Origin of the sequence: Delftia sp. GW456-R20, assembly GCF_001622915.1 — a bacterium.
Taxonomy (GTDB): domain Bacteria; phylum Pseudomonadota; class Gammaproteobacteria; order Burkholderiales; family Burkholderiaceae_C; genus Comamonas; species Comamonas acidovorans.
The window spans coordinates 3258593-3315055 of record NZ_LWCN01000004.1 but is presented as its reverse complement, the minus strand read 5'-3'; the positions used below and the strand labels follow the sequence as shown (position 1 = coordinate 3315055).

The 56463-nt window shown below is 68.7% G+C and carries 48 protein-coding genes and 1 pseudogene (2 of these 49 only partly in view); 20 read left to right on the top strand and 29 right to left on the bottom strand.

Annotated features, from left to right (window positions below):
• On the top strand, nt 1-573 hold the 3' portion of the coding sequence (locus A4F85_RS20125; RefSeq protein ID WP_047219068.1) for an enoyl-CoA hydratase. It extends 210 nt beyond the left edge of the window; 573 of the gene's 783 nt are visible here — the last part of the coding sequence; the start codon falls outside the window, past its left edge; the stop codon is at nt 571-573.
• A gap of 8 nt (nt 574-581) precedes the next feature.
• Here the strand turns inward: A4F85_RS20125 and A4F85_RS20120 are convergent, their stop codons facing one another.
• Entirely contained in the window at nt 582-1508 is a 927-nt protein-coding gene (locus A4F85_RS20120) for a LysR substrate-binding domain-containing protein (RefSeq protein WP_063327548.1), read from the bottom strand.
• Between the two features lie 103 nt (nt 1509-1611).
• On the opposite strand from A4F85_RS20120, the gene mnmA reads away from it, so the two are divergent.
• Complete coding sequence (gene mnmA / locus A4F85_RS20115; RefSeq protein ID WP_063327547.1) at nt 1612-2730, top strand: tRNA 2-thiouridine(34) synthase MnmA; 1119 nt, start codon at nt 1612-1614, stop codon at nt 2728-2730.
• Between the two features lie 141 nt (nt 2731-2871).
• Nucleotides 2872-4431, top strand: a complete 1560-nt coding sequence (locus tag A4F85_RS20110) for a serine hydrolase (RefSeq protein ID WP_063327546.1) — start codon at nt 2872-2874, stop codon at nt 4429-4431.
• Here the strand turns inward: A4F85_RS20110 and A4F85_RS20105 are convergent.
• Together A4F85_RS20105 and A4F85_RS20100 are read right to left on the bottom strand one after the other, a co-directional pair.
• The gene (locus A4F85_RS20105) at nt 4400-6382 is read right to left on the bottom strand and encodes a sensor histidine kinase (RefSeq protein ID WP_063327545.1); all 1983 of its coding nucleotides are present in this window, start codon (nt 6380-6382) and stop codon (nt 4400-4402) included. The genes A4F85_RS20110 and A4F85_RS20105 overlap by 32 nt on opposite strands.
• Before the next feature lie 5 nt (nt 6383-6387).
• Nucleotides 6388-7071 (bottom strand): LuxR C-terminal-related transcriptional regulator, encoded by a 684-nt coding sequence (locus A4F85_RS20100; protein WP_016449578.1) that lies wholly within the window; start codon nt 7069-7071, stop codon nt 6388-6390.
• A 191-nt stretch (nt 7072-7262) separates the two neighbouring features.
• On the opposite strand from A4F85_RS20100, the gene A4F85_RS20095 reads away from it, so the two are divergent.
• Nucleotides 7263-7898 (top strand): TetR/AcrR family transcriptional regulator, encoded by a 636-nt coding sequence (locus A4F85_RS20095; protein WP_034389704.1) that lies wholly within the window; start codon nt 7263-7265, stop codon nt 7896-7898.
• A 15-nt stretch (nt 7899-7913) separates the two neighbouring features.
• Here the strand turns inward: A4F85_RS20095 and paaN are convergent, their stop codons facing one another.
• Nucleotides 7914-9572: a phenylacetic acid degradation protein PaaN gene (gene paaN, locus A4F85_RS20090; RefSeq protein WP_063327544.1), complete on the bottom strand. Its 1659-nt coding sequence runs from the start codon at nt 9570-9572 to the stop codon at nt 7914-7916.
• A 148-nt stretch (nt 9573-9720) separates the two neighbouring features.
• Here paaN and paaK point away from each other — a divergent pair, with 148 nt between their 5' ends.
• The 6 genes and pseudogenes from paaK to paaE all read left to right on the top strand — a co-directional run bounded on the left by paaK (nt 9721) and on the right by paaE (nt 14871).
• Nucleotides 9721-11040, top strand: a complete 1320-nt coding sequence (gene paaK / locus A4F85_RS20085; RefSeq protein ID WP_063327543.1) for a phenylacetate--CoA ligase PaaK — start codon at nt 9721-9723, stop codon at nt 11038-11040.
• A gap of 45 nt (nt 11041-11085) precedes the next feature.
• Nucleotides 11086-12108: a 1,2-phenylacetyl-CoA epoxidase subunit PaaA gene (paaA, locus tag A4F85_RS20080; RefSeq protein WP_012202742.1), complete on the top strand. Its 1023-nt coding sequence runs from the start codon at nt 11086-11088 to the stop codon at nt 12106-12108.
• Nucleotides 12105-12410, top strand: coding sequence for a 1,2-phenylacetyl-CoA epoxidase subunit PaaB (gene paaB, locus A4F85_RS20075; protein WP_012202743.1), 306 nt, complete (start codon nt 12105-12107; stop codon nt 12408-12410). The genes paaA and paaB overlap by 4 nt, the downstream gene beginning before the upstream one ends.
• 13 nt (nt 12411-12423) lie before the next feature.
• A complete protein-coding gene (paaC, locus tag A4F85_RS20070; protein WP_063327542.1) occupies nt 12424-13206 on the top strand; it encodes a 1,2-phenylacetyl-CoA epoxidase subunit PaaC in 783 nt (260 codons plus the stop codon).
• Nucleotides 13206-13775, top strand: a complete 570-nt coding sequence (gene paaD, locus A4F85_RS20065) for a 1,2-phenylacetyl-CoA epoxidase subunit PaaD (RefSeq protein WP_063327541.1) — start codon at nt 13206-13208, stop codon at nt 13773-13775. Before paaC ends, paaD begins: the two co-directional genes overlap by 1 nt.
• Nucleotides 13772-14871 (top strand): annotated as a pseudogene (gene paaE / locus A4F85_RS20060) (1,2-phenylacetyl-CoA epoxidase subunit PaaE). The gene paaD and the pseudogene paaE overlap by 4 nt, the downstream one beginning before the upstream one ends.
• A 30-nt stretch (nt 14872-14901) precedes the next feature.
• On the opposite strand, the gene A4F85_RS20055 reads toward paaE, so the two are convergent.
• The 4 genes from A4F85_RS20055 to A4F85_RS20040 form a co-directional block, all read right to left on the bottom strand.
• Nucleotides 14902-16356 carry a SulP family inorganic anion transporter gene (locus A4F85_RS20055; RefSeq protein WP_063327540.1) on the bottom strand — a complete coding sequence of 485 codons (1455 nt, stop codon included), beginning with the start codon at nt 16354-16356 and terminating at the stop codon, nt 14902-14904.
• Nucleotides 16357-16684: 328 nt separating this feature from the next.
• On the bottom strand, nt 16685-17182 hold the full coding sequence (locus A4F85_RS20050; protein WP_043790915.1) for a hypothetical protein: 498 nt from the start codon (nt 17180-17182) through the stop codon (nt 16685-16687).
• A gap of 86 nt (nt 17183-17268) precedes the next feature.
• Nucleotides 17269-17838: a single-stranded DNA-binding protein gene (gene ssb / locus A4F85_RS20045; protein ID WP_013804622.1), complete on the bottom strand. Its 570-nt coding sequence runs from the start codon at nt 17836-17838 to the stop codon at nt 17269-17271.
• A gap of 160 nt (nt 17839-17998) precedes the next feature.
• Nucleotides 17999-19174: an MFS transporter gene (locus A4F85_RS20040; RefSeq protein ID WP_043796511.1), complete on the bottom strand. Its 1176-nt coding sequence runs from the start codon at nt 19172-19174 to the stop codon at nt 17999-18001.
• Nucleotides 19175-19447: 273 nt separating this feature from the next.
• On the opposite strand from A4F85_RS20040, the gene uvrA reads away from it, so the two are divergent.
• Nucleotides 19448-22561: an excinuclease ABC subunit UvrA gene (gene uvrA, locus A4F85_RS20035; RefSeq protein ID WP_063327539.1), complete on the top strand. Its 3114-nt coding sequence runs from the start codon at nt 19448-19450 to the stop codon at nt 22559-22561.
• 8 nt (nt 22562-22569) lie between these two features.
• Nucleotides 22570-23724 carry an NAD(P)/FAD-dependent oxidoreductase gene (locus A4F85_RS20030; RefSeq protein ID WP_063327538.1) on the top strand — a complete coding sequence of 385 codons (1155 nt, stop codon included), beginning with the start codon at nt 22570-22572 and terminating at the stop codon, nt 23722-23724.
• Nucleotides 23725-23745: 21 nt separating this feature from the next.
• Here the strand turns inward: A4F85_RS20030 and A4F85_RS20025 are convergent, their stop codons facing one another.
• The 4 genes from A4F85_RS20025 to pyrF all read right to left on the bottom strand — a co-directional run bounded on the left by A4F85_RS20025 (nt 23746) and on the right by pyrF (nt 27623).
• On the bottom strand, nt 23746-24723 hold the full coding sequence (locus tag A4F85_RS20025; protein WP_063327537.1) for a succinylglutamate desuccinylase/aspartoacylase domain-containing protein: 978 nt from the start codon (nt 24721-24723) through the stop codon (nt 23746-23748).
• A gap of 7 nt (nt 24724-24730) precedes the next feature.
• Entirely contained in the window at nt 24731-25714 is a 984-nt protein-coding gene (locus tag A4F85_RS20020) for a Bug family tripartite tricarboxylate transporter substrate binding protein (RefSeq protein WP_043825320.1), read from the bottom strand.
• Between the two features lie 155 nt (nt 25715-25869).
• Complete coding sequence (locus A4F85_RS20015) at nt 25870-26775, bottom strand: LysR family transcriptional regulator (protein WP_012202755.1); 906 nt, start codon at nt 26773-26775, stop codon at nt 25870-25872.
• Nucleotides 26776-26795: 20 nt separating this feature from the next.
• Nucleotides 26796-27623: an orotidine-5'-phosphate decarboxylase gene (gene pyrF, locus A4F85_RS20010; protein WP_012202756.1), complete on the bottom strand. Its 828-nt coding sequence runs from the start codon at nt 27621-27623 to the stop codon at nt 26796-26798.
• An 88-nt stretch (nt 27624-27711) separates the two neighbouring features.
• On the opposite strand from pyrF, the gene A4F85_RS20005 reads away from it, so the two are divergent.
• A complete protein-coding gene (locus A4F85_RS20005; protein ID WP_063327536.1) occupies nt 27712-28593 on the top strand; it encodes a DMT family transporter in 882 nt (293 codons plus the stop codon).
• A gap of 74 nt (nt 28594-28667) precedes the next feature.
• Here the strand turns inward: A4F85_RS20005 and A4F85_RS20000 are convergent, their stop codons facing one another.
• The 8 genes from A4F85_RS20000 to def all read right to left on the bottom strand — a co-directional run bounded on the left by A4F85_RS20000 (nt 28668) and on the right by def (nt 34571).
• Nucleotides 28668-29267 (bottom strand): FlgO family outer membrane protein, encoded by a 600-nt coding sequence (locus A4F85_RS20000; RefSeq protein WP_012202758.1) that lies wholly within the window; start codon nt 29265-29267, stop codon nt 28668-28670.
• On the bottom strand, nt 29264-29803 hold the full coding sequence (locus A4F85_RS19995) for a hypothetical protein (RefSeq protein WP_012202759.1): 540 nt from the start codon (nt 29801-29803) through the stop codon (nt 29264-29266). The genes A4F85_RS20000 and A4F85_RS19995 overlap by 4 nt, the downstream gene beginning before the upstream one ends.
• A gap of 119 nt (nt 29804-29922) precedes the next feature.
• Nucleotides 29923-31116, bottom strand: a complete 1194-nt coding sequence (locus A4F85_RS19990; RefSeq protein ID WP_043783159.1) for a phosphoglycerate kinase — start codon at nt 31114-31116, stop codon at nt 29923-29925.
• Between the two features lie 192 nt (nt 31117-31308).
• Nucleotides 31309-31644: an AzlD domain-containing protein gene (locus A4F85_RS19985; RefSeq protein WP_012202761.1), complete on the bottom strand. Its 336-nt coding sequence runs from the start codon at nt 31642-31644 to the stop codon at nt 31309-31311.
• Nucleotides 31644-32507 carry an AzlC family ABC transporter permease gene (locus A4F85_RS19980; RefSeq protein WP_017407703.1) on the bottom strand — a complete coding sequence of 288 codons (864 nt, stop codon included), beginning with the start codon at nt 32505-32507 and terminating at the stop codon, nt 31644-31646. The genes A4F85_RS19985 and A4F85_RS19980 overlap by 1 nt, the downstream gene beginning before the upstream one ends.
• Nucleotides 32504-33487, bottom strand: a complete 984-nt coding sequence (gene fmt / locus A4F85_RS19975; RefSeq protein ID WP_063327535.1) for a methionyl-tRNA formyltransferase — start codon at nt 33485-33487, stop codon at nt 32504-32506. Before fmt ends, A4F85_RS19980 begins: the two co-directional genes overlap by 4 nt.
• Nucleotides 33488-33522: 35 nt before the next feature.
• Nucleotides 33523-34062, bottom strand: a complete 540-nt coding sequence (locus A4F85_RS19970; RefSeq protein ID WP_063327534.1) for a hypothetical protein — start codon at nt 34060-34062, stop codon at nt 33523-33525.
• On the bottom strand, nt 34059-34571 hold the full coding sequence (gene def / locus A4F85_RS19965) for a peptide deformylase (RefSeq protein ID WP_063327533.1): 513 nt from the start codon (nt 34569-34571) through the stop codon (nt 34059-34061). Before def ends, A4F85_RS19970 begins: the two co-directional genes overlap by 4 nt.
• A 199-nt stretch (nt 34572-34770) precedes the next feature.
• Between def and A4F85_RS19960 the strand changes: the two genes are divergently transcribed.
• A complete protein-coding gene (locus A4F85_RS19960) occupies nt 34771-35976 on the top strand; it encodes a LysM peptidoglycan-binding domain-containing protein (RefSeq protein ID WP_063327532.1) in 1206 nt (401 codons plus the stop codon).
• Nucleotides 35977-36001: 25 nt separating this feature from the next.
• Nucleotides 36002-37219, top strand: a complete 1218-nt coding sequence (gene dprA, locus A4F85_RS19955; protein ID WP_063327531.1) for a DNA-processing protein DprA — start codon at nt 36002-36004, stop codon at nt 37217-37219.
• Nucleotides 37220-37362: 143 nt separating this feature from the next.
• Here dprA and A4F85_RS19950 read toward each other — a convergent pair whose 3' ends face one another.
• The 5 genes from A4F85_RS19950 to A4F85_RS19930 form a co-directional block, all read right to left on the bottom strand.
• Complete coding sequence (locus A4F85_RS19950; protein WP_063327530.1) at nt 37363-39756, bottom strand: DUF1631 family protein; 2394 nt, start codon at nt 39754-39756, stop codon at nt 37363-37365.
• Nucleotides 39757-39795: 39 nt separating this feature from the next.
• Complete coding sequence (gene secF / locus A4F85_RS19945) at nt 39796-40746, bottom strand: protein translocase subunit SecF (RefSeq protein WP_012202769.1); 951 nt, start codon at nt 40744-40746, stop codon at nt 39796-39798.
• Between the two features lie 13 nt (nt 40747-40759).
• Nucleotides 40760-42682: a protein translocase subunit SecD gene (secD, locus tag A4F85_RS19940; protein ID WP_013804608.1), complete on the bottom strand. Its 1923-nt coding sequence runs from the start codon at nt 42680-42682 to the stop codon at nt 40760-40762.
• Nucleotides 42683-42773: 91 nt separating this feature from the next.
• The gene (yajC, locus tag A4F85_RS19935; protein ID WP_012202771.1) at nt 42774-43109 is read right to left on the bottom strand and encodes a preprotein translocase subunit YajC; all 336 of its coding nucleotides are present in this window, start codon (nt 43107-43109) and stop codon (nt 42774-42776) included.
• A gap of 341 nt (nt 43110-43450) precedes the next feature.
• Nucleotides 43451-47032 (bottom strand): indolepyruvate ferredoxin oxidoreductase family protein, encoded by a 3582-nt coding sequence (locus A4F85_RS19930; protein WP_063327529.1) that lies wholly within the window; start codon nt 47030-47032, stop codon nt 43451-43453.
• A gap of 188 nt (nt 47033-47220) precedes the next feature.
• On the opposite strand from A4F85_RS19930, the gene A4F85_RS19925 reads away from it, so the two are divergent.
• Both A4F85_RS19925 and A4F85_RS19920 read left to right on the top strand, forming a co-directional pair.
• Nucleotides 47221-47724: an Lrp/AsnC family transcriptional regulator gene (locus tag A4F85_RS19925; protein WP_012202773.1), complete on the top strand. Its 504-nt coding sequence runs from the start codon at nt 47221-47223 to the stop codon at nt 47722-47724.
• Nucleotides 47725-47885: 161 nt separating this feature from the next.
• Entirely contained in the window at nt 47886-49646 is a 1761-nt protein-coding gene (locus A4F85_RS19920) for an MFS transporter (RefSeq protein ID WP_063327528.1), read from the top strand.
• A 210-nt stretch (nt 49647-49856) separates the two neighbouring features.
• Here A4F85_RS19920 and mltA read toward each other — a convergent pair whose 3' ends face one another.
• Nucleotides 49857-51041, bottom strand: coding sequence for a murein transglycosylase A (gene mltA / locus A4F85_RS19915; RefSeq protein ID WP_063327527.1), 1185 nt, complete (start codon nt 51039-51041; stop codon nt 49857-49859).
• Here mltA and A4F85_RS30925 point away from each other — a divergent pair.
• From A4F85_RS30925 to A4F85_RS19905, 3 genes are all read left to right on the top strand, one after another.
• Nucleotides 51040-51210: a hypothetical protein gene (locus A4F85_RS30925; RefSeq protein WP_016449371.1), complete on the top strand. Its 171-nt coding sequence runs from the start codon at nt 51040-51042 to the stop codon at nt 51208-51210. The genes mltA and A4F85_RS30925 overlap by 2 nt on opposite strands.
• Before the next feature lie 146 nt (nt 51211-51356).
• Nucleotides 51357-52064 carry an OmpA family protein gene (locus A4F85_RS19910; protein WP_063327526.1) on the top strand — a complete coding sequence of 236 codons (708 nt, stop codon included), beginning with the start codon at nt 51357-51359 and terminating at the stop codon, nt 52062-52064.
• A gap of 105 nt (nt 52065-52169) precedes the next feature.
• Nucleotides 52170-53444, top strand: coding sequence for an amino acid deaminase (locus tag A4F85_RS19905; protein ID WP_063327525.1), 1275 nt, complete (start codon nt 52170-52172; stop codon nt 53442-53444).
• A 5-nt stretch (nt 53445-53449) separates the two neighbouring features.
• On the opposite strand, the gene A4F85_RS19900 is transcribed toward A4F85_RS19905, so the two are convergent.
• The 3 genes in view from A4F85_RS19900 to A4F85_RS19890 are tightly spaced (at most 44 nt apart) and all read right to left on the bottom strand, a layout consistent with a single transcriptional unit that may run on beyond the window.
• Complete coding sequence (locus tag A4F85_RS19900; protein ID WP_012202778.1) at nt 53450-54079, bottom strand: response regulator transcription factor; 630 nt, start codon at nt 54077-54079, stop codon at nt 53450-53452.
• Between the two features lie 16 nt (nt 54080-54095).
• Nucleotides 54096-56165 carry a two-component system sensor histidine kinase NtrB gene (locus A4F85_RS19895; protein ID WP_170962152.1) on the bottom strand — a complete coding sequence of 690 codons (2070 nt, stop codon included), beginning with the start codon at nt 56163-56165 and terminating at the stop codon, nt 54096-54098.
• 44 nt (nt 56166-56209) lie between these two features.
• Nucleotides 56210-56463 carry the 3' end of a carbon-nitrogen hydrolase family protein gene (locus A4F85_RS19890; RefSeq protein WP_063327524.1) on the bottom strand. Its footprint extends 562 nt past the window's final position, so the window shows 254 of its 816 coding nt (coding positions 563-816); its start codon lies off the right edge, out of view; it ends in the stop codon at nt 56210-56212.

Genomic DNA, 56463 nt, shown 5'->3' with positions numbered 1-56463 from the left:
TCGCTCAACGCCGCCTCGGCACGCGCCTTCATCAGCGGGCTGCGCGACCTGTGCAACGCGGTGCGGCATTTTCCCGTGCCCGTGATCGCCCGGCTGCAGGGCCATACGCTGGGCGGCGGGCTGGAGCTGGCCATGGCGGCCGACCTGCGCATCGCGGCCGATGATGCCGTGGTGGGCATGCCCGAGGTCAAGGTCGGCATTCCCTCGGTGATCCACGCGGCCATGATGCCCGCGCAGATCGGCGGCACGCGCGCCAGCTGGCTGCTGCTCACGGGCGAGAACATCGGCGCCCTGCAGGCCGAGCGCTGGGGCTTGCTCAACGAATGCGTGCCCGGCGACCAGCTCGATGCGCGCATCGCGCAGATTGCCGAGGGGCTGGGCGGGATCGGCATCGAGGCGCTGCGCCAGCAAAAGCGCCTGCTGCGCCGCTGGGAGGGCATGGGCGTGGACTCGGCCATCACCGACAGCGTGGCCGAGTTCGGCGCGGCCTTCAACACGGGCGAGCCGCAGCACCACATGAATGCCTTCCTGGAGCGCAAGCAGGCCAAGGCCCAGCCCCAGCCCCAGCCCTGAACCCGGGCCTAGGCCTTGTCGGCCAGCCCTTTCAGAAAGCTGCGCAGCCGCTGCGCGGTGGGCGTCAGCGGCCGTTCGCTGGAGCGCACCAGCTGCAGCGGGCGCCGTGCCCAGGTTTCCTCCAGCGGCAGGCAGGCCACCGCATGCGCGGTGCCGAGCCTGCGGTAGATGCTGTGCGGAATGATGGCCAGGCCCACGCCCTGCGAGACCAGCCGCACGATGGAGGTGAAATCGTCCACGTGGATGCGGCAGCGCAGCGGCCGGCCATGGCGCTTGGCCAGCTCGCGCAGAAAGGCGTAGTTGCTGCTGGTCAGCGCCATGCCCACGAAGGCATGGGACAGGGTGTCGAAGAACCGGCAGGAAGGGCCTTCGCCGTCCTCTGGCCTCTCGCCCGGCTGGGGCACCAGCGGATGGCCGGGCGGGGCGATCACCACCAGGCGGTCCAGCGCAAAGGTCTCGCAGGCCACGGCGCCCGCCATGGACTCGCCCGCGTAGACGCCCAGGTCGGCCTCGCCCTCGGCCACGCTGGCGGCAATCGTCTCGCTGGTCTGCTCGACCAGGGTCAGGTTCACCTCGGGAAAGGCGGTCAGGAACTCGCCGATGTGCGGGCCGATGAAGCCGTGCAGCGAGGAGCTGTTGGCCGCCAGCGTTGCCTTGCCCTGCAGGCTGCTGCCCAGCAGGGCGGCCTCGGCCTCCATGCCGTCGATGGCGGCGAACACGCCGCGCGCATGCTCGAGCATGGCGTGGCCTTCCTCGGTCAGCCGCATGCCCTTGTGCTCGCGCGTGAACAGCTGGCAGCCCAGGGCCTGCTCCAGGTTGCGCAGGCGCTGGCTGGCGGCCGAGGGCGTCAGGTGCCGCGCCTGGCTGGCACGCGAGAGATTGCCGGCCTGGGCGATGGCCATGAACAGCTTGAGATCGGTCAGGTCGTAGCGCATGCGGGCGTTTCCTAGGGGGCAAGAGGGCCATTATTCCTGCTGGCGCAGGGCTGCAAAGCCCGTGGCGCGCAGCCTTTGAAGGGCGCGGGGATAATCGCTGCCCATGACTAAACACCGCGTCGTGGTGGGCCTGTCGGGCGGTGTGGACTCCGCTGTCACGGCCCATCTCCTCAAGCAACAGGGCCATGAAGTGGTCGGCATCTTCATGAAGAACTGGGAAGATGACGACGACAGCGAATACTGCTCGTCCAATGTCGATTTCGTCGATGCCGCCGCCGTGGCCGACGTGGTCGGCATCGAGATCGAGCATGTGAACTTCGCCTCCGAGTACAAGGACCGCGTCTTCGCAGAGTTCCTGCGCGAATACCAGGCCGGCCGCACGCCCAACCCCGATGTGCTGTGCAATGCCGAGATCAAGTTCAAGGCCTTCCTGGACCACGCCATGCGCCTGGGCGCCGAGAAGATCGCCACGGGCCACTACGCCCGCGTGCGCCAGAACCCCGACACGCAGCTGTTCGAGCTGCTCAAGGGGCTGGACCCGGCCAAGGACCAGAGCTACTTCCTGCACCGCCTCAACCAGGCCCAGCTGTCCAAGTCCATGTTCCCCGTGGGCGAGCTGAAGAAGACCGAGGTGCGCCGCATTGCCGAGGAGATCGGCCTGCCCAACGCGAAGAAGAAGGACTCCACGGGCATCTGCTTCATCGGCGAGCGGCCGTTCCGCGACTTCCTGAACCGCTACATCAGCAAGGAGCCCGGCAACATCCTCGACGACCGCAACCGCAAGCTGGGCAAGCATGTGGGCCTGTCGTTCTACACGCTGGGCCAGCGCTCGGGCCTGGGCATCGGCGGCGTCAAGGAAAAGGGCGCGCCGCGCGGTGGCGGCGACCACGAGCCCTGGTTCGTGGCGCGCAAGGAGCTGGACACCAACACGCTGCGCGTGGTGCAGGGCCATGACCACCCCTGGCTGCTGTCGCAGTCGCTGCTGGCCGACCAGGTCAGCTGGGTGGCCGGCCACGCGCCCGCCGAGGGCAAGGCCTACGGCTCCAAGACGCGCTACCGCCAGCCCGACTCGCCGGCCCTGATCTCGGGCGCCACGCCCGAAGGCTTCCGGCTGGATTTTCCCGAGCCGCAATGGGCCGTAACGCCCGGCCAGTCGGCCGTGCTCTACGACGGCGACGTGTGCCTGGGCGGCGGCATCATCGCGGCGGTGGATCCGCACTGATGCAGCACTGACGCGGCATTGATGCGGATTGACGCCGGGCAGGATTCGGCCCGGCGCGTTTTGCTATCGTCACGGGGGGCGGCACAACCGCCCCTTTTTCTTTTTCCTTTTGTTCTTCACGACAGCACCACAGGAGACCCCATGGCTTCATCGATTCTTGCGCGCCGGCATTTTCTGGGAGCGGCCCTGGGCGCCGTGGCCACGGCCGGATGCAACGGCGAGGTGTCCTGGGGCGATCCCATCGATCCGCCCGTGACGGACCGCGTCAAGCGTGCGCTCGATCAACTCGACGGCCAGGTGCGCGCGCAGATGCGGCGCACGGGCGTGCCCGGCGTGGCCGTGGCGGTGGTGCATGAAGGCCGCCTGGTCTATGCCCAGGGCATGGGCGTGCGCCGTCTGGGCTCGTCGCTGGCCGTGGATGCGGACACGGTGTTCCAGCTCGCCTCCGTCTCCAAGTCCGTGGGCGCCACCGTGGTGGCGCAGCAGGTGGGCCAGCGCCGCGTGTCCTGGGACACGCGCGTGCAGCAGGGCCTGCCCTGGTGGACGCTGGAGGACGCAGATGCCGCCCAGCGCATCACCGTGGGCGACATGTATGCCCACCGCTCAGGCCTGCCCGGCCAGGCCGGCGATGCGCTGGAGGAGCTGGGCTACAGCCAGCGCCAGATCCTGGAGCGCCTGCGCTACCTGCCGCTGCGGCCCGTGGGCACCCAGTACGCCTACAGCAACTTCGGCCTGACCACGGGCGCCGAGGCCGTGGCTGCCATCGCGGGCCAGTCCTGGGCGGCGCTGTCGCAGCAGGCCGTCTACGGCCCGCTGGGCATGACGCAGACCAGTTCGCTGTTTGCCGATTTCGAGGCGCGCGCCAACCGCGCGGCCGGCCACCTGCGCGTCAACGGCGCGTGGCAGGCGGGGCCCGTGCGCCGGCCCGATGCGCAGTCGGCTGCGGGCGGCGTCAGCTCCACGGTGCGCGACATGGCGCGCTGGATGACCATGCTGCTGGACGAGGGCCGCTTCGAGGGCCGCCAGGTGGTCGATGCGCAGGCCCTGCGCACGGCGCTGTCGCCGCAGATGCTGCAGTCGCCGGCCGGCAACGGCGAGCCCGCCCGCTACTACGGCTTCGGCTTCAACGTGGGCGTGTCCGAGGCGGGGCGCACCACCTACAGCCACTCGGGTGCCTTCGGCACGGGCAGCGCGACCAGCTTCACCGTCATGCCCGAGCTCAAGCTGGGCATCGTGGTGCTGACCAACGGCATGCCCATCGGCGTGCCCGAGATCGTGGTCTCGCAGTTCCTGGACCAGGTCGAATGGGGCCGCCAGCGCCAGGACTGGGAGAGCATCTGGACCAAGCGGCTGGCACCCATCATGCAGCCGCATGGCGAGCTGGTAGGCAAGACCCGGCCCCCTTTCCCGCGCCCGCCCCGGCCGCTGGGCGCCTATGTGGGCAGCTACGCCAACCGCTTCTACGGGCCGGCCCAGGTCAGCCTGCAGACGGGTGGCGGGGGGCTGCAGGTCAGCCTGGGTTCGCAGCGCATGCTGCTCAGCCACTGGGATGGCGAAGTCTTCAGCTTCGTGCCCGAGGGCGATTCGCCGGGCAGCCTGTCCAAGGCCACGTTCGACGGCAACCAGCTCACGCTGGAGTACTTCGACGATGTGTTGACCCCGGCCGGCGTCAGTGCGGGGATAGGGCGCTTTTCGCGCTGAGGGTGGCCTGCTCCGTGCCTTCGTGCAGGTGATCGCCGGGCACGGGCAGCCAGGCGGCCAGCACGGTGGCGCCGGGTTCTGAGTCCATGTCCAGATGGCCGCCCAGGCGCTGCAGGCGCGCCTGCATGCTGCGCAGGCCCACGCCCATGCCGGCCTGCTGCACGGCGGCCACGTCAAAGCCTGCGCCGTCGTCGGTGATGCGCAGCATCAGCCAATGCGGCTCGGGCCACTGCAGCTGCACCTGCACGCACTGGGCGCGGCTGTGCTTGATCACATTGGCCAGTGCTTCCTCCAGCACGCGCGTCAGCGCCAGGCACTGCAGCGCACCGGGCGGCTGCGGCCAGGCGGCAGGCACCTGCCAGTCGGACTGCATGTCCAGCGCGTCGAACAGGCTGGCAAAGCGGTGGCGCAGCGGCGCGATCCAGGCCTGGGGCGTGTCCGGCACGGTGACGGAGACGCTGGTGCCGCTGTCGATCATCTGGCGCAGGTCGTCGCGCAGCAGCTTGAGCACGGACAGGAACTGGCGGTTGTGCATGGGGCCGCCCGCCTGCTCCACCATGGCGATGGAGCGCACCAGGGAGCCGCCCAGGCTGTCGTGCAGGTCGTGCGCCAGCTGCATCCGTTCCTGCAGCCGCGAGTGGCTGAGCGCCAGCGCATGCTCGCGCGCCAGCGTGCCGCCAAGCTCGTCGCAGGCACGCGCCACGCTGTCGGTCAGCTCCTGGTTGAACTGCTCAATGCGGCGCATGCTGAGCACGAACTGCCGGCCCAGCACCATGGACAGGGCCAGCATGGTCAGCGGTGCGGTATAGGGCATCCAGGGCGTGGCGGGGCCAATCACCTTCTTGAGCGCCAGCATGTCGTGCAGGCCCGCACACAGGAAGACCAGCAGGCAGGCCGCGTAGACCAGGTGGCCCGGCTCGCGCGTGCGCCAGGCGTGCAGCGGAAAGTGCAGCGACACGGCCACGCAGATGCCGAAGTACAACAGGCCGATGTGCAGCACGCCGTCCACCAGCGACCAGGGCGCGAAGATGGCGGCGGCCATGCCGGCCAGCGTCAGCGCCCACAGCAGCTTTTCCAGCCGGGGCAGGTGCAGCCTGCCGAAGCGCCAGGTGAACAGGCAAAAGCTCTGGCCGAATAGCAAAAAGACCAGCAGGTTGCCGCGTGCCACGGCCAGGGTGTCGGGGAAGGGCCAGGCCTCGGTGGCCAGGATATTGGCCAGGAACAGCGCCCAGCAGAAGGCATTGAGCGCATACCAGCCAAAGGCCTTGCTGGCGCGCCGCTGCAGCCAGGCAAAGGCGAACAGCACGCCCAGCACCAGCGAGACCACGATGTTCATGGCAAACAGCGTGCGCTGGTTCCACCAGGTCTGTTCGTGCCACTGGCGCAGCGCCTCGGGCTCGCCCAGGCGCACCTCGCCCAGGCCCGGCGTCTGCTCGGCCAGGCCGTGCACGCGTATCCACACGCTGTTGATGCCCGCATGCAGGGCGGATTCGGGCAGCAGCCAAAAGCGCGGCATGTTCCAGCTGCGCGACAGGGGCTCGACCAGGTGCCGGTCGCGCCACAGCAGGTCGCCGTTCACGAAGACCTCGCCGGCCATGACCATGGAGTGCAGGGCCAGCGCCACGGGATCGGCGGCGGCGGGAGCGGTGGCAGCGGCGGCAGCGGGGTGAGGGCAGCCGCGCTGCCAGTCGATGCGATACCAGACGGCGCCGCTGTAGCCGGGCCAGCGGTCCAGCCAGTGGTCGGGCAGGGTCACGTTGTGCCAGTCGCGTACCGCGCTGGCCATGGGCGGCGGTCCCTGGCCTGCGGCCTTGGCGGACTGGATGGACAGGATCTGCGGCAGGCAGGCCTGGGCCAAGGCGCAGGTACTGCACAGGAGAAACGCAAGGCTCAGGGCGAGGCCCAGGGCGAGGCGCCGCACCGGGCCGAACCACCGGCGCCACCCGCCCATGGCCGTCAGCCCAGCAATCCGCGCACGCGTGCCGTGTTGACGGCGCGCGTGCGCGAGGACACGGCCAGCTTGCGGTAGATGTGCTTGATGTGGCATTCCACCGTGTAGCGCGACAGGTGCAGCTGCTCGGCGATCTCGCGGTTGGTCAGGCCGTCGGCCACCAGGCGCAGGATCTGGCTTTCGCGCGCGCTCAGCGTGGACTCGGTGCCGGTGCTCTCCGGCGTGGCGGGTGCCGCGCCCTGCAGCTCGGCGATCACGCGGCGCGCGATGAAGGGGTCGATGGGGGCGCCGCCGCGCAGCACGCTGCGGATGGACAGCGACACTTCCAGGTCGTCGCGTTCCTTGAGCACATAGCCGGTGGCGCCTGCGCGCAGCGCCGCGAGGATGGCGTCCTCCGTGCTCCAGGCCGAGATCACCAGGATGCCCACGGCCGGGTCTGCGCTGCGCATCTCGGCGATCAGGTCGATGCCGCTGCCGTCGGGCAGGCCCAGGTCCACCAGGGCCAGGGCCACGGGCTCGGCCAGGCAGGCGCGGGCCTGGGCCAGGGAGCCGGCGAACAGCAGGGCATCGGGCGTGTAGCCCAGCTGGCCCAGCACGGACTGCAGCCGCTGGCGGATCAGCGGCTCGTCCTCCACCACCAGCACCGGGGCCGGAAGCGTGGACTCTGGGACAAGCAGGTGGGCGGGCATGGAAAAGGCGTGCGCAGCGGCGGGCGTAAAAAGGGGCAGGATGGCCGCCCGACTGTGGGCGAAGCCCGCATCTTTGCATATCCCTGAAAACTGGTAATCGCGGGGGCGCGCGCCGCTGCGCCGTCCATAATTCCGGCCCGGGCCGCACGGGCGGACCCTGGCAACGACACCTACCGAAAGGACGCCGCCGCATGGCACGCGTACGTGACCCTGCTGGCTACGATGGCCAGCGTGAAATGATTCTCTCCCACGCCGCCCAGCTGTTCGCGCAGCGCGGCTATGCGGGCACTTCCATGAACGAGGTGGCTGCGGCCTGCGGCGTCTCCAAGGCCACGCTCTACCACTATGTGATCGACAAGCACGACCTGGCCGTGCGCATTGCCGAAGAGCATGTGCTGCGCCTCGAAGCCCTGGTCAACGACACCCTGCAGGCCCATGCCGATCCCGAGCAGCGCCTGCATGCGCTGATCCGCGGCTTCGGCCAGGAGTACGCCCAGGCCCAGAATGCCCACCGCGTGCTGACCGAGGACGTGCGCTTCCTGCGCGAGGAAGACCAGCAGCGCATCCTGGACGTGGAGCGCCGCGTGGTCGCGGCCTTTGCGCAGACCATTGCCCAGGTGCGCGGCGAGCCCGCCGACAGCGCCCTGGGCAAGCCCCTGGCCATGCTGCTGTTCGGCATGATCAACTGGACCTTCACCTGGCTCAAGCCGGGCGGCACGCTGGACCATGACGCCATTGGCACCATGGTGTCCCAGCTGTTCTTCGGCGGCGTGCGCGCGGTCAGCGTGCCGGACGGCAAGAAGCCGCGCAAGGCCCGCCAGGCCTAGGCTCGGCCCGGTCCCTCACCACCTGCGCTGCACGACCACGAAGCGGTCTGCCACGAAGGCCAGCGTGGTGTAGCTGGCATTGGCCGCGGGATTGCCGCCCGTGGCGTGGAAGTCCGAGAAGCCTGCCGACTGGTTGACCATCACGCCCTGCGTGAGGTTGATGGACAGGGCCACGCGCGAGCGCAGCGCCGAGGCCGCCACGGCATCGACAAAGGCCGCATTCGTGGAGTACAGGCCCAGCGTCATCGCGCCATGCGCGCGCACGCTGCGCTCGGCCAGCTCGCGCGCGGCCTGGGCCGAGGGCACGGCCACCAGGTAGGAGACCGGGCCGAAGCATTCGCGCTCGTAGATGGCGGCGTCCGCCACGTCCAGCGCGCGCAGCGCGGGCGTGCGCACCTCGGCCTGCGGGTACTCGGGATGGGTGAGCTTTTGCGAGGCGCGCACGGCGCGGCCCACGGTGGCGGCCTGTTCCACGCGCTCCACGGTCTGCGCAGAGCCTATGGTGCCCAGCACGGTGAAGGCCACCTTGGGATCGGCCAGCAACTGGTCGATGGCGGCGGCCAGATCGGCGCCGACCTGCTCGAAGCTCTTGTGGCCCTGGTCAGTCTCTATGCCGCCAGCCGGAATCAGCAGGTTCTGCGTGGTGGTGCACATCTGGCCGCTGTACAGCGACAGTGACAGGGCCAGATTGCGCAGCATGCCTGCGTAGGCATCGGTGGACTCGATCACCACCAGGTTCACGCCGGCCATCTCGGCATACAGGCGTGCCTGCGGCGCGTTGGACTGCAGCCACTGGCCGAAGGCATTGCCGCCCGTGAAGTCGATGGAGGCCACGGCCGCGTGCGTGGCCAGGGCCTGGGTCAATTCGGGCTTGTCGCTCACGGCCAGGGTCACGAGGTTGGGGTCCAGGCCCTGTTCTGTCAGCACATCGCGCAGCACGCTCACGGTGAGCGCGGCCGGCAGCACGGCGTTGGGGTGGGGCTTGACGATCACGGGGTTGCCCGTGGCCAGCGCGGCGAACAGGCCCGGGTAGGTGTTCCAGGTCGGGAAGGTGGCGCAGCCGATGACCAGGGCCACGCCACGCCCCACGACCTCGAAGCGCTTGTGCAGCACAGCGGGCGCATGCTTGCCCTGGGGCTTTTCCCAGACGGCCTCGGCAGGCACGTCGGCCATGGCCTTCCAGGCCACGGCAATGGCTTCCAGGGCGCGGTCCTGGGCATGGGGGCCGCCGGCCTGGAAGGCCATCATCGCGCCCTGGCCCGTGGTCAGCATCACGGCATGCGCGATCTCGAAGCTGCGCTGGTGGATGCGCGTCAGCGCCTCCAGCAGCACGCCGGTGCGGCCCTGGGGGCCCAGCGCCTGCCATGCAGGCTCGGCCGCCTGGGCGGCATCCACCAGCGCCTGGGCATCGCACTCGGGGTAGCGGATGTCCAGGGCCACGCCATAGGGCGATTGCTCGGTGGCCACGCGGGCGCGTTCACCGGGCTGCTGCAGCGGATAGTCCTTGCCGAACAGCGCCTGCACGGCGGCGTGGCCCTGGGCCTGCGCGGTCTCGCCATACATCTTGGGCGAGGGCGCCTCGGGGAAGGGCGACCAGTGGCCCCGGCGGGACAGGGCCTGCAGCGCGTCGTCGAGCAGGGGGCGGTGGCGTTCGTAGAGGGCGTGGGCGGGCATGGGATGTCTCCTGGGTTGGAATGTGGCGTCGCTATCAGGGTTAGTACCGGACAACAAGCCTTGTTGCTCAAGAAAGCTGCATCTTATAATCCTACCGTCCGGTCGGTCAATTATTCTGAACCCCTTGCCTCACGACGCCAGAACCCCGATGAACAAAGACCTGCGCCCCGCCCCCGGCGAACTCGACCCCATCGAAACCGCCAGCCGCGACGAGATCGCCTCGCTGCAGCTGCAGCGCCTGCGCTGGTCGCTGCAGCATGCCTACGACCATGTGCCGCACTACCGCCGCGCCTTCGACGAGAAGGGCGTGCATCCGTCCGACCTGCGCACGCTGTCCGACCTGGCCCGCTTTCCCTTCACCACCAAGAAGGACCTGCGCGAGAACTACCCGTTCGGCATGTTCGCCGTGCCGCGCCAGAAGGTGGCGCGCGTGCATGCCTCCTCGGGCACCACGGGCAAGCCCACGGTCGTGGGCTACACGTTGAATGACATCGACAACTGGGCGAACCTGGTGGCGCGCTCCATCCGCGCGGCGGGCGGGCGGCCCGGCGACATGGTGCATGTGGCCTATGGCTACGGCCTGTTCACGGGCGGCCTGGGCGCGCACTACGGCGCCGAGCGCGCGGGCTGCACCGTGGTGCCCATGTCGGGCGGGCAGACCGAAAAGCAGGTGCAGCTGATTCAGGATTTCCGGCCCGACATCATCATGGTCACGCCCAGCTACATGCAGGTGATCGTGGAGGAGATGCAGCGCCAGGGGATGGACCCGCGCGAGAGCTCCTTGAAGATCGGCATCTTCGGCGCCGAGCCCTGGACCGAGGCCATGCGCCGCGAGATCGAGGGCAAGGCGGGGCTGGATGCCGTGGACATCTACGGCCTGTCGGAGGTCATGGGCCCGGGCGTGGCCAGCGAATGCGTGGAGAGCAAGGACGGGCCGGTGATCTGGGAAGACCATTTCTACCCCGAGATCATCGACCCCGACACGGGCGAGGTGCTGCCCGACGGCAGCGAGGGCGAGCTGGTCTTCACGTCGTTGAGCAAGGAAGCGATGCCCATCATTCGTTACCGCACGCGGGACCTGACGAGGCTGCTGGCGCCGACCTCGCGCAGCTTCCGGCGCATGGGCAAGATCGTGGGTCGCAGCGACGACATGATGATCATCCGCGGCGTCAACGTCTTTCCGACCCAGATCGAGGAAATCGTGCTGGCCAATGCCAGCCTCACGGGCCTGTACCAGATGCACATCAGCCGTGAAGGCCTGCTGGACACCGTCGAGGTGCACTGCGAGCTGCAGCCGCAGCGGCGCGGCCTGGGCGATGCCGAGCGCGGCGAGATCGCGCAGTGGGTGCAGCAGCGCATCAAGACCCTGGTGGGCATTTCCACGGCGGTGCGCGTCTTCGATCCCGACACCATCGAGCGCACGCAGACCGGCAAGGCCCGGCGCGTGTACGACAAGCGGCCGCGCTGAGGCACCGCCGGCCGTCGTCAACCATTTCATTCAAGGAGATCGCACATGTATACCCAGGCCATGGACACCATGGGCAAGGAAGCGGGCGATGGCGGCAAGGCCGTGCGCTCGGCCGACGAAATGCGCCTGCAGCAGCGCTTCGACGAGCGCATCGATGCCGGCGAATTCATCGAGGCCAAGGACTGGATGCCCGACAACTACCGCAAGACGCTGCTGCGCCAGATCAGCCAGCACGCGCACAGCGAGATCGTCGGCATGCTGCCCGAGGGCAACTGGATCAGCCGCGCGCCCACCCTCAAGCGCAAGGCCATCCTGCTGGCCAAGGTGCAGGACGAGGGCGGCCATGGCCTGTACCTCTACGCGGCCGCCGAGACGCTGGGCAGCAGCCGCGACCAGATGCTGCACGCGCTGCACACGGGCAAGGCCAAGTACAGCTCCATCTTCAACTACCCCACGCTGACCTGGGCCGACATGGGCACCATCGGCTGGCTGGTGGATGGCGCGGCCATCATGAACCAGGTGCCCATCTGCCGCTGCTCCTATGCGCCCTATGCGCGCGCCATGGTGCGCATCTGCCGCGAGGAGAGCTTTCACCAGCGCCAGGGCTACGAGGCGCTGCTGACCATGATGCAGCAGGGCACCGAGGCGCAGAAGGCCATGGTGCAGGACGCCGTCAACCGCTGGTGGTGGCCGTCCATCATGATGTTCGGCCCGCCCGACGACCAGTCGCCCAACAGCGCGCAGTCCATGCGCTGGGGCATCAAGCGCATCTCCAACGACGCGCTGCGCCAGAAGTTCATCGACGCCACGGTGGACCAGGCCAAGGTGCTGGGCGTGACCCTGCCCGACCCCGACCTGAAATGGAACGAGGCCCGCCAGGCCCATGACCATGGCCCCATCGACTGGGACGAGTTCTGGCGCGTGATCGCCGGAGACGGCCCCTGCAACCGCGAGCGCCTGGGCGCACGCGTCAAGGCCTGGGACGAAGGCGCCTGGGTGCGCGAGGCCGCCCTGGCCCATGCCCGCAAGCAGACACAGAGAAACCAGACCCGCAAGGAGGCCGCATGACCGCCGTCGAACAGAACATCACCAACGAATGGCCGCTGTGGGAAGTCTTCGTCCGCAGCAAGGCCGGCCTGGACCACAAGCACTGCGGCAGCCTGCATGCGGCCGACCCGCAGATGGCGCTGCAGATGGCGCGCGATGTCTACACGCGGCGCCAGGAGGGCGTGAGCGTCTGGGTGGTGCGCTCGGACCAGATCGTGGCCAGCGACCCCGGTGATAAAGACATGTTCTTCGATCCCGCCCAGGACAAGGTCTACCGCCATCCGACCTTCTACCAGCTGCCGCCCTCGGTGGACCACATGTGAGCGGGGAGCTGCCATGAACGCCTCCGCCTCCTCCATCGCCATCGACGCCCAGCCCGAGGTGCAGTACCTGCTGCGCCTGGGCGATACCTGCCTGATCCTGGCCCAGCGCCTGGGCCAGTGGTGCGGCCACGCGCCCATCCTCGAAGAAGACATCGCCATGACCAACATGGCGCTGGACCTGGTCGGCCAGGCTCGATCCCTGCTGACCCGCGCCGGCCAGCTTGAAGGCCGCGCGCACGACGAGGACCAGTTGGCCTTTCTGCGCGACGAGCGCGACTACTTCAACGCCACGCTGGCCGAGCTGCCGCGCGGCGACTTCGCCTTCACCGTGCTGCGCAACGCCATGGCCGCCACCTGGCTGCGCCTGATGTGGGAGCGCCTGGTGCACTCCAGCGATGCCGAGCTGGCCGCCATTGCTGGCAAGGCGCTCAAGGAGGCGCGCTACCACGAGCAGCACGCGGGCGACTGGGTGGTGCGCCTGGGCGACGGCACCGAGGAATCGCGCCAGCGCATAGAGGCGGCGCTGGCCCAGCTGTGGCGCTATGCGGCCGAGCTGTTCACCGACGACGCCACGGACGCCGCCGCGCGCGCCAGCGGCCTGGGCCCGGCCTGGTCCGAGCTGCGCGAACCCTGGCAGGCCGAAATGGCCGCCCTGCTGCAGGAGGCCACGCTGGACATGCCGGCCGAATCCGCCTTCCGCAGCACGGGCCGCAACGGCGTGCACAGCGAGCATATGGGCTTCATCCTGGCCGAGATGCAGCACCTGCAGCGCGCCTATCCGGGCGGGGTGTGGTGATGGCTGCCGCACGGCTGGTGGCCGTCACATCCGCCTCGGCCGAGCGCGAGCGCCTGGCCTGGGCCGCGCTGCAGGACGTGCCTGATCCCGAGGTGCCCGTGATCTCGGTCTGCGAGCTGGGCATCGTGCGCGAGGTCCATGCCCTGCCCGAAGGCCAGGGCATGGAGATCGTGCTCACGCCCACCTACTCGGGCTGCCCCGCCACCGAGGTCATCGAGCGCAGCGTGCTCGATGCCATCGAGGCCGCAGGCCTGGGCCCCGCGCGCGCCGTGCTGCGCCGCGCCCCGGCCTGGACCACGGACTGGATCAGCGACGACGGCCGGCGCAAGCTGCGCGAGTACGGCATCGCGCCCCCCGGGCGCTGCGGCGACTCCGGCCTGCCGGAGGGCACTTCGCCCATTCGCCTGGTGCGCCGCCGCCAGGGCATTGCCGTGCCCGAGCCCGTTGCCTGCCCGCACTGCGGCAGCGTGCACACCGAGCGGCTTTCGGCCTTTGGCGCCACGGCCTGCAAGGCCCTGCACCGTTGCCTGGACTGCCGCGAACCCTTCGAACACTTCAAGCCGATATGACCACGACCACGATGTTCCACCCGCTGCGCGTGCGCAGCATTGCGCCCGACACGGCCGAGGCCGTGGTCGTCTCCTTCGATGTGCCCCCCGCGCTGCGCGAGGTCTTCGGCTTCACCCAGGGCCAGTACCTCACCCTGCGCCACCAGATCGACGGCCAGGACCTGCGCCGCAGCTACTCCATCTGCGCAGGCGTGGATGACGGCGAGCTGCGCGTGGGTGTGCGCAAGGTGCGCGGTGGCCAGTTCTCCAACTGGATCAACGAGCATCTGCGCCCCGGCGACACGCTGCAGGTCATGGCTCCTCAGGGCCGCTTCTTCGTGCCCATCGAGCCCGGGGCCGCGCGCCACCATGTGGGCATCGCCGGCGGCAGCGGCATCACGCCCATCCTGTCCATCATGAAGACCGTGCTGGCGCGCGAGCCCGCCAGCCGCTTCACGCTGATCTACGGCAACCGCCAGCTGCAGTCCACGATGTTCAAGGAGGAGATCGAGGACCTCAAGAACCGCTACATGTCGCGGCTGTCGCTGCAGCATGTGTTCTCGGACGAACACACCGACCTGCCGCTGAACATGGGCGTGATGGACCGCAGCAAGATCGCCGAATTCCTGCAGGGCGTGGTGCCGGCCGCGCACATCGACCATGTCTACATCTGTGGCCCCCTTCCAGATGAACGACGAGGCCGAGGCCGCCCTGCTGGCCGCCGGCGTGGCCGAGGAACGCATCCACATCGAGCGCTTCGGCGTGGCCCTGCCGGCCGCAGGCCAGGGCACGGTGGGCGCCGTGGTGCACGAAGCCCAGCCTGGCGACGCCGCCACCGCCCGCATCACCCTGGTGCGCGACGGCCTCTCGCGCGAGATCCCCCTTCACGCGCGGCCAGGCGAGCATCCTGGATGCGGCCTCCTCGGCCGGGCTGGAAGTGCCCTATTCCTGCACCTCGGGCGTCTGCGGCACCTGCCGCGCCAAGGTGGTCGAGGGCGAGGTGCGCATGGAGCGCAACTTCGCCCTCGACAAGAATGAGGTCGCCTGCGGCTTCGTGCTGACCTGCCAGGCGCATCCGCTGACCGAGCGTGTGGTGCTGTCGTTCGATGAGCGTTGAGGGCCGTCCCGCCCGGGGACGGCCGCGGGCCTACTCGATGCCGATATCCAGCCGCGACACCAGTGCCCGGCCGTGTTCGTTCAGGCCCGTCACCTCGACCGTGCTGCCGTGCTTGCGCAGGCGCTGGCAGACCTTGTCCAGCGCATTGACGGCCGTGATGTCCCAGAAATGGGCGTTGGTCAGTTCGATGCGCACCGGCCGGCCTTCGATGTCCCGCACGTCGAAGGCATCGACCAGCAGGTCGGCCGATGCAAAGAAGACCTGGCCCGAGACCCGGTAGGTCAGGCCTGCGCCGTCCTCCGTCTTCTCGACGGACAGCAGCCTTGAGACCTTGAAGGTGAAGAACACCCCGCTGAGCAGCACGCCGACGCCCACGCCGGCGGCCAGGTTGTCCGTGGCCACGGTGACCACCACGGTGGCCAGCATCACGGCACTGGACAGCTTGGGATGCGTGAGCAGGGCGCGGGCCGATCCCCAGTCCAGCGTGGAGGCCGACACCATCACCATGATGGCCACCAGCGCCGCCACCGGCACCTGCGACACCCAGGGCTTGAGCAGCACCATCAGGATGAGCAGGAAGGCGCCCGCGAACAGCGTGGACAGCCGGCCCCGGCCGCCGTAGCGCACATTGCCCACGGTCTGGCCGATCATGGCGCAGCCGGCAATGCCGCCGAACAGGCTGGCCGCGATGTTGGCCACGCCGATGCCGCTGCACTCGCGGTTCTTGGAGCTGGGCGTGTCCGTGAGTTCATCGACCACGCTGGCCGTCATCATGGACTCCAGCAATCCCACCATGGCGATCGCCAGCGCGGGCAGGGCGATCAGGCGCAGCGTCTCCAGCGACCAAGGCACCTGCGGCAGCCCGAAGCTGGGCAGGCCGTCCGGCAGCAGGCCCAGGTCGGCGACCGTCTTCAGGGGCAGGTCCAGCCAATTCGCCGCCACCGTCAGCACCACGATGCAGACCAGGGGCGAGGGCACGGCCGTGGTCAGCCGGGGCAGGCCGTAGATGATCAGCAGGCCGGCGCCCACCATGGCCCAGGTGGCGGCATTGGCGCCGATCAGGTGCGGCATCTGGGCCGAGAAGATCAGGATGGCCAGCGCATTGACGAAGCCCGTGCGCACCGAGCCCGACACATAGCGCATCAGCACGCCCAGGCGCAGCACGCCGAACAGGATCTGCACGGCCCCCGCAAGAATGCCGGCCGCAAAAAGGTACTGCACGCCATGTGCATGCACCAGCGGAGCGGCCACCAGGGCGACCGAGCCCGCAGCCGCCGACACCATGGCCGGGCGCGCGCCGGTGAAGGCGATGACGATGCTGATGATGAAGGAGGCGAACAGGCCGACGGCGGGATCGACGCCAGCCACGAAGGAGAAGGCGATGACCTCGGGGATCAGCGCAAAGGTGGCCACGGCGCCGGCCATGAGCTCGCGCGGAATGCTGGGCGCCCACTCGGCGCGAAAGGGATGGGGGTGTTTCGACATGGAAATGGCCGGCCCCGTCGCGCTGGGTGTGGCAGGGCAGGGCAGGGCAGGATTTTGTAGACGGGAATGAACATGCCGGGCGTCGGGCGATGCCCGAAACCTGGCGGCTTGTACGGTTCGACCGTGCTACGGCGGCGCCAGGCGGGTGCAGCCCGAGCGCCGGCTCTGCGAGCCGCGCGCGATGCGGGCCAGCGTGAAGCTGTGAAGGCGTGCGGCATCGCGGCTGCGCGCTTGGCAAGCCTCGGGTTGACGGTGCCGGTGGACTGAAATCACGGGCGCGATTGTACGAGGGGGTGCTGCCTGCCGTGGGATGGACCCCTGGCCGCAATCAGTCGTAGTGCGCCATGGTGGCGCGGTAGCGCACAGGGCCTTGCTCGGCCGATGAGGCCTGCACCACTTCCACGTAGACGACTTGGCCCGAAGCCGCCGTGTACCTGGCATGGCGAACGCGCCGCCCCATGCCGTAGGAGGGGCCGGGCGTTTCGTCGTCCGCACTCCGGGAATAGCCTTTGCCGAGCAGGTAGGCATCGAAGGCGTGCGTGGCGGGGCCAATGCTTGCGAACTCCACGTCATAGGACACCAGGCCGTGTGGCGGCTTGTTGCCGTCGCCTACGGTGCCGAAGTACTCCGCCTTGCCCAGCGCGCCCACCAGCGGCGCATGGCGCACCAGGGACGAGATGCCGATGTAGTAGGTGAAGCTGCCGGGCTCGGGCGTGTAGTCCTCCTGCGAGATCAGGCACAGGGCTGCAGCCAGCCAGCCGAACACGGCCAGCGGCAGGCACAGGACAAGACTCCACAACAGGGTTCTGGCACGCGGCAGGGGCATGGGATTTGTCGTCGGGCGCCTGGAAAAACAAAACCCGCTTTCCGGGGAAAGCGGGTCTGGATGCTCAAGAACCTTGATAGTCCGAATCAGAACGGAATGTCGTCATCCATGTCGTCAAAGCCCGAGGCTGCGCGCTGGGGCGGGGGTGCCATGGGTGCGGGAGCGGGGCGCTGGGGAGGGGCCTGGCGCGGTGCGGGCGCTGCCATGGGGGCAGGGGCCGGGCGGCGCTGTTGCTGCTGCTGGGGAGGGGCGTCGTAGCCGCTGTCGCCGTAGCCTTCATCGCCGTAGCCGCCGCCTTGCTGGCCACCGCCGCCGCCCTGGCGGCTGCCCAGCATCTGCATGCTGTCGGCACGGATTTCGGTGGCGTAGCGTTCCTGGCCGCTGGCCTGGTCGGTCCACTTGCGCGTGCGCAGGCTGCCTTCGACATAGACCTGGCTGCCCTTGCGCAGGTACTGGCCCACGATTTCGGCCAAACGGCCGTTGAAGACCACGCGGTGCCACTCGGTGGCTTCCTTGTTCTCGCCCGTGTTCTTGTCGCGCCAGCGGTCGGTGGTGGCGATGGTCACGTTGGCCACCTGATCGCCACTCGGGAAGGTGCGCATTTCGGGGTCGCGTCCGAGGTTGCCGACGATGATGACTTTGTTGACGGATGCCATGAGTGAAATACCTTTACATAGGGAAGTGGCCCGGGCATAGAGGGATGGATCCCGGGCCAGACGCGCCATTGTGCCGCAAGCCGTCCGCCGATGGCAGGGGGCGGATATCCCGTGGCAACCGCCGGTGGCGGCGGCTTGTAACCGTCTGAAAATCCGCCGTTCAGCCGTGGCGGCCCACGGGGCGCAGCGGCCAGGTGACGACCAGCCACAGCACGGCCAGGACGCTCGTCAGGGTGAACAGGCCCGGCATGCCGGCCCATTTGGCGACGGCGCCGCCCAGCGCGCCGCCTGCGAACAGGCCCAGCGATTGCAGCGTGTTGTAGGCGCCCAGCGCCGCGCCGCGCAGCGGGGCCGGGGCCATGCGAGAGACCAGGCTGGGCTGGGTGGCCTCCAGCGCGTTGAAGCCGCAGAAGAACACGAACATCAGCACGGCCATGGCCCACAGCGGCGGCTGCGCGCCGCCGGCCGCCAGCAGGCCCAGGCCGATCTGCACGAGGGTGATCAGGGCGATGGCGCCCAGCAGGGCCGCGCGCAGGCGCCCGCGCCGCTCCATGGCGAACAGGCCGCCCATGGCGGCGAAGGACAGCACCACGGCCGGCAGGTAGACATGCCAGTGCGCCTGCTTGTCCAGGCCCGCCTGCACCAGCATGGCGGGCACGGCCACCCACATGGACATCTGTACGGTGTGCAGCACGAACACGCCCAGGTTCAGCCGCACCAGGTCGCCATGGCGCCACAGCTCGGCCATGCGGCCGCGCGGCTGGTCGGCGTGGCGCGCGGGCTCGGGCGGGACGACCCAGAGCACGACGGCAATGCCCGCCAGCGCCAGGGCGCAGGTCAGGCCGAAGATGCCGGGCAGCCCGCCCCAGGCAGCCAGCAGGGGGCTGAGCACCAGGGCCAGCGCAAACATGAGTCCGATGCTGCCGCCCACCATGGCCATGGCCTTGGTTCGCACGCTGTCGCGCGTGAGGTCGGCCAGCAGCGCGGTCACGGCGGCGGAGACGGCGCCTGCGCCCTGCAGGCCCCGGCCCCACATCAGGCCCAGCAGCGAGTCGGCCGTGGCCGCCAGCAGGCTGCCCGCCGCAAAGACCAGCAGCCCGGCGACGATGACGCGCTTGCGCCCGAATCGGTCCGAAGCCAGGCCCAGGGGCAGCTGGAACACGGCCTGGGTGAGCCCGTACAGGCCCATAGCCAGGCCGATCATGGCCGGATCATCCCCGCCCGGGTACTTGCGCGCCTCCAGCGCGAACACCGGCAGCACCAGGAACAGGCCCAGCATGCGCAGCGCAAAGATCAGCGCCAGGCTGGCGCTGGATCGGCGTTCCTGCGGGGTCATGCGGCCCGATGCGGCCGAGGAGGGGGCTGGCGCCTGGGCGCCGTGGACGGGTGTGGGGGAATCGAGCACGGGGTGCACTGTTGTGGGGGCAAGCAATCCGCCATTCTCGCCCATAGGCCAGCGCTGCGGGGAGGCTGGGTTATGCAAGCCAGTGCAAGACAGTTTTGTGAATGGGCGCCGCAGAAGGCCCTGCCGCCCCGTAGACCGAGCCGCCATGCGGTGGCACGGGTTCTGACCTATCATGGCGGGTTCGCCTTCGCAGGGGTTTTCCCGATGCCTGGTTCCCACACGATTTCCGAAGACGGCGGCCTGGACCGGGCCGCCGACTCCCGCTCCCAGCCCGACGGCCGCTACCTTGGCCTGGCGCTGGCGCAGTCACGCATCGCCATCCGCGGTGCGCGCACGCACAACCTCAAGAACATCGACCTGGACATTCCGCGCAACCGGCTGGTGGTGATCACCGGGCTGTCGGGCTCGGGCAAGTCCAGCCTGGCCTTCGATACGCTGTATGCCGAGGGCCAGCGCCGCTATGTGGAGAGCCTGTCGGCCTATGCGCGCCAGTTCCTGGGGCGGCTGGACAAGCCCGATGTGGACCTGATCGAGGGCCTGTCGCCCGCCATCAGCATCGAGCAGAAGGCCACCAGCCACAACCCGCGCTCCACCGTGGGCACGGTGACCGAGATCAACGACTACCTGCGCCTGCTGTTCGCACGCGCCGGCACGCCCTACTGCCCCGACCACAACCTGCCGCTGCAGTCCCAGACCATCAGCCAGATGGTGGATGCGGCCCTGGCCCTGCCCGAGGACACGCGCCTCATGGTGCTGGGGCCGCTGGCGCGCAACAAGAAGGGCGAGTTCGCCGAGCTGTTCGCGCAGATGCAGGCCCAGGGCTATGTGCGCTTTCGCATCGACGGCAAGATCCACGAGTCCCATTCCCTGCCCGCGCTGGAGAAGAACGAGCGCCACGACATCGACGTGGTGATCGACCGCCTCAAGGTGCGCGCCGACGCCCAGCAGCGCCTGGCCGAGAGCTTCGAGGCCGCCCTGCGCGCGGGTGGCGCCGACGCCGGCGGCCGCGTGATCGCACTGGAGATGGACAGCGGCAAGGAACACCTCTTCAGCGCCAAGTTCGCCTGCCCGCTGTGCAGCTATTCGCTGCCCGAGCTGGAGCCGCGCCTGTTCTCGTTCAACTCGCCCATGGGCGCCTGCCCGGGCTGCGACGGCCTGGGCTGCACGGAGTCCTTCGACCCCGAGCGCGTGGTCGCCTTCCCCACGCTGAGCTTGGCCAGCGGCGCCGTCAAGGGCTGGGACCGGCGCAATGGCTACTACTTCTCCATGCTGGAGAGCGTGGCGCGCCACTATGGCACCGATGTGGAGCTGCCCTTCGAGGAGCTGCCCGAGAAGGTGCGCCATGTGGTGCTCTGGGGCTCGGGCGAAGAGGAAATGCCCTTCAGCTACGTCTTCGACAGCGGCGCGCGCAAGGGCGAGTCCATGGTCAAGAGCCATCCCTTCGAGGGCATCATCCCCAACATCACGCGGCGCTGGCGCGAGACCGAGTCCAGCGTGGTGCGCGACGATCTGGCGCGGCTGCGCAGCGTCGCCGTCTGCCCCGACTGCGGCGGCACGCGGCTGCGCCGCGAGGCGCGCTTCGTGCGCATCGGCGAGGGCGAGCAGGCCCGCGCCATCTACGAGGTGGGCCACGCCACGCTGGCCGAGGCCCATGCCTGGTGCGCGTCCCTGCAGCTGTCGGGCGCCAAGGCCGAGATCGCGGGCAAGGTGGTGCGCGAGATCGCCTCGCGCCTGCTGTTCCTCAACGACGTGGGCCTGAGCTACCTGAGCCTGGAGCGCGGCGCGGACACCCTGTCCGGTGGCGAGGCCCAGCGCATCCGCCTGGCCAGCCAGATCGGCAGCGGCCTGACGGGCGTGATGTATGTGCTGGACGAGCCCAGCATCGGATTGCACCAGCGCGACAACGACAAGCTCATCGGCACGCTGCAGCACCTGCGCGACATCGGCAACAGCGTCATCGTGGTCGAGCACGACGAGGACATGATGCGCGCGGCCGACCAGATCATCGACCTGGGGCCCGGCGCGGGCGTGCATGGCGGCCGCGTCATGGCCCAAGGCAGCTACGAAGAGGTGCGCGCCAACCCCGATTCACCCACGGGCCGCTACCTGGCGGGCACCCAGCGCATCGAAGTGCCTGCGCGGCGCACGCCCTGGCAACCCGTGCTGGAGGCAACGGCCGAGGGCGAGGCCCGGCCAGCGGCCAAGGGCTTCCCGGCCCGCGCCCAGCAGCCCCCGGCCAATCCCGACAACGCAACCGCGCCCGGCGCGCCGCAACTGCAGGCCCTGCGCGTGGTGGGTGCGCGCGGCCACAACCTCAAGGGCGTGACGGCGGACTTTCCCGTGGGCCTGCTGACCTGCGTGACCGGCGTCTCGGGCTCGGGCAAGAGCACCCTGGTCAACGACACGCTCTATACCGAGGCGGCGCGCCAGATCCACCGCGCCGGCGGCGAGGCCGCGCCGCACGACGACATCATCGGCATGGGCCATTTCGACAAGGTCATCAATGTGGACCAGTCGCCCATAGGCCGCACGCCGCGCAGCAACCCGGCCACCTACACGGGCCTGTTCACGCCCATCCGCGACCTGATGGCCGAGACCAACACCGCCAAGGAGCGCGGCTACGGCCCCGGGCGCTTCTCGTTCAACGTGGCCGGCGGCCGCTGCGAGGCCTGCCAGGGCGATGGCGTGGTCAAGGTGGAGATGCACTTCCTGCCCGATGTCTATGTGCCCTGCGACATCTGCAACGGCCAGCGCTACAACCGCGAGACGCTGGAGGTGCAGTGGAAGGGCCGCAACATCTCCCAGATCCTGGAGATGACGGTGGAGGACGCCCATGCCTTCTTCAAGGACGTGCCCACCATCGCCCGCAAGCTGCAGACCCTGCTGGACGTGGGCCTGTCCTATATCCGGCTGGGCCAGAGCGCGACCACGCTGTCGGGCGGCGAGGCGCAGCGCGTCAAGCTGGCCCAGGAACTGTCCAAGCGCGACACGGGGCGCACGCTCTACATCCTGGACGAGCCCACGACGGGCCTGCACTTCGCCGACATCGCCCTGCTGCTCAAAGTGCTGCAGCAGCTGCGCGATGCGGGCAACACCATCGTGGTCATCGAGCACAACCTGGACGTGATCAAGACGGCCGACTGGATCATCGACATGGGCCCCGAAGGCGGCTCGGGCGGCGGCCAGGTGGTGGCCACGGGCACGCCCGAGGACGTGGCGGCCAACCCGGCCAGCCATACGGGGCGCTATCTGCGGCCCTACCTGGAGGCAGCGTCGGCTCCCGCGCAGGCCAAGCCAGGCCGCAAGAACGCAAAGTGAGGCCGGCCATGGACAGCAGCATCCGTGATTTCGTGGTGGTGGGCGCGGGCATGGCCGGTGCCTCGGTCGCCTGGCAGCTGGCGCGCGATGGCGGCGCCTCGGTGCTGGTGCTGGAGCGCGAATCCCAGCCCGGCTACCACAGCACGGGCCGCTCGGCCGCGCTGTATGAGGAGCACTATGGCCCGCTGCAGGTCCAGGCGCTGACGCGCGCCAGCCGCGCCTTCTACGAGCAGCCGCCGCAAGGCTTTGTGCAGGCTCCCATCCTGGCGCCGCGCGGCGTGCTCTATGTGGGCACGGCCGCGCAGAAGGACCTGCTCGATGCTGCCCATGCCGAGGCGCTCCTGCACTCGCCCCAGGCGCGGCGCCTGGGCCCCGATGAACTCAAGGCCCTGGTGCCCTGCCTGAACACCACGCTGCTGGTCGATGGCTTTGCGGACGATGGCGCGCGCGACATCGACGTGCATGGCCTGCACCAGGGCTTCCTGCGCGGCCTGCGCCAGTGCGGTGGCGAGCTGCGCTGCAGCGCCGAGGTCCGTGCGCTGGCGCATGACGCAGGTGTCTGGACCGTGGACCTGGCCGACGGCAGCCAGGTGCGTACGCGCTGCGTGGTCAACGCGGCCGGTGCCTGGGCCGATGCGCTGGGCGCGCTGGCGAGCGCCGCACCCATCGGCCTGGTGCCCAAGCGGCGCAGTGCCTTCACCTTTGCCGTGCCCGAAGGCATGGATGCCGCGCACTGGCCCGCCGTGATCAGCGCCGACGAGGGCTTCTACTTCAAGCCCGATGCAGGCCAGCTGCTGGGCTCGCCCGCCAACGCCGACCCCGTGGCGCCGCAGGACGTGGCGCCCGAGGAACTGGACGTGGCCACGGGCATCTGGCGCATCGAGGAAGTGACCACGCTGCAGATCCGTCGGCCCTCCCACACCTGGGCCGGGCTGCGCAGCTTTGTGGCCGACGGCGAGATGGCCGTGGGCTGGGATGCCTCGCCTGCGCCGCTGCCGGGCTTTTTCTGGGTGGCCGCCCAGGGCGGCTACGGCATACAGAGCGCCTTCGGCTACAGCCTGCTGGCGCGCAACCTGCTGCGCGGGGAGCCGCTGGATGCGCGCCTGGCCGCGCAGGGCGTGCAGCCTGAACGGCTGTCGCCCGCGCGCTGCCAGCGCGGCTGAGGTTCGGCTGAAGCGTGCCGCTCAGAGCGGCGAGCGCCTGGCGAAGCGCACCACGGTCACGCCCGCACGCGCCTGGCGCACCGAGGGCATGACCAGCACGCAGTCGCCATAGGGCGTGATCACCGGCTCGCCATCGTTGTCGCCGATCACCGTGCCGGCCTTCTCGAAGCGCTCCAGCCCCGTGAACGGCGCCGAGAAGCGAAAGCCGCTGCTCTTGGCCACCACGGGCGCCGTGACTTCCAGCGCCCACTGGGCCGGTGCGTCGGCCTGCTTCCAGCCGGGCAGGGCGGCGTGCAACGCGCTGTTGTCGAAGATGGCGGCCACTTCGAGGAAACGCAGGCACTGGTCGTGCGCCACGTCGCGGCTGGCCAGATCGCCGTGGAAGCCGCATTCGATCAGCAGCGAGCGCGAGTCGCCGGCCTCGGCGTCGGGCAGGCCGAAGCGACCGTAGTCGCGCAGCCGCGTGCCGTCCTTGTGACCGGCATCCACGACGATGTTCGCCGGCGCGCCCATCTGGCGTGCCAGATCGCGGTTGCGCGGCTGCATGCCGGTCAACAGCAGCGGGGCCGAGGGCTCGTGCATGGAATGCAGGTCCAGCAGCCAGTCGGCCTGCTGCACGAAGGGGCGCAGAGCGGCGGCGCGGCGGCGTTCGCGGGTGTTGCCCTCGTCGATGCGTGCGTCTATCCACTGGCGGTTCATGTCCTCGTCCACGAAGCGCGAGGCATCGTGGCTGGCCGCGTCGAAGCGGTCGAAGGCATCGAGGTTGGCCAGCACCAGGGTCAGGCGGCCGCTGTCCAGCGCCAGGCCGTTGTTCAGGGCCTTAAGCAGCCCGGACACGGCCCAGGCGCCGCAGATCTCGTTGCCGTGCACCAGCGCGGAAATCATCACGTGGCGGCCCGGGCGTCCCGAGTCGAATTGCCACACGCCCTCGGTACCGGTATTGCCCGCGCGCCAGGCGCTCAGGTCGGGCAGGGGAAGGTCAAATTGCAAAGCGTCCATGGCTGGCTCAGTTCTCGATGTGGGCAAACTGGACGATCTTGGTGTACTTGGCGATCTCGGCGTTGATGTACTTGCCGGCATCGGTCTTGGGATCGGCCACCACCGAGCCTGCCTCTTCCATCTTCTTGCGGAACTCGGGCGAGGCCATGGTCTCGTCCAGCGCCTTCTTGACCTTGGCGGCCACGGGTGCGGGCAGGCCCTTGGGCGCCATCAGCGCGAACCAGACGTTGATGTCCACGTTCTTGTACTGGGGCAGCTCGGACAGGGCCGGGATGTCGGGCGTGATGGCCGAGCGCTTGGCCTCCGTCGTGCCCAGGGCGATGACCTTGCCCGCGCGGATCTGGGGCAGGCCCGAGGACAGCACGAACATGCCGAATTCGATGTTGTTGCCCACCAGGTCCGTGGTCAGGGGCGCCACGCCGCGGTAGGGGATGTGGGTCATGTGCAGCTTGCCCTGCTCCTTGATCATTTCACCGGCCAGGTGCAGTGCCGTGCCCACGCCCGAGCTGCCGTAGCTGAACTTGCCCGGGTTCTTGGCCACCAGGGCGCTGAACTCGGCGGCTGTCTTGACGCCGGCCTTCTGCGAGGCCACCAGCACCATGGGCTGGGAGCCGATCATGCCGATGGGCGTGAAGTCGCCGATGGAGTACTTGATGCTCTTGTTGATCAGCCGCGCGATGGCCAGCTCGTTGTTGGCACCCACGAACAGCGTGTAGCCGTCGGGCGTGGCCTTGACGGCCTTTTGCGCCCCGATGGCGCCGCCGGCGCCGCCCAGGTTCTCCACCACCACGGGCTGGCCCAGGCGCGAGGCCAGGCCATCGGCCACGAAGCGGCCCACCAGGTCGGTGCTGCCGCCGGCGGGGTAGCCCACGATCATGGTGATGGCACGGTTGGGGTAGCTGGCGGCGTCGTCGGCCAAGGCGCTGCCGGTGGCGGCGATCAGCAGGCCGCAGGCCAGGGCGGTGCGGCGCAGGAGGGAGTTGCTGGGCATGGGGTTATTCCTGAAATGTATGAGATTGATTGTGCGAAGGACTACCCAGGCATTTGGTGCTGATTCGGCACGAGGCGGAGCCATTGCAGCACCAAAACCTGCTTGTTCCACAGCGCGGTGCGGGTTTGCACCAGGAGGGCGCATGCATGCACCCGTCAGGCGCCCGTGATGTCGCTCCAGAACTGCTCGGCAGCAGGACCCAGGTGGCGCTTGGGACGGTACAGGCGCACGTCGAAGTGCACTTCCAGGCCCGGGTCGCCGGCCACGGCCAGGCGGCCGGCCTGGCAGTCGCCGCGCACCATGGACCACGGCATCCAGGCCAGGCCCAGGCCGCGCAGCACGTATTCGTAGTGGGCGTCGGCCGAGTCGCAGTCCACGCAGCGGCGCAGGCGCGGCGCCAGCGGATGCCGGGCCAGGTGGTCTTCCACCAGGCGGCCCAGGGCCATGCTGTGGGAGAAGGCCAGGTAGGGCACGGGAGCGACGGGCTGGTGGCTGGCCGACAGCTCGTACAGCGGGCGGCCCTGGGCATCGGCGCGGGCCACGGGCACCAGCCTGTCCTGCATCACCGTCAGGTAGCTGAACTGGCGGCCGTCCAGGCGCACGCCAATGGCGGCGTGGTGATAGACCAGCGTGAAGCTGACTTCGCCGCGCTGCAGCATGGCCACGGTCTCGTCCAGCGTGCGCGTGACCACGCGCAGCTCGGCCGTCTGCAGCACGCTGCCGTGGCGCGTCAGCCAGTCGGCCACGATGGTGCGCGCCAGTGTGCGCCCCGTGGCCAGGGTGATCACGCGGGCCTGGCGCCCGGCCACGGCCTGCAGTTCATCGTGCGACTGGGCCAGCGTGCGCACCAGTTGCTCGGCCGTGTCGCGGAAGGCTTCGCCGGCCGGCGTCAGCCGCACGGGGCCGCCGCCGGGCTCGACCAGGGGCGTGCCGGCCCAGGCCTCCAGCGCGCGGATGCGCCGCCCGAAGGCCGGATGGGTGACATGGCGCAGCTCGGCCGCGCGCGTGAAGCTGCGCTCCTGGGCCAGCAGCAGGAAGTCTTCCAGCCATTTGCCTTGCATGGCCGGGCTTCCCTGCCGTCTCAGGCGGCGGCTGCGTCTTGCAGCGTCTGGCGCGTGGCCTGGGCGGCGGTGCGCGCGGCGGCAGCGAAGTCGTCGCCCTGCGATGCATAGAGCACCGCACGCGAGGAATTGATGATGATGGGGCCGCCGCCGATGCGCGCCGCCTTGACCGTGGCCACGGCATCGCCCCCCTGGGCGCCCACGCCGGGAATCAGCAGCGGCAGCGAGGGCGCGAATTCACGCACGCGCTCGATTTCCTGCGGGCGCGTGGCGCCCACCACCAGGCCGAGCTGGCCGTTGGTGTTCCAGGGGCCTTGCGCCAGGCGCGCCACGTGCTCGAACAGGTGGGGCTGGCCCGGCAGGTCGGCCAGGCGCTGGGCCTGCAGGTCGTCGCCGCCGGGGTTGGAGGTGCGGCACAGCAGGAAGGCGCCCTTGCCCTCGTACTGCAGGTAGGGCGTGATGGAGTCGAAGCCCATGAAGGGCGACAGGGTCACGGCGTCGGCGCCGTAGCGCTCGAAGGCTTCCTTGGCGTATTGCTCGGCCGTGGAGCCGATGTCGCCGCGCTTGGCGTCCAGGATGATGGGCACATGGGGCGCGACGGCGCGCATGTGGGCCATGAGCTTTTCCAGCTGGTCTTCGGCGCGGTGTGCCGCGAAGTAGGCGATCTGGGGCTTGAAGGAGTTCACCAGGTCGGCCGTGGCGTCGACGATGGCGGCGCAGAAGTCGTAGATTTTGCTTGCATCGCCGCGCATGGCCGCAGGAAAGCGGCTGGGTTCGGGGTCCAGGCCCACGCACAGCATGGATTGGTTCTGGGCGGTGGCATTGCGCAGCATGTCGAGAAAGGTCATGGGGCGCGATTTTAGCGATCGGCCCTTCCCGGGGCCTGTCGCCGGGCATCCAGCGGGCCTGGCGGCCCGGGGGCACAATCGGCGGCCTATGCCTGCCTTCACCGCCCGACAAATTCTTTTGCTGATCGCGCTGACCCTGATCTGGGGCGTCAACTGGCCGGTGATGAAGCTGGGCGTGCAGCATTTCCCGCCGCTGAGTTTCCGCATGGCCTCGATGTGGGTGGGGCTGCCCATCCTGGCGGCCTTCGTGGTCTGGCGCCGCCTGCCGCTGGCCGTGCCGCGCGCCTATTGGCCCCGGCTGGCGCAGCTGACGCTGTTCAACATGGTGCTGTGGAACAGCCTGATCATCATTGCCATCCCCATGCTCTCCAGCGGGCGGGCGGCCATCCTGGGCTACACCATGCCCATCTTCTCGGCCGTGCTGGGCAGCCTGTTCTTCCATGACCGGCTGGCGCCGCGTGCCTGGGCGGGTGTGGCGGCGGCCTTGACGGGCGTGCTCCTGCTGCTGTGGCACGAGGTCGGTGCCCTGGGCAGCCGCCCCATCGGCGTGGGCCTGATGCTGGCCGCCGCGCTGAGCTGGGCCTTCGGCACGCAGAAGCTGCGCCGCGCCGAGGTGCCCGTGCCCCTGCTGACGATGACGCTGTGGATGGTGGCGCTGACCGCGCTGACGCTCACGGTGCTGGCCTTCGTCTTCGAGCGCCACCTGTGGCACTGGCCCGACGCCCAGGCCACGGGTGCCATCGTCTTCAACGGTGTGCTGGTGCTGGGCTTTGGCCAGACGGTCTGGTTCTTCCTGGCGCGCAGCCTGCCGCCCGTGGCGTCCACGCTGAGCGTGATGATGATCCCCGTGCTGGGCGTGTTCAGCGGCGCCTGGTGGCTGGACGAGGTGCTGCACTGGCAGGACTGGACGGCCGTGGCGCTGATGGTGGTGGCCATCGCCTCGGTGCTGTGGCCGGCGCGCGGCCGCTGAGGGCAAGCAGGCGAAGGTCGGGAGAAGAAGACGCAGCCTGACTGCGCACACGGGCGCAGTCAGGCCGCAGGGCCTCAGCGTTGCGCCGTGGCCGGGGCGCCCAGCAGGCGCTGGATGTCGATGTTGTTGGGCAGCGCGTAGTCGTGGCTGCGCACGATGCGGCTGTCGTCGGTGCGAACCAGCTTCAGGCTCACATAGGTGTACTTGGCAGCCGCCGAGTACGTGCCCACCAGGACCAGGGCCGCATTGTGGTTGCGGGCGATGTCCTTGATCTCGCGCGACAGCAGCAGCTCGCCCGTGCCTTCCTTGACGTACACATCGCCGCGCAGCTTCAGCTCCTTGACGTTGTAGCCCTTGGCGGACAGCTGGGAGGCGTACAGCTCGCTGAGCGTGCGGCCCAGCGGGGCCGAGCGCGTCAGGTCGTTGACGTTGACCACGGTGGCTACGAGCACGGGCGCCTCACCCAGTTCCTCGGTGTTCAGGCCCTTGACCAGCTCGTCCACGGCAGCGCGGCTGCTGGCGATGAAGGGGTTGGCTGCGGCCGACTGGTAGGTGGGTTCGCCGCGGCGCGCGGCCGACGATTCGGGCGTGGTCGCGGGAGCGGGCACGGCGCAGGCGGACAGCAGGGCCGCGGCAGCCAGCGCGGCCGGCAGGAGGGGCGTGCGCAGCGTCATTGGCCCACCACCTTCAGGTTCTTGGCGGGGAATTCGGGGCGCTCGTCCTCGGCCGTGAACAGCACGGCGTCGCTCTTTTCGAGGTAGTAGACGTCGGTCTTGCGCGCCAGGTACTGGTTGTTGCGCACCACCGTCGTCGTCAGCACGAGTTCGGGGTTGGGCAGGCGCTTGCCGTGGCGCACGACCTGGGCGCCGTAGCTCACCTGCAGCTGGGCCTGGGCCGGCTGCTGCATGACGGTCACGCCGCTTTGCACGAGCTTGGTGATGATCAGCTCACGAAAGCCTTTGTCGAACTGGCTGGGCTCGGCCGGCAGGGCCACATGGACCGGCGTGGTGCGCTCGATGCCGGTCTTTTGCAGTGTTTCCAGCGTCTTGGCGACGACATCGTTGGCCACGGAGTCCCAGTGGCCGGCAGCGCCGATCTTGGGCTGGGCCGTGGCTTCGAAGTAGCTGGTCATCGGTGCATTGACGCAGCCCGCCAGGGCCAGGCAGAGGCCCGCCAGGGCCAGGCCGCCAGCGGATTTGAACGATCGCATGGATTTCTCCTCGGTGCGGGGCGCGCTGCGGCGGATTGCTGCAGCTGCGCAAAGTGTCGATTGTGGCTTCGCCGCGAGGCACTGACAAGAAAGTGCCCCGTATCCGGATGTTGCCGTGCTCAGCCGTTGGCGCGCTTTTGCAGGATCTCGAAGGCGGGCAGGGTCTTGCCTTCCAGCACCTCCAGGAAGGCGCCGCCGCCCGTGGAGATGTAGCCGACCTTGTCCTCGATGCCGTACTTGGCGATGGCGGCCAGGGTGTCGCCGCCACCGGCGATGCTGAAGGCGTCGGACTCGGCAATCGCCTGGGCCACGACCTTGGTGCCGTTGGCGAACTGGTCGAACTCGAACACGCCCATGGGGCCGTTCCAGACGATGGTGCCAGCCTTGCGCAGTTGCTCGGCCAGGCGGGCGGCGGTCTCGGGGCCGATGTCCAGGATCATGTCGTCGTCAGCCACTTCGGTGGCCTTCTTGACGGTGGCGGGCGCGTCAGCCGCAAAGGTCTTGGAGACCACCACGTCGGTGGGAATCGGCACCTCGGCGCCGCGTGCGGCCATGGCGTCGATCACGGCGCGGGCCTCGCCGACCAGGTCGGCCTCGGCCAGGCTCTTGCCGATGTTCAGGCCCGCGGCCAGCATGAAGGTGTTGGCAATGCCGCCGCCCACGATGAGCTGGTCCACGTTCTTGGCCAGCGACTGCAGGATGGTCAGCTTGGTCGACACCTTGGAGCCGGCCACGATGGCGGCCAGCGGGCGGCGCGGGTTGGCCAGGGCCTTTGTGATGGCGTCGATCTCGGCCGACAGCAGGGGGCCCGCGCAGGCAATGGGCGCGAACTGGGCGATGCCGTAGGTGGTTCCCTCGGCACGGTGGGCGGTGCCGAAGGCGTCGTGCACGAAGATGTCGCACAGCGCGGCCAGCTTGCGGGCCAGTTCTTCCTTGTTCTTCTTCTCGCCCACGTTCACGCGGCAGTTCTCCAGCAGAACGACCTGGCCGGGCGCCACCTGCACGCCGTCCACCCAGTCGGCGACCAGGGGCACTTCGCGGCCCAGCAGCTCGCCCAGGCGGCGGGCCACGGGCGCCAGCGAATCGGCGGGCTTGAACTCGCCTTCGGTGGGGCGGCCCAGGTGGCTGGTCACCATCACGGCGGCGCCGGCCTTCAGTGCCATCTCGATGGCGGGCACGGAGGCGCGCACGCGCGTGTCCTCGGTGATCTCGCCGGCATCGTTCAGGGGCACGTTGAGGTCGGCGCGGATGAAGACGCGCTGGCCCTGGGCCTTGCCCTGGGCGCACAGATCGGAGAAACGGAGAATGTTCATGACGGCGGCGTTGCGATCGGTGGCGATCGCCATGGAATTGAAACGAAAAAGAGGTAAAGCGCGGCCATTGTAGGCGGCGTGCCCGCCCCGGCAGTGGGCGGGCACGCCGGCGATCCGGGGCATCGGGAGCGCCTGTAATCCGGTTTCAGCCGGGGAGCCGGGCGCTCTCGGCCGCTCTCGCCCGCGCTGCGCCTACCAGCCCAGGCCGATATGCAGTGGCAGATAGACCGCCATGCCAAGCGCAATCGTTCCCATGATGCTGCGCTTGTAAAAAAAATACATGACCGCGCAAGCCAGGGCCGGCAGGCGCGCATCGACCACGGTGGAGATCAGCCGGCCGTTGGTCATCACGATCTCGGGCGCAATCACGGCCGCCAGGGCCGCCAGCGGCGCGTACTTGAGGCCGCGCTTGAGCCATTGCGGCAGGGGCACTTCGCGCTCGGGAATCAGGAAGAAGGCGCGTGTGAACAGCGTGATGGCCGCCAGGCCCACGCAGGCCAGCCAGGGCCACAGCCAGGACAGATCCATCAGAGCGTTTCCTTTTCCTTGGTTTGCACGGGCCGGGCGTCTTCGTCCAGCGGCAGCCGGGCATGGCGCTCGCCATGGGCTGTATCGGGCGGGAGAATCACCGGGCCTGACTCCCCTTTTTCAGGCGCCTGCAGTGCGCGCAGGCGCTGCTGCAGCGTTTCCGCCAGCAGGCCTGCGGCCACGGCTGCAGCGATGGCCACGAGGATATTGAGCTTGAGCGGCAGCGCAAAGGCCGCCACGGCCGCGCTGGCCGCAACCACGCCTGCCACCCAGGTGGCACGGTCGTTGAGCATGGACAGCAGCACGCCCATCAGGGCCAGCACGCCCGCAAAGCCCAGTCCCCAGGACAGGGGCACCTGGTCGGCCAGCAGGATGCCCAGCGTGGACGGGATCTGCCAGGCCAGCCAGTTGGTCGAGGCGGCACCCCAGAAATAGGGCAGCTGCTCGGGCTGGGGCCGGGCATCGGGGTAGCGTTTCATGAAGCCCACGAAGATCACGTCGCCGCTGAAATAGGCGATGGCCAGGCGGTGGCGCAGGCGCAGGTGGGCAAAGTAGCTGCGCCACATGCTGCTGAGGATGACGAAGCGCAGGTTCACGCAGATGGCCGTGAACCAGACCACCCACATGGGCGCGCCCACGGCCATCAGCGGCAGCACGGCCAGCTGGGCACTGCCGGCATAGACCAGCAGGCCCATGAACAGCGCCAGGGGCAAGGACATGCCGCTCTTGATCATGGCCACGCCCGTGACCAGGCCCCAGGCGCCTATGCCCAGCGCCGTGCCCGACATGTCGCGCACGCCGGTCATGAAGGCGGGATCGCGCGCAATGCCGCGTGCGCGCTCCACCAGGGGCTGCAGGTTCATGGCGTGCCGCCGCTGGCAGCACCGTCCAGAACGGCTCCTTCAGGCAGATCGAAGCCGCGCAGGAAATCGCCCGCCGCCAGCCGCTTGCCGCCCGCGCGCTGCAGCAGCGTCATGCACAGCACGCCATGGCCGCAGGCCACGCGCACGCCGTCGGCGCCTGCGGACAGCACGGTGCCGGGGGCTGCCGTCGCCACGGCGATGGCGGGGTCGGCGTGAGCCTCCCAGACCTTGATGGCTTCATCGCCGTACTGCGTGGCGCCGCCCGGGAAGGGGTTGAAGGCGCGCAGGCGCCGGGCAATGGCCTCGGCATCCTGGCGCCAGTCGATCTGGCTTTCGGCCTTTTCGATCTTGTGCGCGTAGTTCACGCCCTCGGCGGGCTGGGGCGTGCGCGGCAGGCCGCCGCAGGCGCTCATCTCCAGCGCCTCGACGATGAGGCGCCCGCCCAGGTCGGCCAGCTTGTCGTGCAGGCTGGCCGTGGTGTCGTCGGCGGTGATGGGCAGGCGCTCGATCAGGCACATATCGCCCGTGTCCAGGCCCGCATCCATCTGCATGATGGTGACGCCGGTCTCGGCATCGCCGGCCTCGATGGCGCGGTGGATGGGGGCGGCGCCGCGCCAGCGCGGCAGCAGGCTGGCGTGGATGTTCAGGCAGCCGTGCGGGGGCGTATCGAGCACCCACTGCGGCAGGATCAGCCCGTAGGCGGCCACGACCATGACATCGGCCTGAGCCGCTTCGATGGCGGCGCGGGCGGCGGCGGCCTCTTCGGGGTATTTGCCGTCCAGGCGCAGGCTGCGCGGCTGGGCCACGGCAATGCCATGCTCCAGAGCGCACTGCTTGACGGGCGAGGCCTGCAGCTTCATGCCGCGCCCGGCGGGACGGTCGGGCTGGGTCAGCACCAGGGGGACGGTAAAGCCCGCGGCGAGCAGGCGTTCAAGGGCAACGCGCGCGAACTCGGGCGTGCCGGCAAAAATGACTCTCATGCAATCCAGTAGGGACAGTGGGACGGTGTGCAGGCTCAGCGACGGTCGTCGTCGTTGAACACTTCGTCGGTGAACATCACGCGGCGCACCACGCCGGCGGGGTCGATATGCACATGGGCCTGGCGGCGAATGCCATTTTCCAGAATACGGTAGGTCCAGATGTCGCCGTTGAAACTGTAGACCCTCTCGATCAGCGCAGGCGGGCCGAAGAGCTGACGCACGCTTTCGCGGGTGTCCTCGCCATTGCGCAGGGCGTGGAAGCGTTCGATGGTGAGCGCCTGCTCCACGCGCACCAGGCGCTGGCTGGCGTCGAAATCCATGTGGTAGACCTGCTGGCCCGCAGGCTGCCGGCTGTAGACCAGGCGCGTGCCGCCACCGTCCAGCGGCAGGCTCAGGGTCGGGCGGCCCATGGAGCGCTCGATCTCGGAGCGCGGCGTGCCGGGCTTTTGCCACTCGGGCACGGCGCAGCCGGCAAGCAGCAGGGACAAGGCCAGGGCAAGCAGCGCCCAGGCAACGAGGCCCGCGCCGTCCATCTTCCAGCGCGGCATGAAGCGAAGCGCTGGCAGGTGGGTCATGCGCGTTCTGCCTGTTTCTGCTGCTTGAGCAGCTTGGTCTTGATGCGGTTGCGCTTGAGCGGCGACAGGTACTCGACGAAGACCTTGCCCATCAGGTGGTCCATCTCGTGCTGGATGCAGATGGCCTTGAAGCCTTCGGCCTCGATGATGCGTTCGTTGCCGTTCTCGTCCAGCGCCTTGACCTTGATGGCGGTGGAGCGCTCGACGCCGTCGTAGATGCCGGGCACCGACAGGCAGCCTTCTTCGCCCAGCTGCGTTTCCTCGCTGGCCCAGAGCAGCTCCGGGTTGATCAGCGCAAAGGGCTCGTCACGGCCTTCGGAGACATCGACCACGACCACGCGCTCGTGCACGTTCACCTGGGTGGCTGCCAGGCCCACGCCCTGGGCGTCATACATGGTGGCGTACATATCATGGACCAGCTGGCGAATGCGGTCATCGACCTTGGCAACCGGCTTGGCGACGGTGTGCAGGCGGGGGTCGGGATAGCAAAGAATGGGCAGAATGGACATGGCGTGGTCGGTGAATGTCGTTATTTTCGCCACTTTTCTGCCTGGGCGCAGCGGGACGACGCAATAAGCGTTGCCCTCTCATGGCCTTGCACGCAGAATCTTTGCTGATTTGTAAGACCTGTATGGCCGTTCATGACAAGATCGGCCGTGCCGCAGTGCCTAGGAGGGACGCTGCGTCAGCCACAAGAAGAGGAATTCCATGACTGCATTCGCCACAGCTCGTACCTGGACTGTCGCAACGGCCCTGATCGCTGCGTTCGCAGCGGCCCACGCGCAGCAGCTTCCGGTGACGGCATCGCAGCGCTCGGCCGCCCAGCAGGTGGCCCAGCAGGGCGTTCCCGTGGGCGAGCTGGCGCCCGATGCGCCCGACAGCTACACCGTCAAGCGCGGCGACACGCTGTGGGGCATCTCCGGCATGTACCTGCGCCGTCCCTGGCGCTGGCCCGAGCTGTGGGGCATGAACATGCAGGCCATCGCCAATCCCCACCTCATCTATCCGGGCCAGGTGCTGTACCTGGACAAGCGTGATGGCTATGCCCGCCTGAGCACGGCGCGGCCCATGGGCGACGGCGGCGAGCCCGGTGTGGTGCGCGTGTCTCCGAGCACGCGCAGCGAGTCGCTGGCGCAGGCGGCCCTGCCCACGCTGCAGCCCCATCTGATCGAGCCCTTCCTGGCCGAGCCGCTGGTGGTCGATGCCGAAACGCTGCTGCGCGCACCCCGCCTCATCGCCACCACGGACGAGCGCGTGCTCATGGCCAGCGGTGACCGCGCCTATGCACGCGGCACGGCCGAGGCGCCGCTGCGCAAGGGCGACGGCCTGCCGCGCCAGTACCGTGTCTTCCGCGATGCGGTGGCGCTCAAGGACCCCATCTCCGGTGAGGTGCTGGGCTACGAGGCCAAGTACCTGGGCCTGGCCGATCTCATCGAGGGCGAGACCTCGCTGGAGATCGTGGACAGCAAGGGCGAAAAGCACGAGCAGGCCTCTCCCGCCACGGTGGACCTGTCGCGCGCCAAGACAGAGATGCGTGCTGGCGACCGCCTGCTGCCCGCACCGGAACGAACCTACATGAACTATGCGCCGCATGCGCCGCAGGCTGCCGTGAAGGCCCATGTGGTGTCGCTGTACGGCGACCAGGCCGTGCGCTGGGCGGCCAACAACCAGGTCATTGCCATCAACAAGGGCACGCAGGACGGCATGGACGTGGGCACGGTGCTGGAGCTGAGCCGCCGTGGCGCGCGTATCGTGGACAAGACGGGCGACAAGAAGGAGCAGGTGCAGCTGCCCGATGAACGCAATGGCCATGCCATGGTGTTCCGCACCTTCGATCGCGTCTCCTACGCGCTGATCCTGGAGGCGCGGCGCGGCGTCGAGGTGGGCGACAGCCTGACCTCGCCGGCTCCCTGAGCCCCAGCGGCCTGCCGGCAACGCCATGGCGGCCGCCTTGCAGTCCACCGACCGGCTCGCTCCCGAGGAGCTGTCCGCCTGGCTTCGGCTGCTGCTGACGCCCGGCGTGGGCCGCACCACGGCGCGGCGCCTGCTGGCGGCCTGCGGTGGTGCGCAGAATATCTGGAGCGGCCCTCCAGCCGCCTGGCACGGCCTGGTGACGGCGGCGCAGGCCCATTCGCTGCAGACCGTGCCCCAGCGCCTGGAGCAGCTTGTGGCGGCCACGGCGCAATGGCTGGACCAGCCCGCTTCCGGGCAGTTGCATGCCGTGCTTGCGCTGGGCCATCCCCAGTATCCGCAGGCGCTGCTGCAGACCGAAGATCCGCCGCTGCTGCTGCATGTGCAGGGCAGCGAGCGCTGCATGACAGGTTCTGGTCCCTGGTTCCCCTATCCACAGTCCCTGGCCATGGTCGGCAGCCGCGGGCCGACGGTCCAGGGCGCGGCCAATGCGCGTGCCATGGCGCAGGCGCTGGCCGAGGCCGGCCTGTGCATCGTCTCCGGACTGGCGCAGGGCGTGGATGGCGCTGCCCATGAGGGCGCACTGCGCGCGGTGCTGCGCACCGGCGCCCAGGCGGCGCCCGTCACCATTGCCGTCGTGGGCACGGGCCTGGACCAGGTCTATCCACGGCGCCACATCGGCTTGGCCCGCGAAGTGGCCAGCCATGGGCTGATCGTCAGCGAGTATCCGCTGGGCACCGGCCCCATGGCCGCGCACTTTCCGCAGCGCAACCGCATCATTGCGGGCCTGTCGCAGGGCACGCTGGTGGTCGAGGCGGCCCTGCAATCGGGCTCGCTGATCACGGCCAGGCTGGCCAGCGAACAGGGCCGCGAGGTCTTTGCCATCCCCGGCTCCATCCACGCGCCCCAGTCGCGCGGCTGCCATGCGCTGCTGCGCCAGGGCGCCAAGCTCGTGGAAACGGCGCAGGACGTGCTCGATGAGCTGCAGGGCACGGCCGTGCGCCTGCCGATTGCCAAGCCCGTACCGGCAGCAGCGGCGGCAGCGGCAGCTGTCCAGTCCGCACAGGACCATGAGAACGACGCCACCCTGCGCGCCCTGGCCCACGACCCGCTGTCGCTGGACGAGCTCATGGACCGCACAGGCATGGATGCCGCAGCCCTGCAGGCCCACCTGCTGGAGCTGGAACTGGAAGGCCGCGTGGAGCGCCTGCCCGGCGGCCTGTTCCAGCGCCTGGCCCAGGCCTGAGCTCAAAAACTGGCGCGTCCCCAAGCGGGAGATGCCGAGCAAGAGCCGCCTCGCGGTGGGGGCGCCTAGCCGATGGCATCGTCCCCCTCCCCCGCGAAGCGGGTAGAGAGGCGCCGTGCCCCGGGGGGAAGGCGCGTAGCGCCTCAGGGGGAGCTTAGCCTTTCAGGGTTCGCCTGAATCTTCTCCAGCGCATCGCGCGTCGCACGCACCGTGAGCGCCTCTTCGTCATGCACGGACAGCAGGCCGGACTGCAGGTAGGAGGCCATGCGCCGCAGCTGCAGCAGGTGGCAGGTGCCATCGAGCGCGGCGAACAGGTGCAGCTGCTTGCGGCGGCTGCGCCAGGTGTATTGCACCTGGATGCGCGCGCCGTTGTGGTCCAGCGTGAACCAGCGGCCCGGCTCCAGCGAGGTGGCCCACTCCAGCATCACCGGGTCCACGGGGGTGTTGGTGCTCGGGATGACGTTGAGCCCGGCCGTGTCCACGCCCAGGATCATCTCGATGTTCTCGGGCGACAGCGGCATGTCCTCGTCGAGCATGCCGTCTTCGCTGATGTACTGCTCCAGATGGGACAGCCGCTGGGCCATGGCCTCGATGCGGGCCGGTGCGATGGTCGCCGTCTTGGAGACGAAGGCTTCGGCCAGCGTGTCGGTGACCAGCTTGATGCGTGCGGACTGCCCCTCGCCCGTGACGCCGATCAGGGCCAGCCCTTCGCGCAGCGTCTGCAGCAGCGTCGGCAGCGTCTGGATCACGCGCGAGCGTTCCTGGCGCGTGGGCTTGGCGCTGGCGGCCCAGACCAGTTCGCTGGCGGCCTGCTTGAAGCGCATGGTGCGCGCGTCCTTGGCGCCGTGGCGCACGGCGGCCAGGGCCAGCACCTCGGTCCAGGTCTTGAACAGGAACTCGCGGATCTCCTCGCGCACCGGCATGTCGGTGAGCAGGTGGCGCAGCTCGATCGTGTACTGGATGGCCAAGGTTTCCTTTTGCTCCACCTGCTGGGCCACGCTGACGATCTTGGCCTTGTCCTGCGACTGGGTCAGGTAGCGCGCCAGGAAGTCCTCGAACTCGCGCAGCACCAGCACGAAGACCTTCTGGCCGGTCTCCGGGTACTGCTCGATGACCTGGACGATGCGCCGGATCTCCGACTCCAGCGCGCTGCCGCTGATGCTGGAGGCGTCGAACCCCATCACGCACGAACCCAGGCGGTCGATCAGCAGCCGGGCCGGGTGGCGCAGATTGCTGAAGAATTCCTGCTCGGCCAGGGCCACGCGCAGCACGGGCACCTGCAGCCGGGCAAACCAGACGCGCACCGAGGGCGGGATGCGGTCCTCGGTCAGGATGGCCTGGAACATCAGGGCCACGATCTCGATGGTGGCCTTTTCACCCGAGGTGGTGGCCTTGCGCTTGAGCTCGGCCGAGCGCTCGCGCACCTGGCCCACCAACTGGCCGATGGCGGCCGGGCTGGCATCGATTTGCAGCGTGGTCAGTCCCCGGGCCAGCATGTGCTGGTACTGCGTCTGGGCCACGACGCGCTGCTCCAGCAGGGCCTGGGTCAGCGCGGCCGATGCGGGGGCCTGCTGCAGGCCACCGCCCACGCCGCCCACGCCGGGCACCAGGCCCGGCACGCCCACGCCCGGCTGCATGAGCAGGCGGCGCAGTTGGCCCACGACTTCATGGGCGCGGTGGCGTGCGCGCGAAAGTGTTGTCAGGCCCACGGGCATCTGTCCCTGGGGCAGTGCTCCGTTGGGCGGATAGGAGGCGGCAGCGCCCGGCACGCCACCCATCTGCGTGGGCGCATAGGCCGAGGAAGGCTGCGAGGTCGAGGCAGGCGCCGTGGCCGGGCCCAGGCCCATGGCGCGCGTGGAGTGGCCGCCCTCGGTGCGCCGCACCCGCATGGCCACGTCCTGCGAACGGGTGACGCCCTGGCCGTCCAGCAGCTGGTGGGCCGCCTGGTATCCGGCCACCAGCAGCGGTGCCAGGGCTGTCTGCAGCAGATCGTTCACGCGCTGCAGATCGCCGCGCTGCAGGCCGCTGGCGAGCCATTGCTCGACCAGATGGCGGCACACGGACTCGCTGCGCAGAATGTCGTCGGATGGCAGTTCCTGGTTTTCGATGGCCTGCATGCGCAGGCGCAGCGTATCGAAGACGGGTGCCGTGGTTTCACCCATGGCCAGCGCCATGCGGGAGGCCAGGATCTTGTTCTCCACCACATCGTCGCTGAGCAGTTCGAACTGCAGCGCCCCGCGCTTTGGCACGGAGGCCGGTGTGGCCCTGCCCGGCTGCAGTGCGCCCTGCAGGGCCTGCATGCAGGCATTCAGCCAGGCCGCCTGGTGCTGGCGGTAGCTGGACCAGGCCTCGCGACGCTCCTGCATTTCACGTGCGGTGCCCACGGCCTGGGCCTGTTGTTCCATCTGGGCCAGCAGCTGCTGGGCCACGCCGGGCAGGCCCTTGCACAGTCCACGCACCCAATGCAAACGCGCCTGCTGGCCCAGTGAAGACTGGGTGCCAGCAGGCGCGTTGGAAGGGGTGGGCAGGGAGGGCATGCCCGCGAGTGTAAGCCGGTCTGGAGCTAGAACATTCGCTTACACAGTGGCGCCGGCGTTGGGATCGTTGGGGTCCGTGGAAGCCTTGGGCGCCTTGATCAGATCCTCGCGCTTGACGCCCAGCCACATGGCGATGGCGGCGGCCACGAAGACCGAGGAATAGATCCCGAACAGGATGCCGATGGTCAGCGCCAGCGCGAAGTAGTGCAGGCTGGGACCGCCGAAGAAGAACATGGACAGCACCATGGCCTCGGTGGAGGCGTGGGTGATGATGGTGCGGCTCATCGTGCTGGTGATGGCGTGATCGATCACCTCGGTGGTGCTGAGCTTGCGGAACTTGCGGAAGGCTTCGCGGATACGGTCGAAGATCACGACCGACTCGTTGACCGAGTAGCCCAGCACAGCCAGCACGCCGGCCAGCACGGACAGCGAGAACTCCCACTGGAAGAACGCGAAGAAGCCCAGGATGATGACCACGTCGTGCAGGTTGGCGATCACGGCGGCCACGCCGAACTTCCATTCGAAGCGCATGGCCAGGTAGATCACGATGCCCAGCACCACGAAGCCCAGTGCCATCAGGCCGTTGTGCATGAGCTCGTCACCCACCTGCGGGCCCACGAACTCGGTGCGGCGCAGCGTGACTTCGGCGTCTTCCTTCTTGAGCGCCGTGAGCACCTGCTCGCTTTGCTGCGCGGAGGACACGTCCTTTTGCACGGGCAGGCGGATCATCACGTCGCGCGACGTGCCGAAGTTCTGTACCGTGACGTCGCTGTAGCCCAGCTTGGAGACGGTATCGCGCACCTTGGCGATGTCGGCGGTCTGGGTATAGGCCACCTCCATCACGGTGCCGCCCGTGAACTCCACGGACAGGTGCAGGCCGCGCGTGAGCAGGAAGAACACGGCCAGCGCGAAGGTGATGAAGGAGATCGCGTTGAGGACCAACGCGTACTTCATGAAGGGGATGTCTTTGCGGATGCGGAAGAACTCCATGGTCTTCCCCCTTTCAGTTGTTGGCGCCGGAATCGGCGACGCTGGAACCCTTGGCAGCCACGGAGCGCAGCTGGCTGGTGTCTTCCGGCTTCCAGACCTGGCCGATGGAGATGCTCTTGAGCTTCTTGCGGCGGCCGTACCAGAGGTTGACCAGGCCGCGCGAGAAGAACACGGCCGAGAACATGCTGGTCAGGATGCCGATGCAGTGCACCACGGCGAAGCCGCGCACCGGGCCGGAGCCGAAGGCCAGCAGCGCCAGGCCCGCGATCAGCGTGGTCACGTTCGAGTCCAGGATGGTGTGCCATGCGTTCTCGTAGCCCGCATGGATGGCGGCCTGCGGCGAGACGCCGCCGCGCAGTTCTTCGCGGATGCGCTCGTTGATCAGCACGTTGGAGTCGATGGCCACGCCCAGCGCCAGCGCCATGGCGGCGATGCCGGGCAGGGTCAGCGTGGCCTGCAGCATGGACAGGATGGCCAGCAGCAGCAGCACGTTGACCGACAGGGCCACCGTGGAGATCACGCCGAACAGCATGTAGTACACGCACATGAAGGCCGCGATGGCCACCAGGCCCCAGACCACGGAGTGGATGCCGCGGTTGATGTTGTCGGCGCCCAGGCTGGGGCCGATGGTGTATTCCTCGATGATCTCCATGGGCGCGGCCAGCGAGCCGGCACGCAGCAGCAGGGCCGTGTCGTTGGCTTCTGCCGTGGTCATGCGGCCCGAGATCTGCACGCGTCCGCCACCGATCTCGGTACGGATCACGGGAGCCGTCACGACCTCGCCCTTGCCCTTTTCGAACAGGATGATGGCCATGCGCTTGCCCACGTTCTCACGCGTGATGTCCTTGAAGATGCGCGCGCCCTTGGCATCGAGCACCAGGTTGACCGTGGGTTCCTGGGTCTGGCTGTCGAAGCCGGGCTGTGCGTCGGTGAGGTTCTCGCCGGTCAGCACGACCTGCTTTTGCACGATCACGGCCTGGGCGTTGCGGTCCAGGTAGCGCTCGGAGCCGAAGGGCACGGGGCCCGAGCCCAGCTCGGCGCCGCGCGCCTCGGAGGATTCGTCGACCAGGCGCACTTCCAGCGTGGCCGTGCGGCCCAGGATGTCCTTGGCCTTGGCCGTGTCCTGCACGCCGGGCAGCTGGACGATGATGCGGTCCAGACCCTGCTGCTGGATCACGGGCTCGGCCACGCCCAGCTCGTTGATCCGGTTGTGCAGGGTGACGATGTTCTGCTTGAGCGCCTGCTCCTGCACCTTGCGCAGGGCTTCGGGCTTGATGGAGGCCAGCAGCTTGAAGCCGGCGCCATCAGGCTCGGAGGTGGCTGCCAGATCGGGGAACTGGTCGGTGACCAGGTTGCGGGCGGCCGTGAGCATGGCCTCGTCGCGCACGCGGATCTCGACGGTGTTGCCGTTGCGCGAGACGCCGCCGTGGCGGATGTTCTTGTCGCGCAGCGAGGTGCGCAGGTCGCCGGCAAAGGAGTCGGCCTTCTTGGTCAGGGCCGCAGCCATGTCCACCTGCAGCATGAAGTGCACGCCACCGCGCAGGTCCAGGCCCAGGTACATGGGCTTGGCGCCGACGGCCGTGAGCCATTGCGGCGAGCGCGACACCAGGTTCAGCGCCACGATGTAGGCCGGATCGTTGGCATCGGGGATCAGGGCCTTCTGGATCACGTCCTTGGCCTTGAGCTGCTCGTCGGGCGTGTTGAAGCGCGCCCGCACCGAGGTGCCCTCGATGGTCAGCACATCGGGCTTGACATCGGCGGCCTTCAAGGCCTCTTCGACCCTGTGCAGCACCGCGTTGTCCACCTTGACGGTGGCCTTGGCCGAGGAGACCTGCACCGCAGGCGCCTCACCGAAAAAATTGGGCAGGGTGTAGAGCACCCCCACCAGCAGCGCGATCACGATGATCGCGTACTTCCAGACCGGATATCGGTTCATGATCGCGCTCTTCGCTCTTTGTAGACAGCAACGCACAAAAGGGTGTGCTGCCGCCTGCGCGGTCCGCACACCCGCAAGACAGGGACAGCGCTTACTTCAGCGTGTCCTTGGGCAGCACCTGTACGACGGCGCTGCGCTGGATCTGGACTTCCACACCCGAGGCGATCTCGATGTGCAGGAATTGCTCGGACATCCGTGTCACGCGGCCGATGATGCCGCCGGACGTTGCCACTTCGTCGCCCTTGGCCAGCGCCTCGATCATGGAGCGGTGCTCCTTCTGGCGCTTCATCTGGGGGCGGATCATCACGAAGTACAGCACCACGAACATCAGTGCCAGCGGTGCCATGCCATACAGCTGCGACATGAAGTCGCCACCGGAGGCTGCTGCTGCGGGTGCGGTCTGGGCAAAAGCGGAAGAAATAAACACGGGCAAGACTCCAGGATTGGAAGGTCGAAAAAGGGTCGCTGCGCACGCCGTATGCACGGGCCCGCGCAGGAGAACGGAGCATTGTATGCGTCAGCCCTGACCCACATGGGCTGCCAGGATCTGGCGGCTGCGGGTTTTTCGGCGACGATGGCTGCAACTGGCTGCAACTGGCTGCCATCTGCCGTTTTTAAAGGGGTGGAGCGCGGTTTTTCGTGATTTTTGCGCCCGGCCTGACGGTCCATGGAACGGACCCTGACGGAGCCGCGCCGCCCACACCTTGCGGTGCGGGCGGCGGCAGCGATCTTACAGGAGGCCCCTGGAACGGGGCGGTCCGTGTGGTTTCAGGCGACGCCGACGGCGGGCTTGCCCGTGCTGCCGGCACCCCGTGACGGTGCGCTCCAGCGTGCCATCAGCGCCTTCCACTTGATGCGGGCCGCTGCCAGGTTGCGCTCCTTGACATGGCCGTAGCCGCGGATGTCCTCGGGAATGCTGGCGATCTCCACGGCCAGCGCCAGGCGCTCGGGCGTGAGTTCGGCCAGCAGGCCTTCGATGCACTGGCGGTATTCCTGGATCAGGGCGCGCTCGGTGCGGCGCTCCTGCGTGCGGCCGAAGGGGTCCAGCGCCGTGCCGCGCAGGCCCTTCATCTTCGCCAGCACTTCCATGGCCTTGCGCATCCAGGGACCGTAGGACTTCTTGACCAGATGGCCGTGCTCATCCTTGCCGGCCGACGACGGCGGCGCCAGGTGGTGGACCACGCGGTAGTCGCCCTCGAACATGCCGGCGATGCGCTGGCTGAAGGCCGCATCGGTGTGCAGGCGCGCGACCTCGTACTCATCCTTGTAGGCCATGAGTTTGAACAGATAGCGGGCCACGGCCTCCGACAGGCGCGTGCCGGAGCCCGCCACGCCGCGCTCGGCGGCATGGATCTTGTCCACGAAGGCCTGGTACTCGGCCGCATAGGCGGCGTTCTGGTAGCCCGTGAGGAAGTCCACGCGCTTGGCCACCATCTCGGTCAGCGAGGGCTTCTTGACGAACTGGATCACCTGGGCCGTCTGGAACAGGGCGCGCACGGCGGCCAGGTCATGGGCGCAGCGGCGGCCCCACTCGAAGGCGGCCTTGTTGTTGTCGGCCTGCACGCCGTTGAGTTCGATGGCGCGCATCAGCGCGGCGTGCGACAGCGGCACGCGGCCCTTTTGCCAGGCGTAGCCCAGGATCAGCGGGTTGGTGTAGATGCTGTCGCCCAGCAGCTGCACGGCCACCTGCTCGGCGTCGAAGCTGCCCAGCAGCTCGGGGCCCACGGCCTGGGCCAGGGCGCTGGCGCAGCGGTCGTCCGGCGCCTGCCAGTCAGGGTTGGTGACGAAGGCTGCCGTGGGCGAGCCGTGGCTGTTGAGCGCCACGAAGGTGCGGCCCGGCTGCATCACGGACATGGTGGTCGGCGTGGCCGTGACGATGGGGTCGCAGCCGATCACCAGGTCGGCCTTGGCCATGTCCACCTTGGTGGTGTAGATGGCCTCGGGACGGTTGGCGATCTGGATGTGGCTCCAGGTGGAGCCGCCCTTTTGCGCCAGGCCGGCCGCATCCTGGGTGATCACGCCCTTGCCCTCCAGGTGGGCGGCCATGCCCAGCAGCGAGCCGATGGTGATCACGCCCGTGCCGCCGACGCCGGCCACGACGATGCCCCAGGCCTGCTCGGCCACGGGGAGCACGGGCTCCGGGATGGCGGGCAGCATGGACAGGTCGCCCTTCTTCTCCTTCTTGGGCTTCTTGAGCTGGCCGCCTTCGATGGTGACGAAGCTGGGGCAAAAGCCCTTCACGCAGGAGTAGTCCTTGTTGCAGGTGTTCTGGTTGATGCGGCGCTTGCGGCCGAACTCGGTCTCCACCGGCTCGACTGACAGGCAGTTGGACTGCACCGAGCAGTCGCCGCAGCCTTCGCAGACCAATTCGTTGATGACCACGGTCTTGTCGGGCGTGGCCAGCGTGCCGCGTTTGCGGCGGCGGCGCTTTTCGGTGGCGCAGGTCTGGTCGTAGATGATGGCCGTGCAGCCCTTGAGGGTGCGGAACTCGCGCTGGATGCGGTCCAGCTCGTCGCGGTGGTGCACGGTCACGCCCTCGGCCAGCGGCACGCCGTCGTACTTGGCGGGCTCGTCGGTGACGATGACCAGTTTGGCCACGCCCTCGGACTTGAGGCTGTTCATGATCTGCAGCACCGAGTGGCCCTCGGGCCGCTCGCCCACGCGCTGGCCGCCCGTCATGGCCACGGCGTCGTTGTACAGCAGCTTGTAGGTGATGTTCACGCCGGCCGCGATGCTCTGGCGTATCGCCAGCAGGCCGCTGTGGAAGTAGGTGCCGTCGCCCAGGTTGGCGAAGACATGCGCGTCCTTGGTGAAGGGCGCCTGGCCCACCCAGGTCACGCCCTCGCCACCCATCTGCGTGAAGGTGCTGGTGGAGCGGTCCATCCACACCGTCATGTAGTGGCAGCCGATGCCGGCCACGGCGCGGCTGCCCTCGGGCACGCGGGTGCTGGTGTTGTGCGGGCAGCCGCTGCAAAACCATGGCACGCGGTCGCCCGTGGGCTGGCTCTGGGCGGCCTTGAGCGCGGCCTCGCGGGCGTCCAGCACGGCAATGCGCTCGTGCATGCGCTGGGCGATGTGTTCGGGCACGCCGATCTTGGTCAGGCGCTGGACGATGGCGCGCGCGATGAGGGCCGGCGTCAGGTCCGCATTGGGGCGCAGCAGCCAGTCCTGGCTGGGATTGGGCACCGACCATTCGCCGCCGTGTTCGTCGCTGAACTTGCCGACCACGTTGGGCCGCACGTCGGAGCGCCAGTTGTACAGCTCTTCCTTGATCTGGTATTCGATGACCTGGCGCTTTTCCTCCACCACCAGGATTTCCTGCAGGCCGCGCGCGAAGTCGCGCGTGATGGTGGCCTCCAGCGGCCAGACCACGTTGACTTTGTGCACGCGTATGCCCAGCTGGCGGCAGGTGTCGTCGTCCAGGCCCAGGTCGGCCAGGGCCTGGCGCATGTCGTTGTAGGCCTTTCCGCTGGCGATCAGACCGAAGCGGTCGTTGGGGCCGTCGATCACGTTGTGGTTGAGCCGGTTGGCGCGCACATAGGCCAGGGCCGCATACCACTTGTAATTCATCAGCCGCTGCTCCTGCTCCAGCGGCGCATCGGGCCAGCGGATGTGCAGGCCGCCGGGCGGCATCTGGAAGTCCTCGGGCAGGATGATGTTCACGCGGTCCGGCTCCACCGACACGCTGGCCGAGGACTCCACCACCTCCTGGATGGTCTTCATGCCCGACCACAGGCCGGAGAAGCGGCTCATGGCAAAGGCGTGCAGCCCCATGTCCAGGATGTCCTGCACATTGCTGGGAAAGAACACCGGCGTGCCGCAGGCCTTGAAGATGTGGTCGCTCTGGTGGGCGGCCGTGCTGCTCTTGCTGATGTGGTCGTCGCCGGCCAGCGCGATCACGCCCCCGTGCCGGGCCGTGCCCGCCATGTTGGCGTGCTTGAACACGTCGGAGCAGCGGTCCACGCCCGGACCCTTGCCGTACCACAGGCCGAAGACGCCGTCGAACTTCTTGGTCTCGGGATAGAGATCCAGCTGCTGCGTGCCCCAGACGGCCGTGGCGCCCAGTTCTTCATTGACGCCGGGCTGGAAGACGATGTTGTTGGATTCGAGGTGCTTTTTCGCGGCCCATAGCGCCTGGTCATAGCCGCCCAGAGGGGAGCCCCGGTAGCCGCTGATGAAGCCTGCGGTGTTCAGGCCCGCTGCAGCGTCGCGCTGGCGCTGAAGCATGGGCAGGCGCACAAGGGCCTGTACTCCGCTCATGAACGCACGGCCGTGCTGCAGAGCGTATTTGTCGTCGAGAGTGACCGTCTCCAGGGCGCGGCGCACGTCTTCGGGCAGTGGGGCATTCATGGCTTGTCTCCATCGATGGTCGGCGCCCTGTCATGTCCTGCCCGGAACGGGAAAGAGGCATGCACGGCACTCGTTGTCTGAACCAAATCGCCTTTTTTCAGTGTATTCGTGCTCGTCTGATAGGTCTTTGCTTTCTTTGCGCTGTTTCAAGTATTCTTGGCAAGAATCATTCTTGAAGACGGTGTTTTGTGCAAACTTTGGACAAATTCGACATTGCCATCCTCGGCCACCTGCAGGCCGATGCGCGCCTGACCAATGCCGAGCTGGCCCAGCGCGTGGGCCTGTCGGCCGCGCCCTGCTGGCGCCGTGTGCGGGCGCTGGAGGAGGCGGGCTTCATCCGCGGCTACCACGCCGACATCGACCGCCACAAGATCGGCCTGGGCGTGCTGGCCTTCGTGCGGCTCGATGCCGTGCGCACGGCCGGCACGCTGACGCTGGAGATGGAGGACGCCATCCGCAAGCTGCCCGAGGTCGTGACCTGCCACTACATCAGCGGCACCGGCACCTTCGAGCTGCAGGTGGTGGCGCGCGACCTGGACAGCTTTGCGCAGTTCGCGCGCAACACGCTGCTGAACCTGCCCAATGTGAAGGACATGCAGACCAGTTTCTCGCTGGGCGAGATCAAGTCCAGCCATGCGCTGCCCCTGTCCCAGCTGGGGCCCATGGCGGGCAAGGGCCTGCCGGACCAGTAGCCGCAGGCCGGCGTACTGGCCTGTGAAGGTCGCGCCGAAGCGACAGTGTGCTCCTGCAAAAGGAGCAAAAAACGCCTGCCGTGCAAGGCGGTGATCGTGGTTCTTAGTGCAACAACCATTTCTGGCGCCACCCCCGCGTTTGGGCCGAGAATCAGGGGCACATGGCCGCAGAACAAACAACACCAGTCCCCGCCCAGCCGCCTGCCTCTGAATCCGAGCCTTCCACCCCGCCCCCGGCCGAGCCTTCGGGCATGGGGGCGCCGGGCACCCTGATCGAAGACCCGTCAGGCATGACGGCCGCCGACAAGGCGGCTGCCGAGGCCGAAGGCCAGAAGGCGGCCCAGGCCCAGCAGGGCGTCTGGGCGCCGCTGTCCGGCCCCACTTTCCGCATGCTCTGGCTGATCTGGATGGCGGCCAATACCTGCATGTGGATGAACGATGTGGCGGCGGCCTGGCTCATGACCTCGCTGACCACCTCGCCCGTGCTGGTGGCCCTGGTGCAATCGGCCTCCACGCTGCCCGTCTTCCTGCTGGGCCTGCCCAGCGGCGCGCTGGCCGACATCTTGGACCGGCGCCGCTACTTCATCGTCACCCAGTTCTGGGTGGCGGCCGTGGCCCTGGTGCTGTGTCTGTTCGTGCTGTCCGGCCAGATGACGGCGCACTGGCTGCTGGTGCTGACCTTTGCCAACGGCATCGGCCTGGCCATGCGCTGGCCCGTGTTCTCGGCGCTGATCCCCGAACTCGTGCCCAAGCACCACCTGCCCTCGGCCATGGCGCTCAATGCCGTGGCCATGAACGCCTCGCGCATCATCGGCCCCCTGGTGGCAGGCGCCATCATCGCCAGCCTGGGCAGCGCATGGGTGTTCGTGCTGAACGCCGTGCTGTCCATCCTCTCGGGCATCGTGCTGATCCGCTGGAAGCGCCGCCATGTGGCCAACCCGCTGGGCCGCGAGCGCCTGCCCTCGGCCATGCGCGTGGGCCTGCAGTTCGTGCGCGAGTCGCCCCGCATGCATGCGGTGCTGGCGCGCACGGTGTGCTTCTTCCTGCAGTGCACGGCCGTGATGGCCCTGCTGCCCCTGGTGGCCCAGCGCCTGCACGGCCCCACCGAGGGCGGGGGCGGCGCCGAGACCTTCACGCTGCTGCTGGCCTCCATGGGTGCGGGCGCCATCGTGGGCGCCATGTTCCTGCCGCGCCTGCGCCAGGCCATGTCCAAGGAAAGTCTGATCCGGTCGGGCTCTGCCGTGCATGCGCTGGCCACGCTGGCCGTGGCCCTGTCGCCCAATGTCTACATGGCCGTGCCGGCCATGATGCTGGCCGGCATGGCGCTGATCTCCACCGCCAACGTGCTGGGCGTCTCGGCCCAGATGGCCTTGCCCAACTGGGTGCGGGCGCGCGGCATGTCCATCTACCAGATGTCCATCATGGGCGGTACGGCGACAGGCGCCGCGCTCTGGGGACAGGTGGCCAGCATGGTGGGGGTGCGGGGCAGTCTCATGGTGGCCGCTGCCAGCGGCGTGGTCTGCATGCTGCTGGTCCAGCGCCTGGTGCGCGACCGCCAGATCGAGGAGGATTTGAGTCCCTCCAAGGCCTTCCAGCGCCCCGAGGTCAACATCCCCGAAGCCGGCCGCGTGGTCGTCACCATCGAGTACCAGATCGACCCCACCCAGGCCGAGGCCTTCCGCGCCCTCATGCAGGAAAGCCGCCGCAGCCGCATGCGGCAGGGCGCGCTGGGCTGGAGCCTGCTGCACAGCATGAGCCACCCCGAGCGCTACGTGGAGCAGATCATCGACGAATCCTGGACCGAGCACCTGCGCCGCTTCGACCGCGTCACCGCCGCCGACGTGGCCCTGCGCGACCGCAAGCTGGCCTATCACAAGGGCAAGGAACCGCCGCGCGTCACGAGGTACTTCGATACCCCCTGAGGCGCTGCGCGCCTTCCCCCTGAGGGGGACGGCGCCCTCGCCGCGAGGCGGCTCTTGCTCGGCGCCCCTGGCGTTGGGCCGCGCCAGAGCGAGGGACAGTGGATAGAGGTGTGTCTGCGCTGGTCTTGTGCCATGCGGGGCGAGCCTTGGCGCAAAGGATAAAACCGGCGCACCCCAAAGCGGGGGGAAGCGGCGTAGCCGCTCAGGGGGTCACCTCAAGTGCGGCGCCTGGCTGGCAAGGCTGCGCGGCCAGAAGGCCCACAGGCGCAGGTTCTGCTTGATGCGGCCGGCCAGGTCGCCGGCTTCGGGGCCCCAGCCCATGAAGTAGTCGGCGCGCACGGCGCCGACGATGGCGCTGCCCGTGTCCTGCGCAAAGACCAGGCGGTTCAGGGCCACGGTGGGCCCGGATGTGGACAGCCAGACCGGCGTGCCGTAGGGAATGCTCTGCTTGTCCACGGCGATGGAGCGGCCCGGGGTCAGGGCCACGCCCTGGGCGCCCTTGGGGCCGAATTGCAGGTCCAGGCCTTCCAGCGGCTCCTCGCGGAAGAAGACATAGCGCGGGTTGCTCCACAGCATTTCATTGACGCGGCCGGGGTTGGCGGCCACCCAGGCGCTGATGCCGGGCCAGGTGGCGTCGCGCACCAGTCCCTGGTCCAGCAGCCAGCGGCCCACGCTCTTGTAGGGCTGGTCGTTGGTGCCCGCAAAGGCGACGCGGATCGTGCGTTGCGCGCCCGTGGGCTCGATGATGTTCAGGCGCCCCGAGCCCTGGATGTGCAGCACCATCGCATCGACGGGGTCGCGCAGCCAGGCGATGGCGCGGCCTGCCAGGGCCGCCTGGGCCTCGGGCATCGTCTCGATCTGCTGGCGCGAGAACCAGGGCTTGCGGCTGCCGAAGCCGGCGCCGGCCGGCGTCTTGTACAGCGGCACGTTGAAGCCGTCGCCCGGCAGGCGCCGTGCCTCGAACAGTGGCTCGTAGTAGGCGGTCAGCATGCCGTCCGGGCCACCGCCCAGCGCTTCGATGCGGTAGGGCTGCAGATTGGCCATGAGCCAGGCGCGCTGCTCGTCGCCCGTGGCAATGCTCAGCTGGCGCACGTCCCGGCACAGGCCCGCGAAGACCGAGCTGGGCCGTTCGCAGTTCTTGAGCCAGGCATTCCAGGCTTCGTGCAGCGCGTCTTCCTGCAGGCCGGGCAATTCGCTCCAGTCGGCTGCGATCCAGCGGCTCTTGGTGGGGGTGCTGGTGACCAGCGGGGGCCTGGGTGTCACGGTGACCGGGCCTCCCGGCTGCAGGTCGGGCACGGGCGAAGGGTCATAGACCGGCTTGGTGGTGGTCGTGCAGGCGACCAGCGTCCCTACAATCAGCGCCATCGCGGCATGGCGCAGGAGGTGGAAATTCATGGGGTTGATTTTGCTCGAAGCACTGCTGGCCTTGGTGATTCTGGTCGCTATTGTGTGGTGGACCATGTTCTCCGGGCGCCGCAAGGGCGAGTTGCCCGTGGACACGCCACGGGATTCGCATCCGTCTCCAGACAAACCCTCTCCCGGGCAGGATCGCAGCGGCCCGTGACGGACGCGGAAGCAGCCTCGCGGAGCGGGCGCCGTCCTACGGGTATGCCCTGCCCGCACTGATAGGCTGTGCTCAGCCTGCTTTCCACAATGGGGACCCTGGCGCTACCGCACGGTGCGTTCCCAAGATTCAAAAAGGAGTTTCCCATGCGCAAGCACATCGTTCTGGCCGCCGCAACGGCTGCCGCACTGTTCATCTCCGGCTGCGCGAACATGAGCGACACCCAGCGCCGCACGGCCACGGGCGCTGGCGTGGGCGCTGCAGCCGGCGCCGTGCTGGGCGCGGTCACCGGCGGCAGGGCCGGCACGGGCGCCGTCATCGGTGCCGGCGTGGGTGCACTGGGCACCTACATCTGGTCGCAGAACATGGAAAAGCAAAAGCGCGAGATGGAGCAGGCCACCCAGGGCACGGGCGTGAACGTGAGCCAGACGGCCGACAACCAGCTCAAGCTCGACATTCCCAGCGACATCTCGTTCGATACCAACCGTTCCGACATCAAGGGCAACTTCGCCCCCATCCTGGACCGCTTCGCCGAAGGCCTGCGCAACAACCCCAATGCCGAGGTGCGCATCATCGGCCACACCGACAGCACCGGCTCGGACGCCATCAACAACCCGCTGTCGCTGGACCGCGCCAACAGCACGCGCAACTACCTGACCATGCGCGGCGTCTCGGGCGCTCGCATCGCCACCGAAGGCCGTGGCTCGCACCAGCCCGTGGCTTCCAACGACTCGGCCAGCGGCCGTGCCATGAACCGCCGCGTGGAAATCTTCGTGGGCGAGATCCCGCAGCAACAGCAGCCCCAGTATCAACAGCAGCCGCAATACCAGCCCCAGTACCAGCAGCCCCGCTGATCCCGGCTCTGGCCCCGATGCAACGCCCCGCAACGCGGGGCGTTTTTGCGTGGGCGGCCACCTGCCTTGCCCTATGCTGGCACCCATCCATCAATGGGGAGTCGTATGAGTGAAGCAAGCACAGCAGGCATGGCCGACGTGGTCAGCCCGCTCGACAAGGGCCTGGGTGCGCTGCCGGCGCCCTGCGCGCCGCAGGACGCCGCAGCACAGGGCTGGAACCTGCTGCGCGAGGATCTGGGCCTGCCGGCCGCCGTGCTCTCGCAGTCGCGCCTGGCGCACAACCTGGCCTGGATGCAGCGCTTTGTGGACGCCTACGGCGCCAAGCTCGCGCCCCACGGCAAGACGACCATGGCGCCCCGCCTGTTCCGCCAGCAGATCGATGCGGGCGCCTGGGGCATCACCTTGGCAACCGCCCAGCAGACACGCGTGGCCCATGCCCACGGCGTGCGCCGTGTGCTCATGGCCAACCAGCTGATCGGACGGCGCAATATGGCCACCGTGGCCGAGCTGCTGGCTGATCCCGGTTTCGAGTTCTTCTGCCTGGTGGACTGCGCTGAGCAGGTCGAGCAACTGGCGGCCTTCTTTGGCGCGGCGGGCCAGTCCGTGCAGGTCCTGATCGAGCTGGGCCCGCCCGGCGGGCGCACGGGTGTGCGCTCCAATGCGCAGATGCAGCCGCTGCTGGACGCGCTGGCAAGGGCTGGCGCGGCCGTGCGGCTGGCCGGCATCGAGGTCTACGAAGGCGTGCTCAAGGAAGAGGATGCCATCCGCACCCTGCTGCGGCGAGCCGTTCACTGGCTTGAGCGGCTCGCAAGCGATGGACGATTGCAGCGCAGCCCGGCCGTGCTCACGGGGGCCGGCTCGGCCTGGTACGACGTGGTGGCCCAGGAATTCGGCAAGGCCGATATAGGGGGAGCGCTGGATCTGGTGCTGCGCCCCGGCTGCTATCTCACGCATGACGCGGGCATCTACCAGGCAGCGCAGCAGCGCATCGACCAGACCAACCCCGTGGCGCAGCAGATGCGTGCCAGCCTGCTGCCTGCGCTGCAGGTCTGGGCCTATGTGCAGTCACTGCCCGAGCCTGGCCGCGCCATCGTGGCGCTGGGCAAGCGCGATACCGCCTTCGAGGCCGTGCCGCCCCGGCCCGCGCTGCGCTACCGCCCCGGTGATGCCGCGCCGGTGGCTGCACCGCCCCATTGGGAGGTCACGGCCATGATGGACCAGCATGCTTTCCTGAAGGTGGCCGAGGACGATGGCCTGCGCGTCGGCGACATGCTGGCCTTCGATATCTCCCACCCCTGCCTGACCTTCGACAAATGGCGGCAGATGGCCGTCGTCAATGACCGCTATGACGTGGTGGACGTGATCGCCACGTATTTCTGAAGGAGTCAGCCGTGCGTGCGCAGCAGGTTGGCCAGTTCCACGGCCGACTTGACCTGCATCTTGTCGAAGACGCGCGCGCGGTGGACTTCGACGGTGCGCACGCTGATGTCCAGCTGGTCGGCGATGAGCTTGTTGGGAATGCCTTCCACCACGAGCCGCATCACGTCGCGCTCGCGCTCCGTCAGTTCGTTGAAGCGTGCACGCACGGCCTCGCGAGCGCGGGTCTCGGCCTGGTGCTGGGCTGACAGTTCCAGCGCCTGCTCGATGCGGTCCACGAGCGCGTTGTCCGAAAAGGGCTTCTCGCAGAAATCGAAGGCGCCGCGCTTGACCGTGTCCACGGCCGTGGGTACGTCGGCATGGCCGGTCAGGAAGATCACGGGCATGCCCGCGATCTGGTTGCGCTCCAGCATGAGGTTGAACAGCGCCAGCCCGCTCATGCCGCCCATGCGCATGTCCAGCAGCAGGCAGCAGGGATTGCGTGGTGGCGGGCGCGACTGCAGCATGGCGTCGAAGGCCTCTGCGCTGTCATAGCATTCGCTGAGCAGGCGGCGCGAGCGCAGCAGCCAGGCCAGCGCTTCGCGTACATCGGTGTCGTCATCGACGATGTAGACGGTGGCGTCGGGTACAGGTTCCATGGGCCTATTGTTCCATCTATGGTTCCACCTGTGCCGGGTTGTGGGTCGGCAGCGTGAAGGCGAAGACGGTTCCGCGCGGGCTGTGCGGGCTGTGCTGCAGGTGGCCGCCATGCTGTTCGACCACGGTGCGGCACAGGCTCAGGCCCAGGCCCATGCCCTCGTTGCGCGTGGTGAAGAAGGGCGTGAACAACTGCTCCGCCACATGCTTGGGGATCCCGCTGCCGCAGTCGATGACGGCGAATTCCACCCAGCTGCGGCGCGTGCTGGCGGCCGCACGCCGCACGCGCAACTGCAGTTCGCGGTCCACGGTCTCGGGCGAGTCCATGGCCTGCATGCCGTTGCGCGCCAGGTTGAGCAGCACCTGCTCGATCATGGTCGGATCGCAGAGCACGGGCGACAGGCCGGGCTCGATATCGGTGGTCACGCGCACGCCCAGGTTGCGCGCCTGCAGGCTGACCAGCGGCAGCACGGCGTCTATGAGTTCGGCGGCGCCTATGACTTCGCGTGACTGGTCGCGACGCCGCACGAAGTCGCGCACGCTCTTGATCACGCGGCCTGCACGGTCGGCCTGGAAGCTGATGCGCTCCATGGCCATGCGCAAGTCCTGCAACTGCTGGCGCAGATGGGCTTCGTTGCCGGCGCTGCCTGCCGCACCGTCGTCGCTGCCCAGCATGTTCAGCGATCCCGTGGCGTAGCTGGAGATGGCCACCAGCGGCTGGGTGAGTTCATGGCTGAGCAGCGACGCCATTTCGCCCACGGTGGCCAGGCGGGCCGTGGCCTGCAGGCGCTCCTGCGAGGCGCGCGAGATCTCTTCCATGCGCTTTTGCTCGCTGATGTCGATGAAGGCGCTCATCCAGCCCGTGTGCTGGCCCTGGGCGTTGATCAGCGGCGCCTCGAAGATCAGCACCGGAATGCGTGTGCCGTCCTTGCGCATGAAGATGCTTTCGTGGCCCTCGCGCGGCGGCGGTGCGTTGCCGGACAGGCGGTTGTCGCGCCGGCGCGCGTAGATTTCGGCGCGCTCGGGCGGCCAGTAGGGCGCGATGCTCAGGCCCAGCAGCTCCTCGGCCGTGAAGCCCACCATGTTGCAGAAGGCCGGATTCACATAGCTGATGCGGCCCTGCAGGTCGCGCGCGCGCAGGCCCGTGACCAGCGAGTCCTCCATGGCCTTGCGAAAGGCCAGCGCATCGCCCAGGTCGCGCTCGGCACGCAGGCGGCGGCGGTTGTCGCGCACCAGCACGGCGACCACGGAGACCAGGGCGATGGACATCAGCGTCACCAGGGCCGTGAGCACGTTGGGGAACACGCTGGGCGCGCGGTGCCAGCTGTCCATGCGCAGCACCAGGGTGCTGCCGGGCAGGTCCAGCAGCTGCTGCGCCGTGAACATGCGCGTGCCGCGCCATGAGGCGCCCAGCAGGGCCAGGCGCGTGCCGTCGGGCTCGGTGAAGGACACTTCCTGGGTGCGCGGCAGGTTCTTGCTGACCTGGGTGATGAGCAGGCTTTGCAGGCTGTAGGTTCCGATGACGAAGCCGATGATGTGGCCGCTTTGCGTCAGCGGCAGGCAGACCTCCATCATCTCCGTGCCCAGGCCCTCGGCCAGCAGCTGGAAGTAGCTGGGCGAGTAGGCGGGGCCGTTCAGGCGGCGCGCGTGGGTGCAGGTCAGCACGGCCTCGGGGTGGGTGTTGTTCGTGCGCAGCTGGTCTTCCCACTGCACGTTGCGATAGGGGGTCTCGGCATGGGAGCGGATCTGCAGGCCCGCGTCGCGCCACTCGATGCGCATCAGCTCGCGGCGCACCTGCAGCAGCTCGGCGGCGCGGGTCTTCCATTCGGCGGGCTCGTTGTCGGGCGCGTTCAGCGCCTGAAGGTCCTGCAGGTTGCGGTTGAGCGCTGCGCGTATGTCGGCCACGGCATTGGCCGTGTCGCGCTCCAGCTTGTCCTGGACCTGGGAGGCCTCATAGCGCCCGGCCAGCCAGACCATGGTGACGAGCATGCTCAGGACCAGGGCGACCAGCAGGCTCCACAGCGACCAGCGGCGCCAGGCCGTGCGCCAGCGGCGCCAGGGCCAGCGGCCTTCGGGCATGGGCGACATCGGTGACATGGCCGGCATGGGCGGCATGGGCGGGTGCGGTGGATTCACAGGACGCGGTGCTCCAGGGCCGGCAGCTGGCGGCGCACATGCGCCAGGCGCTCGCGCTTGATCTCGCCCAGCACCACGCCGGCGCCCTCGGCCTGCTGGGCCAGCACCATGCCCCAGGGATCGGCCAGCAGGCTGTGGCCCCAGGTACGGCGGCCGTTTTCATGGTGGCCGCCCTGGGCGGGCGCCAGCAGGTAGGCCTGGTTTTCGATGGCGCGGGCGCGCAGCAGCACTTCCCAGTGCGCCAGCCCCG

Bases quoted from the DNA above. Each gene is read 5' to 3' on its own strand.
- A4F85_RS20055 (WP_063327540.1), bottom strand. From the start codon at position 16,356: ATGTCGAAACACCCCCATCCCTTTCGCGCCGAGTGGGCGCCCAGCATT.
- A4F85_RS19970 (WP_063327534.1), bottom strand. From the start codon at position 34,062: ATGACCCACCTGCCAGCGCTTCGCTTCATGCCGCGCTGGAAGATGGAC.
- A4F85_RS20100 (WP_016449578.1), bottom strand. From the start codon at position 7,071: ATGCCCGCCCACCTGCTTGTCCCAGAGTCCACGCTTCCGGCCCCGGTG.
- A4F85_RS20015 (WP_012202755.1), bottom strand. From the start codon at position 26,775: ATGCAAGGCAAATGGCTGGAAGACTTCCTGCTGCTGGCCCAGGAGCGC.
- fmt (WP_063327535.1), bottom strand. From the start codon at position 33,487: ATGAGAGTCATTTTTGCCGGCACGCCCGAGTTCGCGCGCGTTGCCCTT.
- A4F85_RS20120 (WP_063327548.1), bottom strand. From the start codon at position 1,508: ATGCGCTACGACCTGACCGATCTCAAGCTGTTCATGGCCATCGCCCAG.
- A4F85_RS20040 (WP_043796511.1), bottom strand. From the start codon at position 19,174: ATGACCCCGCAGGAACGCCGATCCAGCGCCAGCCTGGCGCTGATCTTT.
- def (WP_063327533.1), bottom strand. From the start codon at position 34,571: ATGTCCATTCTGCCCATTCTTTGCTATCCCGACCCCCGCCTGCACACC.
- pyrF (WP_012202756.1), bottom strand. From the start codon at position 27,623: ATGACCTTTCTCGACATGCTGCGCAATGCCACCGCCCAGAACCAATCC.
- mltA (WP_063327527.1), bottom strand. From the start codon at position 51,041: ATGAATTTCCACCTCCTGCGCCATGCCGCGATGGCGCTGATTGTAGGG.
- A4F85_RS19960 (WP_063327532.1), top strand. From the start codon at position 34,771: ATGACTGCATTCGCCACAGCTCGTACCTGGACTGTCGCAACGGCCCTG.
- paaK (WP_063327543.1), top strand. From the start codon at position 9,721: ATGAACAAAGACCTGCGCCCCGCCCCCGGCGAACTCGACCCCATCGAA.
- A4F85_RS20005 (WP_063327536.1), top strand. From the start codon at position 27,712: ATGCCTGCCTTCACCGCCCGACAAATTCTTTTGCTGATCGCGCTGACC.
- secF (WP_012202769.1), bottom strand. From the start codon at position 40,746: ATGGAGTTCTTCCGCATCCGCAAAGACATCCCCTTCATGAAGTACGCG.
- ssb (WP_013804622.1), bottom strand. From the start codon at position 17,838: ATGGCATCCGTCAACAAAGTCATCATCGTCGGCAACCTCGGACGCGAC.
- dprA (WP_063327531.1), top strand. From the start codon at position 36,002: ATGGCGGCCGCCTTGCAGTCCACCGACCGGCTCGCTCCCGAGGAGCTG.
- A4F85_RS20025 (WP_063327537.1), bottom strand. From the start codon at position 24,723: ATGGACGCTTTGCAATTTGACCTTCCCCTGCCCGACCTGAGCGCCTGG.
- paaD (WP_063327541.1), top strand. From the start codon at position 13,206: ATGGCTGCCGCACGGCTGGTGGCCGTCACATCCGCCTCGGCCGAGCGC.
- A4F85_RS20000 (WP_012202758.1), bottom strand. From the start codon at position 29,267: ATGACGCTGCGCACGCCCCTCCTGCCGGCCGCGCTGGCTGCCGCGGCC.
- A4F85_RS30925 (WP_016449371.1), top strand. From the start codon at position 51,040: ATGGGGTTGATTTTGCTCGAAGCACTGCTGGCCTTGGTGATTCTGGTC.
- A4F85_RS19985 (WP_012202761.1), bottom strand. From the start codon at position 31,644: ATGGATCTGTCCTGGCTGTGGCCCTGGCTGGCCTGCGTGGGCCTGGCG.
- A4F85_RS19905 (WP_063327525.1), top strand. From the start codon at position 52,170: ATGAGTGAAGCAAGCACAGCAGGCATGGCCGACGTGGTCAGCCCGCTC.
- uvrA (WP_063327539.1), top strand. From the start codon at position 19,448: ATGCCTGGTTCCCACACGATTTCCGAAGACGGCGGCCTGGACCGGGCC.
- A4F85_RS19950 (WP_063327530.1), bottom strand. From the start codon at position 39,756: ATGCCCTCCCTGCCCACCCCTTCCAACGCGCCTGCTGGCACCCAGTCT.
- secD (WP_013804608.1), bottom strand. From the start codon at position 42,682: ATGAACCGATATCCGGTCTGGAAGTACGCGATCATCGTGATCGCGCTG.
- paaA (WP_012202742.1), top strand. From the start codon at position 11,086: ATGTATACCCAGGCCATGGACACCATGGGCAAGGAAGCGGGCGATGGC.
- paaN (WP_063327544.1), bottom strand. From the start codon at position 9,572: ATGCCCGCCCACGCCCTCTACGAACGCCACCGCCCCCTGCTCGACGAC.
- A4F85_RS20020 (WP_043825320.1), bottom strand. From the start codon at position 25,714: ATGCCCAGCAACTCCCTCCTGCGCCGCACCGCCCTGGCCTGCGGCCTG.
- A4F85_RS19910 (WP_063327526.1), top strand. From the start codon at position 51,357: ATGCGCAAGCACATCGTTCTGGCCGCCGCAACGGCTGCCGCACTGTTC.
- A4F85_RS19930 (WP_063327529.1), bottom strand. From the start codon at position 47,032: ATGAATGCCCCACTGCCCGAAGACGTGCGCCGCGCCCTGGAGACGGTC.
- A4F85_RS20030 (WP_063327538.1), top strand. From the start codon at position 22,570: ATGGACAGCAGCATCCGTGATTTCGTGGTGGTGGGCGCGGGCATGGCC.
- A4F85_RS20105 (WP_063327545.1), bottom strand. From the start codon at position 6,382: ATGGGCGGGTGGCGCCGGTGGTTCGGCCCGGTGCGGCGCCTCGCCCTG.
- A4F85_RS19920 (WP_063327528.1), top strand. From the start codon at position 47,886: ATGGCCGCAGAACAAACAACACCAGTCCCCGCCCAGCCGCCTGCCTCT.
- A4F85_RS19980 (WP_017407703.1), bottom strand. From the start codon at position 32,507: ATGAACCTGCAGCCCCTGGTGGAGCGCGCACGCGGCATTGCGCGCGAT.
- A4F85_RS19895 (WP_170962152.1), bottom strand. From the start codon at position 56,165: ATGTCGCCCATGCCCGAAGGCCGCTGGCCCTGGCGCCGCTGGCGCACG.
- A4F85_RS20110 (WP_063327546.1), top strand. From the start codon at position 2,872: ATGGCTTCATCGATTCTTGCGCGCCGGCATTTTCTGGGAGCGGCCCTG.
- paaC (WP_063327542.1), top strand. From the start codon at position 12,424: ATGAACGCCTCCGCCTCCTCCATCGCCATCGACGCCCAGCCCGAGGTG.
- A4F85_RS20095 (WP_034389704.1), top strand. From the start codon at position 7,263: ATGGCACGCGTACGTGACCCTGCTGGCTACGATGGCCAGCGTGAAATG.
- paaB (WP_012202743.1), top strand. From the start codon at position 12,105: ATGACCGCCGTCGAACAGAACATCACCAACGAATGGCCGCTGTGGGAA.
- A4F85_RS19995 (WP_012202759.1), bottom strand. From the start codon at position 29,803: ATGCGATCGTTCAAATCCGCTGGCGGCCTGGCCCTGGCGGGCCTCTGC.
- A4F85_RS19900 (WP_012202778.1), bottom strand. From the start codon at position 54,079: ATGGAACCTGTACCCGACGCCACCGTCTACATCGTCGATGACGACACC.
- A4F85_RS19990 (WP_043783159.1), bottom strand. From the start codon at position 31,116: ATGAACATTCTCCGTTTCTCCGATCTGTGCGCCCAGGGCAAGGCCCAG.
- A4F85_RS20050 (WP_043790915.1), bottom strand. From the start codon at position 17,182: ATGCCCCTGCCGCGTGCCAGAACCCTGTTGTGGAGTCTTGTCCTGTGC.
- mnmA (WP_063327547.1), top strand. From the start codon at position 1,612: ATGACTAAACACCGCGTCGTGGTGGGCCTGTCGGGCGGTGTGGACTCC.